This is a genomic window from Psychrobacter sp. 4Bb, assembly GCF_002836735.1.
GTDB lineage: Bacteria > Pseudomonadota > Gammaproteobacteria > Pseudomonadales > Moraxellaceae > Psychrobacter.
Genome location: NZ_PJAS01000069.1, coordinates 1 through 42,186 on the forward strand (window position 1 = coordinate 1; position 42,186 = coordinate 42,186).

The 42,186-nt window shown below is 43.2% G+C and carries 38 protein-coding genes; 16 read left to right on the forward strand and 22 right to left on the reverse strand.

Annotation, left to right across the window (positions count from 1 at the left end):
- Together CXF60_RS14560 and CXF60_RS09470 are read left to right on the forward strand one after the other, a co-directional pair.
- On the forward strand, positions 1-207 hold a 207-nt coding region (locus tag CXF60_RS14560), incomplete at its 5' end, for a hypothetical protein (protein WP_219621830.1).
- Between the two features lie 358 nt (positions 208-565).
- Positions 566-1,306, forward strand: coding sequence for an SDR family oxidoreductase (locus CXF60_RS09470; RefSeq protein ID WP_102091740.1), 741 nt, complete (start codon positions 566-568; stop codon positions 1,304-1,306).
- A gap of 126 nt (positions 1,307-1,432) precedes the next feature.
- Here CXF60_RS09470 and CXF60_RS09475 read toward each other — a convergent pair whose 3' ends face one another.
- Positions 1,433-2,062: a superoxide dismutase gene (locus CXF60_RS09475; protein ID WP_101205324.1), complete on the reverse strand. Its 630-nt coding sequence runs from the start codon at positions 2,060-2,062 to the stop codon at positions 1,433-1,435.
- A 552-nt stretch (positions 2,063-2,614) separates the two neighbouring features.
- Here CXF60_RS09475 and rdgB point away from each other — a divergent pair.
- Together rdgB and tig are read left to right on the forward strand one after the other, a co-directional pair.
- Positions 2,615-3,268, forward strand: coding sequence for an RdgB/HAM1 family non-canonical purine NTP pyrophosphatase (gene rdgB, locus CXF60_RS09480; protein ID WP_102091741.1), 654 nt, complete (start codon positions 2,615-2,617; stop codon positions 3,266-3,268).
- 532 nt (positions 3,269-3,800) lie between these two features.
- Positions 3,801-5,144 carry a trigger factor gene (gene tig / locus CXF60_RS09485; protein ID WP_102091742.1) on the forward strand — a complete coding sequence of 448 codons (1,344 nt, stop codon included), beginning with the start codon at positions 3,801-3,803 and terminating at the stop codon, positions 5,142-5,144.
- Between the two features lie 153 nt (positions 5,145-5,297).
- Here tig and CXF60_RS09490 read toward each other — a convergent pair whose 3' ends face one another.
- From CXF60_RS09490 to CXF60_RS09520, 7 genes are all read right to left on the reverse strand, one after another.
- On the reverse strand, positions 5,298-6,050 hold the full coding sequence (locus CXF60_RS09490; RefSeq protein WP_102091743.1) for a HupE/UreJ family protein: 753 nt from the start codon (positions 6,048-6,050) through the stop codon (positions 5,298-5,300).
- Between the two features lie 50 nt (positions 6,051-6,100).
- A complete protein-coding gene (ureG, locus tag CXF60_RS09495) occupies positions 6,101-6,790 on the reverse strand; it encodes an urease accessory protein UreG (protein WP_102091744.1) in 690 nt (229 codons plus the stop codon).
- Positions 6,791-6,847: 57 nt separating this feature from the next.
- Entirely contained in the window at positions 6,848-7,642 is a 795-nt protein-coding gene (locus CXF60_RS09500; protein ID WP_102091745.1) for an urease accessory protein UreF, read from the reverse strand.
- A complete protein-coding gene (gene ureE, locus CXF60_RS09505) occupies positions 7,632-8,252 on the reverse strand; it encodes an urease accessory protein UreE (protein ID WP_102091746.1) in 621 nt (206 codons plus the stop codon). The genes CXF60_RS09500 and ureE overlap by 11 nt, the downstream gene beginning before the upstream one ends.
- Before the next feature lie 162 nt (positions 8,253-8,414).
- Positions 8,415-10,604 carry an urease subunit alpha gene (gene ureC, locus CXF60_RS09510; protein WP_102091747.1) on the reverse strand — a complete coding sequence of 730 codons (2,190 nt, stop codon included), beginning with the start codon at positions 10,602-10,604 and terminating at the stop codon, positions 8,415-8,417.
- A gap of 56 nt (positions 10,605-10,660) precedes the next feature.
- Positions 10,661-10,963, reverse strand: a complete 303-nt coding sequence (gene ureA, locus CXF60_RS09515; RefSeq protein ID WP_057761815.1) for an urease subunit gamma — start codon at positions 10,961-10,963, stop codon at positions 10,661-10,663.
- A gap of 119 nt (positions 10,964-11,082) precedes the next feature.
- Entirely contained in the window at positions 11,083-12,111 is a 1,029-nt protein-coding gene (locus CXF60_RS09520) for an urease accessory protein UreD (protein WP_102091748.1), read from the reverse strand.
- 910 nt (positions 12,112-13,021) lie between these two features.
- Here CXF60_RS09520 and clpP point away from each other — a divergent pair.
- From clpP to CXF60_RS09535, 3 genes are all read left to right on the forward strand, one after another.
- Positions 13,022-13,648 (forward strand): ATP-dependent Clp endopeptidase proteolytic subunit ClpP, encoded by a 627-nt coding sequence (clpP, locus tag CXF60_RS09525; RefSeq protein WP_219621832.1) that lies wholly within the window; start codon positions 13,022-13,024, stop codon positions 13,646-13,648.
- Positions 13,649-13,834: 186 nt separating this feature from the next.
- Positions 13,835-15,109: an ATP-dependent protease ATP-binding subunit ClpX gene (gene clpX / locus CXF60_RS09530; RefSeq protein WP_102091750.1), complete on the forward strand. Its 1,275-nt coding sequence runs from the start codon at positions 13,835-13,837 to the stop codon at positions 15,107-15,109.
- A gap of 327 nt (positions 15,110-15,436) precedes the next feature.
- A complete protein-coding gene (locus CXF60_RS09535; protein WP_102091751.1) occupies positions 15,437-16,423 on the forward strand; it encodes an SDR family NAD(P)-dependent oxidoreductase in 987 nt (328 codons plus the stop codon).
- Between the two features lie 160 nt (positions 16,424-16,583).
- Here the strand turns inward: CXF60_RS09535 and CXF60_RS09540 are convergent, their stop codons facing one another.
- From CXF60_RS09540 to argS, 3 genes are all read right to left on the reverse strand, one after another.
- Positions 16,584-17,678: a PTS sugar transporter subunit IIC gene (locus CXF60_RS09540; protein WP_102091752.1), complete on the reverse strand. Its 1,095-nt coding sequence runs from the start codon at positions 17,676-17,678 to the stop codon at positions 16,584-16,586.
- Positions 17,679-17,803: 125 nt separating this feature from the next.
- Positions 17,804-18,610 (reverse strand): SPOR domain-containing protein, encoded by an 807-nt coding sequence (locus CXF60_RS09545; RefSeq protein WP_102091753.1) that lies wholly within the window; start codon positions 18,608-18,610, stop codon positions 17,804-17,806.
- Between the two features lie 87 nt (positions 18,611-18,697).
- Positions 18,698-20,527, reverse strand: coding sequence for an arginine--tRNA ligase (gene argS, locus CXF60_RS09550; protein WP_102091754.1), 1,830 nt, complete (start codon positions 20,525-20,527; stop codon positions 18,698-18,700).
- 378 nt (positions 20,528-20,905) lie between these two features.
- Here argS and CXF60_RS09555 point away from each other — a divergent pair, with 378 nt between their 5' ends.
- Positions 20,906-21,124: a DUF2788 domain-containing protein gene (locus CXF60_RS09555; RefSeq protein WP_101205310.1), complete on the forward strand. Its 219-nt coding sequence runs from the start codon at positions 20,906-20,908 to the stop codon at positions 21,122-21,124.
- A gap of 151 nt (positions 21,125-21,275) precedes the next feature.
- Here the strand turns inward: CXF60_RS09555 and CXF60_RS09560 are convergent, their stop codons facing one another.
- The 4 genes from CXF60_RS09560 to cmoA all read right to left on the reverse strand — a co-directional run bounded on the left by CXF60_RS09560 (position 21,276) and on the right by cmoA (position 24,977).
- A complete protein-coding gene (locus CXF60_RS09560; protein WP_102091755.1) occupies positions 21,276-22,412 on the reverse strand; it encodes a DUF1176 domain-containing protein in 1,137 nt (378 codons plus the stop codon).
- 34 nt (positions 22,413-22,446) lie between these two features.
- Positions 22,447-23,493 carry a tRNA 5-methoxyuridine(34)/uridine 5-oxyacetic acid(34) synthase CmoB gene (gene cmoB, locus CXF60_RS09565; RefSeq protein ID WP_057761833.1) on the reverse strand — a complete coding sequence of 349 codons (1,047 nt, stop codon included), beginning with the start codon at positions 23,491-23,493 and terminating at the stop codon, positions 22,447-22,449.
- Positions 23,494-23,596: 103 nt separating this feature from the next.
- Entirely contained in the window at positions 23,597-24,160 is a 564-nt protein-coding gene (locus tag CXF60_RS09570; RefSeq protein ID WP_102091756.1) for a hypothetical protein, read from the reverse strand.
- Positions 24,161-24,191: 31 nt separating this feature from the next.
- Positions 24,192-24,977: a carboxy-S-adenosyl-L-methionine synthase CmoA gene (cmoA, locus tag CXF60_RS09575; RefSeq protein ID WP_102091757.1), complete on the reverse strand. Its 786-nt coding sequence runs from the start codon at positions 24,975-24,977 to the stop codon at positions 24,192-24,194.
- A 259-nt stretch (positions 24,978-25,236) separates the two neighbouring features.
- Between cmoA and msrA the strand changes: the two genes are divergently transcribed.
- From msrA to CXF60_RS09595, 4 genes are all read left to right on the forward strand, one after another.
- The gene (gene msrA, locus CXF60_RS09580) at positions 25,237-25,758 is read left to right on the forward strand and encodes a peptide-methionine (S)-S-oxide reductase MsrA (RefSeq protein ID WP_057761837.1); all 522 of its coding nucleotides are present in this window, start codon (positions 25,237-25,239) and stop codon (positions 25,756-25,758) included.
- Between the two features lie 178 nt (positions 25,759-25,936).
- Positions 25,937-26,629, forward strand: a complete 693-nt coding sequence (gene tmpT / locus CXF60_RS09585) for a thiopurine S-methyltransferase (RefSeq protein ID WP_102091758.1) — start codon at positions 25,937-25,939, stop codon at positions 26,627-26,629.
- Between the two features lie 52 nt (positions 26,630-26,681).
- Positions 26,682-27,395 carry a DUF1499 domain-containing protein gene (locus CXF60_RS09590; protein ID WP_102091759.1) on the forward strand — a complete coding sequence of 238 codons (714 nt, stop codon included), beginning with the start codon at positions 26,682-26,684 and terminating at the stop codon, positions 27,393-27,395.
- Between the two features lie 225 nt (positions 27,396-27,620).
- Positions 27,621-29,081, forward strand: a complete 1,461-nt coding sequence (locus tag CXF60_RS09595) for a lytic murein transglycosylase (protein WP_102091760.1) — start codon at positions 27,621-27,623, stop codon at positions 29,079-29,081.
- 117 nt (positions 29,082-29,198) lie between these two features.
- Here CXF60_RS09595 and CXF60_RS09600 read toward each other — a convergent pair whose 3' ends face one another.
- The 4 genes from CXF60_RS09600 to CXF60_RS09615 all read right to left on the reverse strand — a co-directional run bounded on the left by CXF60_RS09600 (position 29,199) and on the right by CXF60_RS09615 (position 32,783).
- Positions 29,199-29,498 (reverse strand): hypothetical protein, encoded by a 300-nt coding sequence (locus CXF60_RS09600; protein ID WP_102091761.1) that lies wholly within the window; start codon positions 29,496-29,498, stop codon positions 29,199-29,201.
- 236 nt (positions 29,499-29,734) lie between these two features.
- Positions 29,735-30,742 (reverse strand): DUF4062 domain-containing protein, encoded by a 1,008-nt coding sequence (locus CXF60_RS09605; RefSeq protein ID WP_102091762.1) that lies wholly within the window; start codon positions 30,740-30,742, stop codon positions 29,735-29,737.
- A gap of 165 nt (positions 30,743-30,907) precedes the next feature.
- Entirely contained in the window at positions 30,908-31,798 is an 891-nt protein-coding gene (gene murI, locus CXF60_RS09610; protein WP_228707097.1) for a glutamate racemase, read from the reverse strand.
- 265 nt (positions 31,799-32,063) lie between these two features.
- The gene (locus CXF60_RS09615; protein WP_102091764.1) at positions 32,064-32,783 is read right to left on the reverse strand and encodes a DUF1285 domain-containing protein; all 720 of its coding nucleotides are present in this window, start codon (positions 32,781-32,783) and stop codon (positions 32,064-32,066) included.
- A gap of 478 nt (positions 32,784-33,261) precedes the next feature.
- Between CXF60_RS09615 and CXF60_RS09620 the strand changes: the two genes are divergently transcribed.
- Positions 33,262-34,899 carry an electron transfer flavoprotein-ubiquinone oxidoreductase gene (locus tag CXF60_RS09620; RefSeq protein WP_102091769.1) on the forward strand — a complete coding sequence of 546 codons (1,638 nt, stop codon included), beginning with the start codon at positions 33,262-33,264 and terminating at the stop codon, positions 34,897-34,899.
- A gap of 136 nt (positions 34,900-35,035) precedes the next feature.
- On the opposite strand, the gene CXF60_RS09625 is transcribed toward CXF60_RS09620, so the two are convergent.
- Entirely contained in the window at positions 35,036-36,532 is a 1,497-nt protein-coding gene (locus CXF60_RS09625) for an alanine/glycine:cation symporter family protein (protein WP_102091765.1), read from the reverse strand.
- A 774-nt stretch (positions 36,533-37,306) separates the two neighbouring features.
- On the opposite strand from CXF60_RS09625, the gene CXF60_RS09630 reads away from it, so the two are divergent.
- The 3 genes from CXF60_RS09630 (at position 37,307) to CXF60_RS09640 (ending at position 40,150) form a co-directional block, all read left to right on the forward strand.
- Positions 37,307-37,567, forward strand: a complete 261-nt coding sequence (locus tag CXF60_RS09630; RefSeq protein ID WP_101205298.1) for a DUF4212 domain-containing protein — start codon at positions 37,307-37,309, stop codon at positions 37,565-37,567.
- A gap of 4 nt (positions 37,568-37,571) precedes the next feature.
- Positions 37,572-39,440 carry a sodium:solute symporter family protein gene (locus CXF60_RS09635; protein ID WP_101205297.1) on the forward strand — a complete coding sequence of 623 codons (1,869 nt, stop codon included), beginning with the start codon at positions 37,572-37,574 and terminating at the stop codon, positions 39,438-39,440.
- A gap of 161 nt (positions 39,441-39,601) precedes the next feature.
- Entirely contained in the window at positions 39,602-40,150 is a 549-nt protein-coding gene (locus tag CXF60_RS09640) for a hypothetical protein (RefSeq protein ID WP_102091766.1), read from the forward strand.
- A gap of 63 nt (positions 40,151-40,213) precedes the next feature.
- On the opposite strand, the gene CXF60_RS09645 is transcribed toward CXF60_RS09640, so the two are convergent.
- Both CXF60_RS09645 and CXF60_RS09650 read right to left on the reverse strand, forming a co-directional pair.
- Positions 40,214-40,819: a rhomboid family intramembrane serine protease gene (locus tag CXF60_RS09645; RefSeq protein ID WP_102091767.1), complete on the reverse strand. Its 606-nt coding sequence runs from the start codon at positions 40,817-40,819 to the stop codon at positions 40,214-40,216.
- 40 nt (positions 40,820-40,859) lie between these two features.
- Complete coding sequence (locus tag CXF60_RS09650) at positions 40,860-41,912, reverse strand: 5'-nucleotidase (protein WP_102091768.1); 1,053 nt, start codon at positions 41,910-41,912, stop codon at positions 40,860-40,862.
- Positions 41,913-42,186: the final 274 nt, after the last annotated feature.

Genomic DNA, 42,186 nt, shown 5'->3' on the forward strand with positions numbered 1-42,186 from the left:
TTAGAAAAAAAACTCGATTCATCAAAGAATGTTCTTCTTTTATCAGCTCTAGGCAGTCTCAAGAATATACGGAATGCGCAAGCTCACACTCATCTTAAAGGAGTTACAAGGCACGTAGACTCACCATCTATTACATTAAGTTTATTTTCTCAAGTATTCGACGGTTTGAAGGATATAGAAATAAAATTAAAAGTAATTAAGTGTTAATACATATTAAATCCATATAAACTAATTTCACCTAATAGTATCTACTTACTTTTGCGAATTTAGTTTATATCAAGCTTTAAAGTGAAAAAATAACAAACCAAAAAATGACACTTCATCGTGTCCTTTTTTCTTCCAAACCCTTAGTAGCTAAAGAGTGCCTTTCAATACCAACATTGTCATCTTTATGCTTTACATCCGCATAGACACAATAGATAAACTTATCTAAAAACAAGCATACAGAATCGCTCTACTTATTCGTTTTACACACTGGTAACTTATATTCTACTAATCAAGAGACATCAGTCAAAACGCTATAGAAGCGTGCTGATATTCACTTATACTATTGGAGAAAGTATCGATGACAACACTACAAAATAAAGTCGCGATTGTAACCGGTTCATCAAAAGGTATCGGCGCACAGATAGCCTTATCACTTGCAGAATCAGGGGCTAAAACCGTCATTAATTATGCAAATGATGATTCAGCAGCCAATGATATCGTAAGCCAGATTAAATCAGCAGGCGGTGAAGCCATTGCCGTTCAAGCTGATGTCAGCAATACCAAGCAAGTCGAAGCAATGTTTGATGCCACTATCAGCGCGTTTGGTAAGCCAGATATTTTGGTCAATAGCGCAGGTATAATGATTAATAAACCCATTGCCGAGACCACTGACGAAGACTTTGATCGTATATTTGCTATCAATGTAAAAGGCACGTTCAATACATTGCGTGAAGCCGCGACTAAACTCAATGACGGTGGCCGTGTTGTAAACCTCTCAAGTACAACCACTCGTATGCTGCTACCTAGTTACGGCACCTACTGTGCGACCAAAGGCGCGGTCGATCAGCTAACCCGTATATTTGCCAAAGAAATTGGCGAGCGCAACATTACGGTCAATGCAGTATCTCCCGGCCCTACTGATACCGAGCTATTTCATCAAGGCAAATCGGATGACACAGTAGAGAGACTTGCTAGTATGTCACCGTTTAATCGTATCGGTGAGCCAGTCGATATCGCTCGTGTGGTGGCATTTTTGGTCAGTGAAGAAGCAGCTTGGGTTACTGGACAAAATATCGGCGTAAACGGCGGTATCGCCTAATAGCACTACTCTATCAAAAATATGTTTTGATCAGATATCGAAATAGAAAGTTATATAGAAAGTTATCACAAAAAAAGGACACCTCGCGGTGTCCTTTTTATCAAGCAAATACTTAGTTGTTAAAGATTACTCTTCAACGCCAGCATCTTGACCTTTATATTTTGCGTTTGCGTAGTCCCAGTTCACTAGCTTGTCTAGGAACGTATCAACATAGTCAGGACGACGGTTACGGTAATCTACATAGTACGCGTGTTCCCATACATCACAAGTCAATACCGCTACTTGGTCATGTGCAAGTGGGGTATCAGCGTTAGCCGTTTTGGCGATTGACAATTTGCCACCGACTTTATCAGCAACTAGCCATGCCCAACCTGAACCAAACTGAGTCAATGCTGCGTTTTTGAACTCTTCACGGAACTTGTCGTAGCTACCGAAATCTTCTTCGATTTTTGCTTTTAGATCGCCAGTAGGTTCGCCGCCACCGTTTGTTGGCGTCATGCAGTTCCAGTAGAACGTGTGGTTCCATACTTGAGCTGCTTGGTTGAACATACCTTGTTTGCTATCATCTTTAGCAGTCGCTACGATGATTTCTGGCAATGTTTTGTCTTCTAGACCAGAACCTGGCAACATGTCTTTTAGCTTGTTTACATAAGCAGCATGATGCTTGTCATGATGATACTCTAGCGTTTCGGCACTGATATGTGGCTCTAGTGCGTCTTTTGCATATGGTAGGTCTGGTAAAGTAATGTTTGACATAATTATTTTATCCTTGCTGTTTAGCCGTTAGTTTATAAAAACTTGCTTATAGAAACTGAATTTTACGCTATTTTTACACCGCAAAAAACACTATAAAATAGCGGACTAAATTGGCTGAGTTTATTGTTTGAAATGAACTTTATCGCTTGATACACGGTACTGCTCAATACAATATCACGTATCATTATGAATCCAAAATTAACCTAGCGGTTACTTATTGCTATTATTCTTCGCCAAAAAGCCAAGTCTCTGACTTTATAGACTTTTATTAACTTAATATTCACAAGCTATAAGATATAATTCACTGTAGCTTGGTATCTATTATAGCAATAGTGACCAATAATATCAGTTACCAAATGTTATAGCCCGTACAATCTGTATAGCGATTGGTTATTTATTAAGCAGTAACTACATTCACTCTAAACTCACGCGTTATCATGATTAGTATAACTACTTCAATCGACAAACAATTTACCGATTAGCGCTACAGAAGATAAATAAAGCCCACTCGAATAATAATTTTTCATCATTTTCATATAGCGGACTGACTCTATGAGCACCACTGATACCTCGTTAACTGCTACCCATCCGACATCTAGCAACCAATGGGTACTGGCCAGCAACAACAAAGGCAAATTGGCTGAGTTTAAAAGGCTATTTGCCGAAGCGAATTTGGACGTGACGATTGTCCCGCAAGGTCAGCTTGATATTGAAGACGCCATCGAGGATGGTCTAAGCTTTGTAGAAAACGCCATTATCAAAGCCCGTCATGCGAGCCGTATCAGTGGACTGCCTGCTATTGCTGATGATTCAGGACTGTGCGTGCCTGTATTAGGTAATGCACCAGGTATCTACTCTGCTCGCTACGCTGGTGAGCACGGCAACGATAGTAAAAATAACGCCAAGCTCATCGCCGACTTGCTGCCTATCCGCGCAGCAAATCCAGATGCTCCGATCAAAGGTATGTTCGTTTGCGTACTGGCAATGGTACGTCATGCTGATGATCCGCTACCGATTGTCGCCCAAGGATTATGGCATGGCGAAATCTTGGATACGCTACATGGTGACGGCGGTTTTGGCTATGATCCACTGTTTTGGTTACCTGATTTGCAAGCCAGTGCGGCTAGTCTGAGCGCTGCTGATAAAAACAGCATCAGTCATCGTGGTCAGGCAATCCAGCAGCTATTGGCGCAGCTGCCTTTATAAGTATTTGTAGCTGTTCTATCCATAACTATCCGTAAGTGCTCATAATGCTCATAATACGCTTACAACCTTATCGCTGTTTTTTATCCGTTATCTGATTTATTGAATACAAATATGGCTAATTTTTATATAAAATTAAGCTATACAAGAGCAAGCAACATAAGGAAACATGCCACCAAAGAGATAATTTTTACTTTAATAAACAGATAGATTATACTGTTCTACTTTTAAAATTTTGTTGAAATCCGTTATTTGGCTGTATAATTCACCAAAAAGCGTTATTATGCGGTGCATTAACGGTTTATTATCGATATTTGATAGCATGGACAACCTCAGCAGGTTCACCTTTTGGTATCAGCGGCGATTGCTACTGACACTGAATTTGACGTTGTGCGCTATCGCTATCCCCTATTTATTTCAACGGCAGCCCGTCGTACATGCCCGTAATTTGAGGCGCGGTCTGTCTATTACAATTTAACCCTAAGTACTATTTCATTAATCAAACGTACTACTTAATCCTAAAGGTGTAATTAACATGGCTACAGATTTACAAGTCACAACCAACAAGCTATCTAATAAAGAAACCCAGCTAACGGTTAAAGTGCCCGTTGAAAAAATTCAAAACAAAGTTGAAGGCCGTATACGCCAAGTTGCGAAAACTGCCAAGATTGACGGTTTCCGTAAAGGTAACGTCCCTATGTCACACATCCGCTCTCAGTACGGTGCTGGCATTCAACAAGAAGTTATCAACGATGTCATCCGTGATACTGTATTTGAAGCGATCAAATCTGAAGACATCCGCGCTGTTGGCATGCCTAACATCGACGACGTAAAACTTGAAGATGATTTCTTGGTATATCAAGCCACTGTTGAAATCTTCCCAGAAGTAGACGTACAAGGTATCGATGAGATCGAAGTTGAGCGTCACACTGCACAAGTCAGTGAAGAAGACGTTGACACCATGATCGAAAACCTACAAAAGCAACGTGAAGAATTCGTTGAGAAAAAAGGCATGGCTGCAAAAGACAACCAAGTGACTTTTGACTTTGAAGGCTCTATCGACGGCGAAAAATTCGAAGGCGGCTCTGCTGAAGACTTCAAATTGGTTATCGGTAGCAACCAAATGATTCCAGGTTTTGAAGCTGGTATCAAAGGCATGAAAGCTGGCGAAGAAAAAACTATCGACGTCACTTTCCCAGAAGATTACCAAGCTGAGAACCTAGCTGGTAAAGAAGCTCAGTTCAAAATCAACGTAAAACTGGTTGAAAAATCTAAGCTACCTGAAATCAACGAAGAGTTCCTTGAGCTATTCGGCGTAAAAGAAGGCGGCGTTGAGAAATTGAAAGAAGACGTACGCAAAAACATGGAACGCGAAATCAAAAACGCCGCGCGTAGCCAAGTTAAGCAAGCGACTTTTGACGCATTGCTAGAAAAGAACGAGTTTGATGTACCAAACGCGATGCTAGAGCAAGAAATCGAGCGTCAACGCAACATGATGATGCAACGTTTTTCTCAGCAGTTCGGCGCGAATGCTGATAGCTTCGATAAAGACATGCTGCCAAATGAGCTATTTGAAGAGCAAGCGCTACGTGCTGCCCGTCTTGGCATCATCGTTGCCCGTGTTATCGATACCAAAGGCTTAGAAGTAGATCAAGAGCGTGTAGAAACCTTCATCAAAGAAGCCGCTGAAAACTACGAAGATCCAGCAGAAGTAATCGAGTACTACACCAATGACAAGCAGCAGCGCGCTAACATTGAGTCTGTTGTGCTAGAAGACCAAGTAGTAGATTACTTGATCGCACAAGGTAAAGTAACTGACAAAGAAGTTAGCTACCAAGACTTGCTAGCGGCTCAGCAACAACAGCAGCAAGCAATGTAATTGATACGACCAGCTGTCTTTTTAGATATGCTGTAGTCGGTTATCAAAACTAAAATGCGCCCCCGACCTTTTGATCGGGGGCGCATTTTTTATGGCGTTCGATAGCTAAGTAAGTTCAGCAGCAAACATCGTACTTGTACTATAAAGCGCGCTTTATACCAAAACAGGTGCAAATACGGCGCTCAATCCTAGCAGCACTAGTCCGCGCTGTAACCACAAGCTATCACTAAAGCGTTGCTGCAACTGCTGACTAACCAGCGTACCAACTGCATATAGCGCTAGCATCGTGACCATCATCCCTGCATAAAATCCTAGCTGACCGCTCACACCGACATTCGCTGGTACTTCCATCGCGTGTGCCATGCCATGAAACACTGCCAGACCACCAAAACCAAACAATGACAACTGCTGAATACTTGGCGTGTGCGCTGTATGGGTCTGAGCAGAGAATGCCTCTTGTCTGCTTTTTTGGCTCATCAAGACCATAGCCAATACGACTACCGACAGTGATATTGCCACTTCAATTAGCCCAGATGATGCAGCAAATGCAATACCGCCAATCAGCACACCAGCCGTGCCCAATATCGCGCCTAATGACAACCCTGCCGTCAACGACATCATGCCTAAGCGCTGCTTTTGCAGGCCATAAAACAACATGCCCATGCCGACTGCTAAAAACAAATGATCAAGGCCAGTCACTGGATGCATCAGTCCTGCTTGCAACGTACCCAAAAATGACGGCGCTTGCGCGGTAGTCGAGTGAATATGACCTGAATGCGCCTGCGCCAATGACGGTAGCATTAGTGATGTCATCATCACAGCCGAACCAGATACGATATGAGGAGCTGAGAGCACTTGTGAAAAGCGAGAGTTTTCGATATGAAGACTTTGTGTACACTGTGTCATGCGGTTTTTCCTTATTCTTTATATTTTAATGGTAAAAGCTCATCTGCTTTTTAGGCAAGCATGCCATGTTCTTTAATAAAGGCGATAATCTCGTCTAGCCCATCGCCTGTTTTCATATTGCTAAAGACAAAAGGTTTGTCGCCACGCATTTTTTTGGCATCGCGTTCCATCACTTCCAGCGACGCACCAACCATTGGTGCAAGGTCCGTTTTATTAATAATTAACAAATCAGACTTGGTAATGCCAGGTCCACCCTTACGAGGTATCTTATCGCCTGCAGAGACATCAATGACGTACAAGGTCAAGTCAGACAACTCTGGGCTAAATGTTGCGGCTAGATTGTCGCCACCTGACTCAATAATAATCAACTCTAAACCTTCAAAAGTCGCTTGTAGCTCAGCAATCGCAGTCAGATTAATAGAAGCATCTTCGCGAATAGCTGTATGCGGACAGCCGCCCGTCTCTACACCGCGGATACGCTCAGCAGGCATGGCATCGTTACGGGTCAGAAACTCTGAATCTTCTTTGGTATAGATGTCATTGGTCACGACTGCCATATTGACCGTATCACGCAGGTTTTGGCATAGTCTTAATGTCAAAGCAGTCTTACCACTACCAACTGGCCCACCAATACCAAGGCGTAAGCACGATAAGGCAGAAGACGGTTTCTGGCTATCACTATCAGTTTGTACGTCTGATGCAGCGTGAGAATTTTTTGATTTAAGCGGAGTTAGAGACATATTAATTTCCTAAAACAGTTTGTATATTAATAAGTATAAATAGAAATAAAGGTACAGTTATGAGCGGAACAACCGACTGTATTGCTCCTCATGCATACTCGAGAGAATAGCCAAATTGGGTAAATTATTCGAGATATTAAGCGATTCATAGAGGTCTTGGCATAGCTGCTGACAGTCCGACTCTTCACTATTACCTAAAGTATTGGACGTGTTTGTCGATGTAATTAAAGTATCAAAGGCATGCTGCACATCATCGCTTAGAGCATCAACCTGAGCACCCAATTCGCTTTGCAATTGCCAAAGAATACGCTGACCCGCCATTTGTCCTAGCGGCACTGTCTTAACAGCGGCGAGCACCATGTTCTCTAATTGCGCAAATCCATAAGTAGTCATCGACTGCGCTAGTGGCAGTTGCCAATGCTGAGCAACATGAGCAAATAGCGGTAAAAACCCATCTTCAGGTATTTCGGCCGGTATGCCAAGACTCAGGACTTCGTTGAGCCAAGACACCATTGCCTGTGCCAATTGCTGCGACTCCAGTACAAACTCTTTACTCTCGAGACCAGCATGATAATCATGTGCCAGATTTGCCGCTAGCGCTTCATGACCTTGGCTGAGCGCACACATTATTAGCCCTAATACGGGCAACTCGTAGCCAATCACTGCAAGCGCTAGATAGTCCTGCATAAATGTAAGCGTACTGGCTTCATCAGAGACAACCCCTGACTCAATCGCTGACTCCACACCTTGCGAATAGGTATAACTACCAATCGGCAAATTGCTCGAAGCAAGCATCAGTAGCTGTCCAAGTTGGGCAGATTGAGTAGGCTGGACACTGGTATCAACCATCATTTGAACGACCTACAGGCGCATCATGATGACTATGGCTATGTCCGTGGCTTTCATCATAGCTATGACTTTCCTTATGACTATGAGAGTCACTATGTGCATGGGAGTGAGAGTGGCCATGCGAATGCCCTTGACCCGTTTGATAAGCGCCCGTTTCAGGCTCAAATGGCACTGACGTAGACTCGATATGTAGACCAAGATTTTCTAACATTTGTGCAAGTACATGATCGTTTTCAAAATACAGCGCATAGCCTGCATTACCCTGATCAAAACTGTGGTCAAACATCAACGGCACATGACGATTGCCCAAATGATAAGCGCCTTTCATTAGTAGAAAGTCATTGTCAGCAGTCACCTTAGTCACCGCTTGCGGCTTGGCGATGACTTGCATTAACTCCCCTGATTCATTGATAAGGACATCATCGCCTTTTAAGACGCCTGTACGAGGTAGGTCAATACCAACCGCTTCGCCTGAGACAGTAATAGCTCTAAAGCGAGAATGCTGACGAGTATCAAAATCTAATAGCAGGTAATCATCGGCTTGATACTGTTCTGCCAATTGCGCTTTTTGGGTATCGCTAAGCGTACTTAAACGGGTATTAAATATTTTCATTATTCTTCTCTGGCTGTTGTTGCTCAAACTATTGGTCAATAGTATTGATGGTAAAAATGTTAGGAATAAAGACACGATCTCACTCAAGAAACCAACTGGCTGTTGGCATACATGGTTTATGGCTCACTGTCCTAGATATCCTATAAACGTGTATCATAAGCTCTAAAATAAAAAGTAACGCTGCGCCATGGGTAGTACATCAGCTGGCTCACAGGTGAGTGTCTTACCATCAGCACGTACTTCATAGGTCTCAGGATTGATATCCATATCTGGGCAGTAGCTGTTAAAGCGCATATCGCTTTTACGAATTTTACGAATACCGTGTACTGGCTGAATGAATTTGGTCAATCCAAGCTGCTTATCCACTTGTTTGTCGATCGCCGCTTGCGACATAAAGGTGATGCTAGTTTGGGCGACTGATTTTGGATATGTCGCAAACATAGGACGATAATGTACAGGCTGAGGAGTAGGAATAGAGGCGTTGATATCGCCCATCGGCACCGCAGCGATGAGCCCGCCTTTTATAATGCATTCAGGCTTTACCCCAAAAAACTTGGGCGACCAGAGCACCATATCTGCCCATTTACCTACTTCGATTGAGCCGACCATATCGCTGATACCGTGAGTAATCGCAGGGTTTATTGTATATTTTGCGATATAGCGTTTGATACGGAAGTTATCGTTGTCCGTGCTTTGATCATAGTCTGTCAAAGTGATGTACTGTTGCTCATCCTCAATGGTCGCTGTTGCATCTGGTGCTAGATGACCACGTTGAACTTTCATTTTGTGCGCGGTTTGCCATGTACGGATGACCACTTCACCCACCCGCCCCATCGCTTGTGAATCACTACTCATCATCGAGATTGCGCCCAAATCATGCAAGATATCTTCTGCGGCGATGGTTTCTTGACGAATACGGCTCTCAGCAAAGGCCACATCTTCAGCAATAGCAGGGCTCAAGTGATGACAAACCATCAGCATGTCGAGATGCTCATCAATAGTATTGACGGTGTATGGTCGCGTTGGGTTGGTTGAGGATGGCAAAACGTGTGACTCGCCAATAGCCTTTAGAATATCAGGCGCATGGCCACCACCTGCCCCTTCAGTATGAAAAGTATGGATACAGCGGTTTTTGAACGCTGCTAGCGTACTTTCAAGATAGCCACTTTCATTCAAAGTATCGGTATGAATGGCCACTTGCACATCATACTCTTCCGCGACACTCAAACAGTTATCGATGGCTTGCGGGGTTGTACCCCAATCTTCATGTAGCTTTAGCCCTACGGCACCCGCTTCGATTTGTTCAGCGATGGGTTCTGGTACACTCACATTTCCTTTGCCCAGTAATCCGATATTCATGGGAATACTGTCCGTAGACTTTAGCATTGAGGCAATATGATAAGCCCCTGGCGTACAAGTAGTCGCGAGAGTTCCTTGAGCTGGCCCTGTGCCGCCGCCCAGCATCGTCGTAACTCCTGACATAAGCGCTGTCTCGCATTGCTGAGGTGCGATAAAGTGGATATGACTATCGACGCCACCTGCTGTCAGAATTTTACCTTCACCAGCTATAATCTCAGTAGCACCGCCAATCGCAATATCGATGGCAGGCTGGATATCAGGATTGCCCGCTTTGCCAATGGCACTGATACGACCGTCTTTGATACCGATATCTGCTTTATAGATGCCTGTATAGTCAACAACCAATGCATTGGTAATAACCGTATCAGCAACTTCCGCGCCTAGCAATTGTCCTTGGCCCATGCCATCACGGATGACTTTACCACCGCCAAATTTGACTTCTTCACCTTTGATTTCAATAGGCTTGCTACTACTTTCACCACTTTGCGACGTATCTGCTTTATCAACAGCAGTATCTTTATGACTGGTTAAATCCGCCTCAACCTGTAGCCAAAGCTCAGTATCGGCAAGACGGACTTTATCGCCTGTGGTAGGACCAAAATGCTCAGCATAAATACGACGACTGACTCGCTTCTTCGAAGTAGCGGTTACCTTCTTATCAGTAGTGCTCTCTGATGCTTTGTCTGGATGAGCTGCGCCCATGACGCGCCCAGCAAAACCATAGACGTCTTGCTTGCCAGCGTATGCTACCAATTCGACTTCCCGTGATTGGCCAGGCTCAAAACGTACGGCGGTGCCAGAGATAATATTTAGGCGAAACCCCCGAGTTTGCTCTCTGTCAAAACTCAAGGCATCATTGACTTCATAAAAGTGATAATGCGAGCCGATTTGGATAGGTCTATCACCAGTATTACTCACACTGATGGTCTGTACCTGTCGCCCTTGGTTTAAGATAATATCGCCATCTTGGATATGGTATTCGCCTGCTTGCATGGTAGCCGCCTTATTTTATAGTGAGCATGTCAGTGCTATAACAATGGTATACAGCGTTACACGATGGGATTATGTACCGTGACCAGTTTGGTGCCATCAGGAAAAGTCGCCTCGATTTGTACTTCATCTACCATCTCTGCGACACCTTCCATGACATCATCAGCAGACAAATACGTAGCACCTTCACTCATCAGCTCGGCAACTCTTTTACCATCTCGTGCGCCTTCCATCAGCAGCATACTGATATAAGCGATGGCTTCAGGATAATTGAGCTTAACACCGCGATTTTTGCGGCGCTCAGCGACCATACCAGCAGTAAATAGCATGAGTTTATCTTTTTCTGTTGGGGTCAGATGCATGGTGGTTCCTTATTATATTTATCATTATAGGTATAGAAGATAAGAAGTTGTGCGGCGGTAAATATGAGCTAAAAAACAGTCGCTATACTTCTCCAGCTTCAATAGTCAAAAAGACCAATTTAGGTATCCCAAATACGTGGTCGGCAAGGCTCAAGCTGCCACCAATGATGTCGCAACACTTCTCTAAGCTGATAAAATGCTTCAAAACAGCTGCGTACATCTGAACCAATATAGCGGATATTAACCGCCTGACCGTTATGAGTACAATAGACAGGCAGTTGTGCTTGAGCAATGACTTGGCGTAATACTGCTACGGTGTTATCTAGATAGCGGGTTAGTGACTGCTTGATAGTTGCTTGGGCAGTTTCGGTCGATTGCGTAGTCTGTGACGCGGAGAGTGCAAGATTGTCATGGACATCGCTTAAGCTTGGTACTGCCCAAAACGATCCATAAATATGCTGGTTCGCTAATCCCAAATTTGAGGTAAACCAGCGATTTTGTGCTGCCTGCGCTACTCGCTCAGCAACGATAACCTTGCCATCTCGGTAGATGTTCAATCCAGTATGATAATACCCTTGCAAAAACTGCTCGTCGTAAGCTTGCCGCCCAAATACGCTAATCTCCCATGTCAGTAGACTAGATGAATCCGTCAAATCGAAACGGCTCACTGCATGCATATTGGCTTCGTTATAAATGATACTCTCTTGCGGCAGCCATTCTAAACGGGTATCTGCTGCGAGGTTGGCTTGTACATGTTGACTAGCATAATCAGCTATCTCGTCTTGACTCATACTTTGGTGAGTGTCGTTGTCGCTCAACGGAGCTTTATGTTTTTGACTAACACTGTCTTTGCCGTACCATTTACCTGCCCCTGGTGTGGTGATAACAGCATGGCTACCACTATCTAAGTTTAGGTCTATGGTCAGCGTATCACCGCCTGCGATACCAGCTGGCGGGTACAACATCAGTATGTGACAAATACCCTGCTGCACGCTTGGCTCAGGATATAGAGCACGCTGCACCATCAAGGCACCCGTGTGCTTACGATGATAAAGCCGCGTTTTTGAGTTATCAGCCGTACCCTCTTTGGCCTTACTTGTACTGCTAACAGTGTCAAAGCTTAATGCTAAAGAAGAGGCCCAACTCATTTTATATACTCATTTACCAGTTAAATATGTTTCAGTATTTTATATGACAGCTATCATTTGCTATGCGTTAAAAACCCTATTGCCAATCGTTAACTACAGTTCATTAGCGACAGCAATGTCAGAATAGTAACGGAGGAATACAGCCTACACCATTTATCGCGCCCAGCGCACCATGATAAATCAAAGCGCCAATGTTTTTATTGATACAAGCATTGTGCCAACCCTTGATAGCAGGTAATCAAACACAAAACTTTAGCAACTCAAAACTTTGATTTGTCTGCGCTTTTTTTATTTAACTTAAATGATAAAAATAACCGTATATTTCCAGCTATTTTCTAAACGTTTTTTGAGCCTTATTTATTTATAAAATCAGCAGATATTTGCACCAAAACAGTACATTTTGTCCAGAATAGTGCATTTTTTAGCGTTATTGTTAGCGCAATACCCTCTGAGGACATTAGATAAGCAAAAATACTAAACGCATAACTATTTGCAGACTCAGTCAGTAAGATAGGTGGATTGTAGGGCTATTAATCAGGTATTCTATGTTAAAAAGTCAGGTTAGACGTGATTTACGCTGTTTGTATCGATATAGATACCTCTCAATATCCGTGCGACTTGATAATAGATAAGATAGTATTTATCTACTTCTAGACGTATTTTTAGTATAGGTTTTGATATAAGCAATGAGTCCTAGACATATCGGAGGGTCAATTTTTCACCTATTTTATGCACAAACCCGTTTTATAGGCTTGAATAGTGAGCGCAGCCCCCTTATAAACAACCCATTAGTCAAAAACTACCAGACAATAAAATCATTCAATCCATTTTTATTTTATACATTTATCGATAGGACTTTTCTATGACAGATTATGATCGCATCACTGCCAACCCGCATTTTGATATGCTGATGAGTGCGCACAAAGAAATACAGACCACACAAGCGGCTTTAGTACCTATGGTGGTTGAACAGTCCTCACGCGGTGAACGCTCGTTTGATATTTTTTCACGCCTATTACGTGAGCGCGTTATCTTTTTGACCGGTCAGGTCGAAGACAACATGGCTAACCTTATCGTCGCCCAGTTACTATTCTTAGAAGCTGAAAACCCTGACAAAGATATCCATTTGTATATCAACTCACCAGGTGGTTCAGTAAGCGCTGGCTTGGCTATTTTTGATACCATGAACTTCATCAAACCTGAAGTATCTACTATCTGTATGGGCGGTGCTTACAGCATGGGTTCATTCCTATTGGCCGCTGGTCAAAAAGGCAAGCGCTACTCACTTGCTAATGCTCGTGTCATGATTCACCAGCCTTCAGGCGGCGCGCAGGGTCAAGCAACAGATATCGAAATTAACGCTCGTGAAATCCTTAAAACTCGTGCACGTCTAAATAGTATCTTAGCTGAGCGCACTGGTCAGCCAGTAGAAAAAATCGAAAAAGACGTTGAGCGTGATTATTGGTTAGATGCACAAGAAGCCAAAGAGTATGGTTTGGTTGACGAAGTATTAGAGCGTCGTCCTGAATCTTTGTAATCTAAGCATTAACGTGATGCCTCTTGATTGAGAGTGCAATCATAAGACCTTTTATAGTTTATTTGCCGTACAGTAAACCGTTATCAATGTCATACCTGACCTATTGAAAGGTATGACATTGAATGGATACGATAATCGACATACTACAAATAAACTAACCAGTTTTAAATTTTAGGAGCGCCTTTTATGGCAGAAGATAATACCCCGCAGTGTTCGTTTTGCGGTAAAGCCAAAAGCGATGTACAGCAACTGATTGCTGCTGACGATGCCAATATCTGTAATGAATGTATCGAGCTATGTACTGACTTAATCGCAGACAGCGCAGAGCACGGTGATGACGATAGTGAAGTAGATACTTCTTGGGTCAATAAAAAACTACCAACGCCAAAAGAGCTGCGTGCCAAGCTTGATGAATATGTCATTGGTCAGGACGCTGCCAAGAAAGCATTGGCTGTGGCCGTCTATAACCATTACAAACGTCTAAAAGTTAGCCAGACGCTAGCCAACGACAGCAAGAAAGCCAAGATCGGCGCTGACGATGCAATGGTAGAATTGGCTAAGAGTAATATCTTGCTAATTGGTCCGACTGGTTCTGGTAAGACGCTACTTGCGCAAACTTTAGCTCGTTTGCTAGATGTACCTTTTGCGATGGCTGATGCCACGACCTTAACCGAAGCTGGTTATGTTGGTGAAGACGTTGAAAACATCGTACAAAAGCTACTTCAAGCTTCTGACTATGATGTGGCCAAAGCTGAGCAAGGTATCATCTATATTGATGAAATCGACAAAATCAGTAAAAAAGGCGACAACCCATCTATCACGCGTGATGTGTCAGGTGAAGGCGTGCAGCAAGCGTTGCTAAAGCTAATCGAAGGTACTGTAGCTGCTATCCCGCCGCACGGTGGTCGTAAGCACCCGCAGCAAGAGTTGATCCAAGTTGATACCAGCAACATCCTAATCATCGTTGGTGGTGCATTTGCTGGACTTGATAAAGTCATTCAGCAACGTACCGAAAAAGGCGGTATTGGTTTTAACGCCGATGTTAGCTCAAAAGACGACAGCCGTCGCAGCTCAGATTTGCTACAAGAAGTCGAGCCAGAAGATCTGATCAAGTTTGGTCTGATTCCTGAGCTGATCGGTCGTCTACCTGTACTTGCAGCGCTAAAAGAGCTTGATGAAGCGGCGTTAGTACAAATCCTGACCGAACCTAAGAATGCACTGGTAAAACAGTACAAGTACTTGTTCGATATGGAAGGTGCTGAGATTAGCTTTACCCAAGAAGCCCTAGATGCCATCGCCAAAAAAGCAATGGAACGTAAGACAGGTGCTCGTGGTTTACGTTCTATCGTAGAGAATGCCCTACTTGAGACCATGTATGAGCTACCTTCTATGGAAAATGCCAAGACCGTAATGGTTGATGCAGATGTTATCAATGAAGGTAAAGTACCTAAAATTGCTTAATTTATAATTGATATAAAGAGTCCGTTATCATTAACGGACTACTAAAAAAGCGTCTGGCTAAATTAGCTCAGGCGCTTTTTTTATGCCTATTATTTAACCAATTTATCTGTTGGATAGCTTGTCTACCAGATAATTCGTCTACTGAAAATTAGGGACATTCATTAATTCTGTCCTGAAATGACAGCAGCGTTTATCAATCGCGAGTAAGCATCAGTGCAAACCATGCTAATGTAGATAGACTGTCTTGACCTTTATACTTTATTTCTATATACCGCAAGATATAGTCCGTACAACCCATATGATTAATAAGACAAAGGATTGTTTATTATGTTCAACCATGTGACCGCTATGGCGACTTCATTGCGCCAACATCTACCGTTTTCTTCTAACCGTACCTCATTGGATGACTCAGACGGTGCATCCTACTATTGCAACCATGTCGCTGCCATTACGGGCGCAGGCTCTGGTATGGGGCGTGAGCTGGCCGTTCATTTAGCAAAAATGGGCTGCCATGTTGCACTATCAGATATTAATACTGAACAGCTAGCAGCGACCAAACAGTTACTTGCCAATTATGATGTCAACGTCACGATGACCGTACTCGATGTGTCAGACAATACAGCGGTGGAAGCATGGGCTGATAGTGTCATGAGCGATCATGGCAAAGTAAATTTTATCTTTAACAATGCAGGTGTTGCGCTCTACTCTACCGTCGAAGGCAGTAGTATTAGTGAGCTTGAATGGGTAATGAATATTAATTTTTGGGGCGTGGTTTACGGCACTAAGGCGTTTTTACCGTTAATCAAAAACAGCGTTAAACAGAGCCAATTTGGCGAGCATGGACATATTATCAATATCTCAAGTCTGTTTGGTTTGACCGCTCAGCCATCACAGTCGGCCTACAACTCTAGCAAATTTGCCGTACGCGGCTTCACAGAGAGCTTACGCCAAGAGCTAAATATACAGAACTGCGGGGTATCAGCGACTTGTATCCATCCGGGCGGCATCAAAACCAATATTGCCAACAGCGCGCGCGGCAATGAGAGCATCCATGATATTGGCATGAGTACTGGGCCCAAAGCCATCAGAAGTTTTAATAAGTTTTTAAAATTCGATGCCAATGAAGCGGCTTGGATTATCCTACAGGCAGCAGCGACCAATCAGCAGCGCTGCCTGATTGGTAACGATGCCAAGATAGTCGATGCTATCCAACGTGTATTTCCATCGCACTATAGCCAAGTGCTTAACGACTTCCATCAACTGTCCCGCAAGCTAAAACCACGTCGTCATAAGAAGCTAAAGACCGTTAAATAGTATGTTATCAACATTCCCTATATCATGAGGAATTGATTAATTTATATATAAAAAGCCCAGCTATAGTCGTAGCTGGGCTTTTTAAGCGTTGTTATTGCTGATTAAGGATAAGACTGAGTTTTGAGACTGTTAATGATATTTTAACTCAATGCTCCAAGCATTAAGGCAGCTTCATATCGCCAGCGACCAACCAGCCCATGCGGCGCATAATATAAGCAACTAACCCTGCAATTACCGCAGGCAATACAAACATCAATAGAATAATCGCTGTCCATAATTGTCCAGTGCTCATAATCTCTTGTGACGCCTCAATCACTCCAAACACACCGACCAGACCAGCGGTACCCATACCCGCACCTGTCGCCGTACAAGCTAATCCAAAACCGACAGTAGCTATAGGCCCAACGATAGCGCTAGCAATGACAGCAGGTAGCAGAACGATAGGCTTTTTGAGCACGTTAGGGATTTGCAGCATACTGGTGCCCAAGCCTTGAGAGATGACACCACTAACGCCATTGTCTTTGAAACTTGCGACAGCAAAACCAATCATATGCGCTGCACATCCTACCACTGCTGCCCCGCCAGCCAATCCACCAAGCCCAATAGCAATGCAAATGGCTGCACTCGACGTTGGTAGTGTCAATAAAATACCAACCACTACGGCGATGACGATACCCATTAGCAGTGGCTGTAATTCAGTAGCAGCATGAATACCCTGACCGATAGCTGCGACCCCTGCTACGATAGGCGGATTGAGCAGTGCGCAAACTAAGAGAGCAATACCGCATACAGCCAATGGCACCAATAAAATATCAAGCTTCGTCTTACCAGCAACCCAACTGCCAGCACGATAAGCAAATACAGAAGTCAGATAAGCACCGATTGGATTACCCGGCAGTGCTACAAAAGTTGCAGGTCCACCCACTTGCGGCGTAAAGAGCGTACCTGCCATTAGTGCTTCAGAATGGGCACCAAGCATACCTGCCCCAAGACAGCTAAGCATAACTAACGTTGGTGCTTTGAGATAGTAAGCGATACCTACGCCAATACCAGCACCCATTAATATCGAGGCAAGTTTCCCGACCGCGACCAATGCTGGCAAATCTAACCAGCCACCGATTTGCGAGATAATCAGACCTGCGATCAACGTGACAAACAGCCCGAGAGCCATACCAGTAAAAGCATCGATAAAGTACTTTTGAAAGAACGCTTTAATGATGCTTGCTTGCGGTGTTACTGAGTTAGATACGGTCATAACCATACTCTTAATGGACGTTTAATAGGATAAAACAGCTAGAAAGCTTTTGATAAAATAAAGAGATAAAAAAAGCGTCATTACGACGCTTTTTTGATAAATACAATAACTTTAAACGACTGAACCTAGCGACGCTGCTCAACGATAATAGAGTCTATACCATTGTTTTGTAGGCGCTGCTGTGCCGTCGTCACTGCTTGACGGTTATTCAGTGGACGTGAGATGACTTGATAAATTGGCAAGCCATTGCCCGTCGTGTTTTTGACCACGCGAGCATCGACACCCGCCATCAATACTTGCGCACGGCGACGAGCTGCTTCGTCTGCATCACTAAAGCTATTGATTTGCAAGATGTAGGTCGCCGCAGGTTTGGCAGCTTGGATGCTTGCCGTACCTGCTGCAGCATTGTTATTGCGGGTTGTAGCGTTGCTAGTAGCAGGCGGCGTACCATCATAAGTTGCATCTTCTTCAACGACAACGATATCCTCGCTAGACCCAGCATTATTACTACCAGCAGGTTCGACAGTCGCATTTTCCGAACCACCAAAGCTGCCCGTACTTTCTGTACTGCCTGTATCGCTCTCTGGTTGAGTCACAACGACGTCTGGTTCAAACGCACCGATATCACCTATTTGATCATTATCAATGTCAGCGATATCTTCATCAGGGATGGTTGCCATCTCTTGATTTGGCAAAATATCGTAGAACTCATAATCGCCATTGTCGGTATCAGTATCCACACGTGGCTGTACTTGGCGATCAGAATCGTTCTCAGCACTACCATCAGCGGGGCTGAAATTGAATAATGGTGAGAGGTAGATAAACACCCCGATCATAAGGGTCAATACGGCCCCAACAAACATCCACAATAAGCCTGATACGCTACTTGATTTGCGCTTTTCTGTTGCGCCTTTAGGTTTTTTGGCTAGCATGGATCTCGTTCTCCCTACTGGATTTAACTATCATCATCGAATTAATGCTATCAGCTGTCTATACTCATGTCACATATTAGAAAAGCACTACATGCTAGACGGTGCAGACAAGCCTAGCAGACTAAGCCCATTTGCCAGTACCTGTCTAACGGCTTTTGACAAACGTAAACGTGCTTGCATTAAGTCTAGCTCATCCTGACTTGGCGTTTCACCTGACGTCAAGCTTATAGGCAAGATACGATTGGTGTCATACCAACCATGGAACAATGCTGCGAGCTCTTTTAGGTAGTTGGTCAAGACATGTGGCTCATAACCAGTCGCTGCACGAAGTAACGTCGCTGGATATCCTGCTAACAGTTTAATCAGCTCGTCTTCGTTTGGCGCACTTAGCAAGTCTTGATGTGCCAAACCAACGGCATCATCTACGGTCAAATCGTAAGTTGCCAGTTTTTCTAACACGCGGCAAACGCGCGCATGAGCATACTGGATATAATACACTTGATTGTCTTTGCTTTGTGATTTGGCAAGTTCTAAGTCAAAATCAACATGCACTTCAGGCTTACGCGCTACATAGTAGAAACGTGCAGCATCATTACCGACTTCTGCACGTAGCTCACGCAAGGTCACAAACTGACCAGAACGCGATGACATTTGTACTTTTTCACTACCGCGCCATAACGCGACAAACTGTACAAGCACCACGTCAAGGCGTTCGGCATTGATACCAAGGGCTAGTAGAGCAGCTTTTACGCGTGGGACATAACCATGGTGGTCTGCGCCCCAAACGTTAATGACTTTATCAAAGCCGCGATCAAACTTGTTTTTATGATAAGCGATGTCAGAGGCAAAATACGTCGATTGACCATTGGCACGGCGTACCACACGGTCTTTCTCATCGCCAAAATCGGTCGATTTAAACCAAATATTGCCGTCTTTTTCGTATAGGTAGCCTTTGTCATCTAGTATCTGTAGAACAGGCTCAATCTCGCTATCGATAGATCTTTCGCTAAACCAGCACTCGTAGCTCACGCCAAAGTCATTTAAGTCGTCTTTAATATCCGCCAAAATACTGCTCAATGCCGCGTTTAAAAATAACGCATAGCTGTCACCTAGCAAAGACTTACTATTGGCAATCAAGCCATCAATATGCGCTTCTTTATCACCTGAAATGACGGTTTTTTCGCCATCAGCATTAATCTCAAATTGAGCATCTTCTAGCACATCTTTGGCAACGTCTGCAAAGCTATGTACGTAGCTATCGCCATGCTGTGTTTTTAGCGTCTGGGCGATATCACTAACATAATCACCTTGATAGGCGTTGACTGGGAAAGTTATCTCTTCACCATTTAGCTGTAGATAACGCAAATATGTACTGGTGGCCAAGATGTCCATTTGACGACCAGCGTCATTGACATAATATTCACGCGTGACGTCATAGCCAATAGCTTCTAACAAGTTAGCGACGCTCATGCCAAATGCAGCACCGCGACCGTGACCGACATGCAGACTTGACGTTGGATTGGCAGAGACGAATTCAACCTGGACTTTTTGATCGTCAAACTGATTACTCAAGCCAAAGCGGTCCTGCAACGTGAAAATATCGTCCAATACAGAAAATTTAGCTTCCGAGTTTAAGAATACGTTGATAAACCCTGGTCCTGCGATTTCTACTTGGCGAATATCTTGATTGTCAGGCAATGCACTGACGATTTTTTCAGCAAGTTGACGCGGATTGGCTTTAGCTGCTTTCGCTGCCGTTAGCGCGATATTACTGGCAAAATCACCGTGACTTAAATCTTTTGTACGGGTGATTTGACTGTTGTTTTGCCAATCGCTTGGTAGCGTACCATCTGCTTGTAGGGTTTGAATTGCATCGTTAAACAGGGATGCAAGCGTATCAATTTGGGCTTGTGACATAGGAATTTGAACTCAATTAAATAAACAACAAAAACGGTGCGAATGCGAGCAATCGATAACTGCTTATTATAATAGCGACCGACATTGCAGGGATAGAATAATGTAAAAAGATAAGTAACCTGTAAATATAACAATCTTTGCGCTTTATTGCACCATTTGCGCCAAAATTAGCACTAAAATCTTACCGTTATCAGGATTTGGGCTAACTAATATCAATGATGCAAAACTGATAAATAACTCATAACGTGAATTGTAGCGTTACTGTTGCTCAATACTGGGCAGTCGTTTATACCTGACTACTTCCACGTTATAATATTGGTTTGTACGGCTCTTCTAAAATATAGAAGACGCGTTACTACTCTATTATAGGATTACGCCATGTTTGCCATTGCCGCCAGTACTGTCACCAGTTGGGGACTGTACGTCTTGTTGCCGATATTCATCGCTTTCTTGTTTTTTATTATGTGGGATATCTCTAAAACGTCTGAAGCGGGGCGCGCTGGTACTTTTTGGATATTCTTAGCCCTAGGCGCAGGTTCTGTTGGTTTTATCCTTAAGATAGTCATGGAAGTCGCTTTCAAAAAATGGTTAATCTAATTGGCCATTTTTATCACTATCCTTTGATATTGCTTAGGACATAAGTAGCAAAACTAAAAACGTAATATACAGCCTATGACTGCTGCGCTTGATAAGGTGTCAGTCATTTAAATCAAGGCCTTTTAAATCAAGGCCTTTTAAATAAAAGAAGCTATTGAGCCTTAGCATTATTCTCTATAACCTGACTCACATACGTTGGTAGGTCCCACGCTCCACCAGCAAAACCTCGGCACATTCCCGTACTAGACTCTTCGCTCTTAGCAAATGTCTCACCATTCCATATCCATGCAGTACGGCTCCAGCAATCACCAATGCCTCGATCTTTATGAGTGGCCGAAATCTCACCATCAAAATAATCATTCCCTGCTGTCGTGATAAGCGTAGGTTTGCTAGGCTTTGCATTATCAATGAGCCAATAGCCGTTACTAAAATTGTAAGCACCTAGCCAGCAACTATGAGCGGCTAATGTATAGCTATCATTAACTGGTATAAAGTCCCAATCAAGCATCGTAGAGCCATACTCTGACATCCGCTGATATGTTTCAGTTTTTGGGTTAATCAGCTCACAGTCGCCCATCGCGTCCTTGGACCCTATAAGCTGCTCGGCATTAATATCGACCCAGTTATCAATATTTTTCTGAAAATACGCCAGCTTTGATGGAGTGAGTGTTTTGTTGTCTTTTGCTGAATACGCAAATGCTTTTTGAATAATTGGTTTTGGTAGAGCTACTTTAGGACGTTGACGATTTGGGTGGTTCTTACTGACCAATGCTATCGGCGTCCCTACTCGACCTTGTACATCGTCCAGTTTGAGCAATACTGCTGACATGCCTTTATCGCTGATCTGCCAGTGGTTGTCGCCTGCTCTAATTTCTATCTTAGTCGCGATACGAGCATGATCAAGCAGTGCTTGGGTCTGCTTGGCTGATAAGTCGTATAATAGACTGTCTTCTTTATTGGGTTGCAGCAGTCCATATTTTTTATTATTTAACCGAAGCTCAGCAGGCTTAAGGTCATCTAGCGGCGCTTCTGATATAAACTGAATTTGCGCTTTTGGCAGAGCTACTTTTGGCAACGCTGTGAGCAATATTGAAGCAGGCTCATCTATGAGTGCTTCACTGGCGTATCCAGCAGCTCGACAAGTCCGCGTATTATCACAAACCACCTGCCAGTCGTCTTGTACAAAGCCCCAGCCTTCGGATACATTCCCATAACCTGCTATAGCAGGTAGCGATAGCAAGCTGGTAGTAGCTACAATCAAAGTCTTTGATGTCTTCAATGTCTTCATAGTGCTTTCCTTATGTTAGCTACCACCATCAATGCTACTTTTTCGCAATCAAAGTCGCGCGCATGGGAGCAGGATATCCTTCGACGGTCTTAGTAGAGTCATTAGGATCTAAGAAATCTGCTAACGAATGATAGGTCATCCACTCGGTTTGTCGTTGTTCCTCAGTCGAGGTGACTGCTACATCGACGCAGCGCACATCTGAAAACCCTGCTTTCTCTAACCAGCCAATTAATGCCGCCACCGATGGCAAGAAATAGACATTATTCATCTGCGCGTAGCGGTCATGCGGCACCAGTACAGTATTGGCATCACCTTCAATCACCAACGTCTCAAGTACCAACTCACCACCTTTGACTAACTGTCCTTTAAGTTGTTGTAAATGCTCAAACGGTGACTGACGATGGTAAAGTACGCCCATGCTAAATACGGTATCAAACAGCTGACTGTGCTCAGGTAAGGCTTCAAGCGGTACAGGAATATAATGCGTCCGATAGCTACCTGTATCACTAGCATCTGCGGCACCAACAAAGTGACGAATCGCCATAAACTGATGATAAAACAAGCATGACGGATCAATAATAATAACCGTATCCGCGCCAGCCCCTGCCATGCGCCAGCCATGATAACCAGAGCCACCGCCCACATCCAATACGCGGCGACCGTCTAATCTACTTAAATGCGGCGCAACACGTTTCCATTTCCAATCACTATGCCACTCGGTATCAATCTTAATACCTGACTCATCATCGCCGATTTGACCGCCAATCTGAAATGGGCCTTTACGCCACGGCATCAACTGCTTTAATAGTGCTGTTGTTTGTTTGCGCTGAGACTCATTTAGATCTGCCTCAATCGTCAATGTATCGCTGTTTAGATCGACGTTATTGACAGCTAAGTTTGGCAAACGAGCGACTGACGCTTGGTAGGCAGGCGCGTGCGCATAGTTGGCTTTGTCTTTTATGTCACCTAGCCATGTTGGTAATTGCTTGAGCCATTCATAAGCGCTCGGCTGCTGCTGTGCCAGCTCTAGCAGGGTTAAATATAATTCGCGTTCTGCGTTGATGATAGTGTCGTTAAGCATAAAAGCAGGTTACCGTATTGATTAATATTCAAATGAATAAAATTAAAAGGGTTAAAATAAAGAAAGATAAGTTTTAATATGTAAACTCTTTGAAATTCGTGAACTACGCATTTCCTTGCAGAATTTCCGTTTCACTACGAAGATCGTCGTATTCAAAAACACCATAACCATTGTCCTGACTTTTGAAAACAACTTTGCCTTCTTCTAACCAGTTCCGTACATTTTTAGCATCATCAATAATCTCGGGATACAACTTATCTAAGATAGTATCTATATTATGGTTAGATTCCGAAGTTTCGTAGTCTACTAGGCAGAACCCGTATATAATTCCTAGCTTGCCGAGAAAACCATAACCCTTACAATATAACTCATACATCACCCAAATCGCATTACTACAATTTCCATCTCTATCAATAATTGAGTTTAAGTACCCTTTTATGCGATCAGCTTCAAATTTATAAAAATGGACGTATTGCGCAAAACTATCATAAAAACGGTAATAAAAATTATCTTCAGAACTATAATTAAATGAAATCAGTTCAAGATACAAATCAGGGTTACTAGACTCTAATACATCATCTTCATATAACCATTGCTCAAATGATTGTACGCTCATTTTTTTTATTAACACTTGATGAATATTTTGTTCAACTATAGACGGAATCATATGAACACCTTGTTCGCTCCCAAAGTAAATCCTATTTAAACGCCACAATAGAGACAAAATTCAAAAACTGAAACCACGTCAGATGACGCGCAAAACCAACCTGATCTAACCGTGCATGATGCTCATCTAACGTGTCAGTAATGAGGACATTTTCTAACGCATTACGCTTGCCACTGATTTCCATCTCGGTGTAGCCATTGGCACGTTTAAAGTCGTAATAACGCTCTACCAACCACGCATCATACTGCTCATCAAACGCATGGGTTTTTTCAGTCAGTATCAATATGCCGCCTTCACTTAATGCCGCATAAATCTTCTCTAATACCGCGACCCTATCGGCAGCTGGCAAAAATTGTAACGTCAAGTTCAAAATCACCATATCGCACGGCTCAAGCTCAATATCGCGGATATCTGCTGTGATCACTTCGATATCGTGCTCAGGATAATTCTCACTCAGTAGCGTGGTCGCCTCGGTCGTCATCGCGGGCGAAATATCAATTGCTTTAATCTGTAAGTCTTGTGGGTCGAACTCACCCGCTAGCGTCATACTGGCGGCACCCAATGAACAGCCCAAGTCATAAACACGACTAACGCGTTGACCACTATCGCTCTGCTGGCGATACTTACAATGACGACGGGCAAATATGGGTAGCATCGCTAGTACCTGTCCATAACCGGGTACACTGCGGCGAATCATGTCAGGAAAACAAGCCACCACTTGCTCATCAAATGAAAAGCGTGCGGCCTTATCCAGTGGCGTGGTAAACGGTTTATCAAATAAGGTGTCATGTTTGATAGTAGGCTGGGATTGGCTCATGGGGCGACTCGTTTTTTAGAATAGAACTGAAATTAAGAATTACTTGGTGAATTTTGCTTGTCATTATCAGTTGATAAAGAAGTAAGATAGCAAAAGCCCATTATAACATTACTGTTTGTTACTTATCGCCTTTGGCTTGCCTGCTAAGCTGAATAAATAGTGCCAAGGGTAATGAGACGTTTGAAAGAAGCATTGAAAAACGAGAGCATCACTACCAAATATAGCGCTTAACCCATATTTATAATAATAGGAAAAAATTATGCAAACGATCGTATTAGGTGGCGGCTGCTTCTGGTGCACCGAGTCTGTATTTTTATCGGTAAAAGGTGTGCAATCTGTCGTCTCAGGCTACATGGGCGGCGATGCTGTCTCTGCCAATTATGAAGCTGTCTGTAGCGGTACAACTGGCCATGTCGAAGTCATCAAAGTCGAATTTGATGAGTCTATCGTTCCGTTAGAGGTAATACTCGATGTCTTCTTTGCCACGCATGATCCCACCACGATGGATCGTCAAGGCAATGACGTCGGTAGTCAGTATCGCAGCGTGGTCTTTTACACCGAAGACAGTCAAAAACCGACCGTTGACCGTACTATTAACAAATTACGTGATATGGGTGTCAACGTGGTGACGGAAGTACATCCTGCCGTTGAATTCTATCAAGCAGAAGACTCACATCAAGATTTCTTCAACAGAAACCCAGGACAGGCTTACTGCAACTTTGCAATTCCACCAAAGCTAGCTAAGCTGCGCAAAGAATTTAGCAAATATATGGTTAGTTAAATGATGGTTAGCTAAATTGAATAAGACATTGTTTATTCAAAATTGTTCTTAGCCTGATGTTAGATACCAGCCAAACACTTATACTATAGGTGTTTGGCTTTTTATTAGTTATTCCTTTGATATATCAGATAAAGATTAGAACCGTATATATAGAAACTTGCAGATAGAGGATTGCAGCATGAACCCTGAGTTTTGGCAAAAACGTTGGCAAGAAGGTCGCATTGGATTCAATCAATCTATGGTCAATCCATTATTGATTGAGTACTTTAACCGCCTCAATTTAACTGCGGGTAGCCGAATTTTCGTTCCGCTTTGTGGTAAATCTATCGATATAGTTTGGCTAGCGACGCAAGGCTATGACGTGGTGGGCGTTGAATTGGTCGAAACAGCCGTACAAGCATTTTTTGCTGAGCAAAACATTGAACCTGCTGTCTATCAACAGGCAGACAACCCAATGATTAAATACTATCAGGGCCAATTATCGGAACAAACCATCACTTTATGGGTCGCTGATATCTTTGCACTGACCGCTAAAGATATTGGTTCCATTAATGCAGTATATGATAAAGCGGCATTAATCGCCCTGCCAGCCGATATGCGTGTGAGATATAGTGAGGAAGTGCGGAAACTTAGTAGCGATACCAGTAAAGTTGATGGTGCTAACAATAAAATAACACCGCAGCTTTTACTCACGCTAAATTACGATCAGCGTAAAAAGAATGGACCACCTTTCTCTATTAATGCCGACCAACTAGAGCAGTATTATAGCGCTCACTACCAAATCTATGAGCTAGCAAGCGTGCCTTCTTCTATAGGTTCTGCACCTGATATCACCGTCACAGAACACGTTTGGCTATTGAGCAGTAAATGAACCAAACTCATGTAACTTTTAAAAAGCTGCTAAATCGCAACGGAGAAAATGAATGAAAATGATAGTCGGTCTAATGAGTGTAACTGCTATTCTGCTGGTTGCTCTGGCAGGCCCATTGTATAAGTTTGGCGTTGTAGAGTTAGGCACTGCATTTACGGGGTTTAAATTTGGGTTATTTGCTGGTATCGCAGCATTGGTATTGTTAGCTATTCAGCTATTATTTAAACGCAATACAGCCAGTATTGGGAGCGCACTAGCCTCAGCCGTACTTGCTCTCGCTGCAATCGCTGTCCCGCTCGGCATGATGAATACGGCTAAAAATGTACCGCCTATTCACGATATTTCTACCGATCTGGTGAATCCGCCTGAGTTTGTCGCGATTGCGCCACTACGTGCAGATGCACCGAATCCATTAGCGTATGCAGGTGCAGAAGTAGCTGAACAACAACGTACCGCCTATCCTGATTTGCAGACATTGACCTATGCTCAATCAAAGTCTGAACTGATCAAAGCAGCCCAACAAGCCATGGAAAATTTAGGGTGGGAGCTTGTAAATACTGATGTCGACGAGGGTATCGTTGAAGCAACAGAGACGACTGCTTGGTTTGGCTTTAAAGATGATGTGATCATTCGTGTGACTGACAACGATAGCGAGCGCTTATTTGATGTTCGTAGTAAGTCACGAATTGGACAGAGTGATTTGGGCAAAAATGCGGCGCGTATTCATACATTGGTTGATGAGTTGGATAACGTATTGAACAAATAGGTAAGTTATCAATTACGGCACAAAATACTTTCTCAAAATGATACTGGCATTTCTGCTTAGTAGAATAATGAAACCCTCTTCTAATCTCACGGCAGCGTCAATTTATCGTAACCATTTATAACCTTGGTACTGCGACAGCTTTTCTTTACTGTTTAGATTGGTTACTCTACGTTAATATCATTTTTTGCCTTTCGATAACTATTTTAACGTTTATAGGATATTTTCATGCGTTTGACTCCTTTTTCTACTTTGTCGCTGCTTAGTGTTGCTGTCGGCATCAGCCTTGCTACCACTGCTCAAGCTGCTCAGCCGCCAGCACCTGACTTATCCAATAGCGAGTTTCAGCAGTGCTTGGACAATCTAAAAAACTCTAGCAAGTTTAGCGGTGTTGATGGCTATACCTTTAATAACTATCGCCCAAGCCAGCCTGATCCTAGTGTCATTCAGTCACTGAATTATCAACCAGAGTTTCAAAAAGACGTCTGGGACTATTTATCAGCATTGGTAGACAAAGAACGTGTCGAGGACGGTATCCGAGCCAAGCGTCAATGGGGCTCTACACTACGTCAAATCGAATCGCTTTATGGCGTAAAAGCTGAGCACGTGCTCGGTGTTTGGGGCGTAGAATCTAACTTTGGTCAAACACTAGGTAAAAAACCATTATTTGAGTCTTTAGCGACCTTATCTTGTTTTGACCGTCGTCAGAGCTACTTTCAAGGTGAGTACGCCAATGCGCTAAAAATCGTGCAAAACGGTGATATCGCACCAAATGATATGACAGGATCATGGGCAGGCGCTTTTGGACAGACACAGTTTATGCCGAGTACTTTCTTAGAATTGGCAGTAGATTTCGATGGTGATGGACGTCGTGATTTGGTCAATAGCGTACCTGATGCACTCGCTTCTACCGCAAACTTCTTGGACAATCGCGGCTATCGTACTGGTGAGCCTTGGGGCTATGAAGTCAAACTACCTGATGGATTTTGGGCCGCTTCGAATCGTAAAGACAAAAAGTCAATAAGCCACTGGCGCGACCAAGGTCTGACATTGGCTAATGGCAGTCCGTTACCGTATGACTTGAGCAGTGCAGGCTTATTGTTACCCGCTGGTATGGAAGGCCCTGCTTTCTTGGTGGGTAAAAACTTCGATACTTTCTACTCTTATAACGCCTCAGAAAACTACGCACTGGCTATCGCACACTTATCAGATCTAATCACTCGCGAAGACAGCAGCAAAACAGACTTTATCACTGCGTGGCCGACAGACGATCCTGGTATCAGCCGCCAGCAGGTCAAAGACATTCAGCAAGCGTTGTTAAACGCAGGTTATGATATCGGCGGTGTAGATGGCATCATCGGAGACAATACTCGTACTGCTATCCAGCAATACCAGACTAGTCGCGGTATTTTCCCAGCTGACGGACGCGCAGGTCAAAAATTCTATCGCGCCATCGTTGGTAATGCAGCACCGAGTCAAACTCAATACGGCCAGCCTGCAAACAGCCAACCCCTGAATCCTGCACCCGCCGATCGCATGGGACAATTAATTCAGCAGCAAACGACTGCTCCTAGTAGCTACTCATCTCAGCCATCAGTGAGCTCCTCAACTTCTGGCAATACACGTTATCGCCGCGTTACTGACGCCGATGGCACTATCAAGCTTGTTCGTATAGACCAAGGTTCATAGTAGTAAGATAAGTGATGCTATTTAAATGCATCAAAAAAGCCACGCTAACGATAGCGTGGCTTTTTTATTTATAGATAATTATTAATAGAACTTATCTAATTTTCTCGAAATACGTATCTAGACGATAGGTGGTGGCTTAGGCTGACCATTGTCACCATTCCAATTTTCGCGAGCTTTGTCGTCTAAATCGGCAGCCGTTTTTGGCTCCCACTTACCGTTTTCTTTCCAAGTCGCATCGCCCCAATCTTCATCTTCGGCTTTACTGTCTAAATCTTTGTAGGCCTTGCTAGGATCTATACCGCGACGTTTCATATCTGCTACTTGCTCTTCTAACGTATGAAACTGATCAGCATCATGCATAGACTTTTCTAGACCATCGATCTCTCTTAATAACTCATCATTTTTAGCGTTACTCATTGTGTGCTCTCCTTAATCGGTCAATATTGTAGTACGTTCTATGCATTTTTAATTTTAATACAATTTTTTGTCTAAATAAGATCAGTATCTGATGGTTCTTATTATCACGAGTCTTGAGCGGATTCACAACTATTGCCGCGTATGCTTTGTATTACAAAACGTAGTCATGGTCACCGTAAGCATTTCTGCAGAGAATTTTTGATGATATTAAAGGGTGGCAGTCATGAGGGTTGATCTTATTCAGACGTTTGAGAATTCTCATTTTCTAATAGGTTTTTTGCATAAAACGTGAGCTTCCAAAGCTCTTGTGACAAACGCGTACCGTAGGTCGTCAATTGTATCCAGTTTGCGCTTACCAGCTGACGCTGTAAGTGATTGAGATCATCTTGAGAGATTTGGCAGCGTGAGACAGCATGAACGTTTGGCATGTCACTTTTGATATCTATCTCAGCTTTTGGTGCGATCAGGCGATTAATAGCATTTTGTAGCCCATAGCTCGAAAATGTAGACGGTATTTTCACTAAAGCCGCTAATATTTCTTGCCAAGATAGCGTTATGCTTCTAGTGACATCTTTTAAGTTCCCACCTTCATAAGCTTGAGCACTGTACTGAATATCGAAAGTCTCTGTCAACATGATCGGCTTGCTAACATTGTCAGCCCCAAAATCCTCATCAACAGAACTTTCTTTCTTGGTATTCATACTTTTATTCTTAGATAAGAGATCCGCAAACCTTTCAGCGACCGTTTGATTACTAAACTTAATCATCTCCTCGGTCGCTCTCATCCAGCCACCTGTCACTTTATGACTGGCTATTGCGTTGTAATAGGCTTGTACGAGTAACGCTTCGATATCATCCTCTGTGTCGTAATAATATATTTGATTGTCTTGCTTAGACACTAGTTTGACAAGCTCTTGTAATTGGCGACTGATGCCAGCCTCTTGATAGTGATTTTTAACTAAGATCAGTAGCGGCTTGAGTTTGGCTTTAGCATTCAGATAACTTAAATGCATTTGACTAACGCCTGTCTTTTGTACTGTCCCATAGCTGTCTCCAATAATCATCAACGCATAATCACAAGAATCGATGCATTGTCGACCATATAGCGAGGCTTTTGGCAGCTTGCTAGACACGTCATAAGTCAAAAACGCCCGTGCTTGAAAAAATATCGCTACGCTGTCCAACACCAATAATTGATCGTTGTCAGCACATATAACATGAATATGATAGCGGCGATGTGGCACGATTACCTCTGAGCTTAGGTTGCGGCATAAAAGGGCATAAGATGAAATAGAGCACAAATATCTTGTTTGGCGTAGCTTTGATTAGTCTTACAAAAATACATTTGATCTATTTTAATAAAATCCATGCTGTAGACAAGGTATTGGTGTAAATAACTTTACTAATAATTACTCAGGATAGTATTGCAATACCGTCTCTTTACCAAGTAAACGCTCAATCAAAGCGCTTAGTCTATCACTATATTTGGTAGCATGGAAAGTTAATGGCAGTCTAATACCAACATTTGTCTTATTAATCGCACTCAAATCCTGAGTACTTGTCTCGTTATCAAGAGTGGCTGACATCTGATTTGCGACCAATAGCTGCTTGACTCGCTCAGCGATTGCTTGCCCAGAGTCAACCACCTGTATCGATAACTGCTGCTGTGCAATTTCGTCTAATAAAAACGATTTAAAAAATGGATAATGTGTACAGCCGAGCACTAGCTGGTCAATACCTTCATTAGCAAATGCCCGTAGCTGTTGGCGTAGACGCTGAGCTGTCTCATCTTCAACTGGCATGCCAGCCTCTACCCAAGGCACCAGTTGTGGATCAAAATACTTGGTAACCACTGTGCTATTAGGATTGGCAAAACTGGCAATGACATCATTGAGTAATGACCCATTTAAAGTGGCTTTGGTAGCCAATACCGCCACATGTCCACTTTTACTTGCCAGTACGGCGGGCTTTAAAGCAGGTACCAAGCCCACGATAGGTAATTGCGGATAACATTTTCTTGCTGTGTCCAAAGCATAAGCTGATGCGCTATTGCACGCGATAACAATGAGCTTGCAGCCCTGTTGGTATAACCATTCCACTGCTTTTAAAGTCAGCGCTTCGATATCTTCACTATCACGATTGCCATAAGGAACATTTAAGGTATCAGCGTAATATATATAGCTCTCATTAGGTAGTTGCTGGGCTAAATGCAAATAGATCGACAAGCCGCCAACGCCGGAGTCAAACAACCCAATGGGAGCACTGCGAGCGGTATTACTCGCGGCCGTATCGATAGCCATCGAATGGATACTTGCTTTATGAATGGCAGGGTTTTTGAAAGCGTTACCATCCAAAAAATTTGCTCGCATTGTCGTCACTTTCATCATGTGATTTGCAGTAATAGCCATCTCTACGCTACCGCCATTTTTGTATACATATTATCTTCATGCCGCTTATGTCTCTTATTATCCCAATAAATATCTTATAGCTTAGCCGTATCGTGGCATCATTTAATAACCCAGCAGCTCATATTATAACAATCAATAGCATACTATTTATTGTTACTTAATTGACCGGCATCGATAATGAATAGGACTCACTGCCGCTTTGTAACGTCAGTATTGTCTCACCATTATGCTCTGTTAGCTCACCAATCTCTGTCAGATGATAAAAGGTATTGCGCCCAATCAGCGCCATCAAGCCATTTCTGATAAGCATATAAGGGCGTACTTGTGCTTCAGTTGCTGTGTCTAGGGCCTGCTCAGTACTGACAGCGTCATTTACCGTATCATCGCTTTGAGGATTATACGCTTTTAATATAATAGGATGCTCATTATCCAAGCGTACCACATCACCGGTCGTCGTCGTGAACTCTAACCAGCTCATGTCATCTTCCTGCACGATACCAACATCGTTAATCAACAGTGGTGCATCTTCTACTTGAATACGGATTTTTTGTACTGGGGTTTTCAAAAAGTATTCGATAACACCATTATTTTCTTCTTTCCACAAAATAGTCGCAAATAAACTGACAAGTGACTCTCTGGTCATTTGCCCACCCTCATGCCACCACTCCCCATTTGCTTTGATAATTAAGTCCATATCAGCGATATCTTCAGGATGCCACTTTTCAAGTGGCGGTATTGCGCGTCCTTCACGTACCCCAGCTGTAGACTTAAGATAGTGACTTAGTGCATCCATATTATTCAAACCAGAACCCTTACCCACTGGAGCTTCTACGTTATTTTCACGACTGCTATCAGCATGATTATTGTCATTATTCATCGTTCAATCCTTTATTTAGTATTCAAAGTTTGGCAAATCTATTATTACTATAAATTTTTGTTTCAGGTATGATGAAACTTTATCGCCCAAATACCTTCATTGCCTTGATATAACCTTAACACCGTTGCTCATAAATGCGTATCGTGTTTGTAGGACTTTTCTTTTATAATGAGTAACGATTTTTTATTGAAATGGTCAAGTGGGTTTTGTATTGATGACACATTTTTATCGGGCAGCCATATGTCTGAGTGACGTTAGCACCGCAAGTCTATTATTCAGTTGTTAAGCTAATGATGCCCTGAGATAAGCCACTAAAAGTTTAGGAGTAGGTATGCAAGAGCAAGACAATCAAACGCCAGTTATTGATAGTAATACTGTGAACGCTGACGCACCAGTAGCAACAGAGACCGCAACGCTAGATAAAGCAGAACCAGTGGTAGAGCCTGTGGCAGCAGAACCTGAGATCGAACGTGAATCAATGGAATTTGATGTCATTATTGTGGGCGGCGGACCTGCAGGTCTCTCTGCTGCTATTCGCCTGCGCCAGCTCGCTATTGAAGCCGGTAACGATGAGTTTATGGTGTGTGTGGTCGAAAAAGGCTCTGAGTTTGGTGCCCATACGTTGTCTGGCGCTGTCATCGAGCCACGTGCACTCAATGAGCTGATTCCAGATTGGAAAGAAAAAGGCGCGCCACTCAACGTACCAGCGACGGAAGATCGTTTTTACTATCTAAATTCTGCTACTCGCTCAACCAAAGTACCTCATTCGTTGATTCCGGGGCCTATGCATAATGATGGCAACTATATTGTCTCATTGGGTAATGTCGTTCGTTGGTTGGCTGTGCAGGCAGAAGAGCTTGAAGTCATGATGTTCCCAGGTTTCCCTGCCGATGACATCTTATATAACGATGACGGTTCGGTAAGAGGTGTGTTAACGGGTGATATGGGTGTGGCTGCTAATGGCGAAGCCAAGCCTAGCTTTGAGCCTGGTTACGAGCTGCTTGCCAAATACACTATTTTTGCCGAAGGTAGCCGTGGTCATTTGGGTAAGCGCTTAATCAGCCGTTTTGATCTAGATAAAGACTCTGATCCTCAGCATTATGGTATCGGTCTAAAAGAGCTGTGGGAAGTTGAGCCTGACAAGCATGAGCAAGGCGTTGTCATGCATGGTCTTGGCTGGCCGTTGACCGAAACTGGCTCAACTGGTGGTTGGTGGTTATATTTTGATGAAAACAACCAAGTAAGCTTTGGTCTTGTGGCCGATTTGTCTTACCATAACCCTTATGTCTCTCCATTTGATGAGATGCAACGTTTGAAGACGCATCCTGTCATCAAGAGCGTCCTAGAAGGCGGTAAGCGTATTTCTTACGGCGCACGTGCTTTGACCAAAGGTGGTCTAAACTCACTACCGAAGTTTACCTTCCCAGGTGGCGTATTGGTCGGTGATGATGCTGGATTTTTGAACCCAGCAAAAATCAAAGGCACACATACCTCGATGAAGTCAGGTATGCTCGCCGCCGAAGCGATCTTTGAGGCACTACAAGCTGAGCGTCAGCATGACGAAGTCGTTGCTTATACCACCATGTACAAAGAATCATGGTTATATCAAGACAATTACGAGTCGCGCAACTTCTCACCTGCGATCCACCGTATGGGTCTGTTTATGGGCGGTGCTTTCACCTTTATCGAGCACAACTTGCTAAAAGGTAAAATGCCATTCACCTTGCATGACAATATCCCAGATTACGATCAGTTAGAGCGTGCTAACCATGCTTATCAACCAACCTATCTCAAGCCTGATGGTAAGTTGGTATTTGATAAATTGTCGTCAGTATTTATCTCTAATACCAACCATGCAGAAGATCAGCCAACGCATCTAAAACTCACTGACCCAACGGTACCTATCTCTATCAACTTACCGTTGTATGCTGAGCCTGCGCGTCTATACTGCCCAGCGGGTGTATACGAAGTGGTCCAAGACGCTGAAGGCGCTAAGTTTGTCATCAATGCGCAGAACTGCGTGCATTGTAAGACCTGTGATATTAAAGACCCTTCACAGAACATCACTTGGGTAACGCCAGAAGGTGGCGGTGGTCCTAACTACCCAAACATGTAAATCAGGATAATTCTGATTTAATTTGGTACAGTTAATATCATTAAAACTGTGCTCCAATAAAAACCGCCTTTCTCTTAAGAAGAGAAAGGCGGTTTTTTAATGCTTAGAACAAGCTATTTTTACCAATTAATGCTGCTTAATCTGTCCAAGCATCACGGTTGGCTTCATCTCTGAGTTTCACAAAGTTATCAGGATCAAACTTAATCTGATCACCTGTTTTACCCTCTTTTACCTGACGCTCATAGTCACGTAGTATTCTTAGCGCTACAGGAGACAAGAGCAAGATGGCCACTAAGTTGACCAAAGCCATCAGACCCATAGACAAGTCAGCGAAGTTCCATATGGCAGGTAAACTTGCAACAGAGCCGATAAATACCATACCTAATACTAGGAAGCGGAAAATCATGATCATCACTTTGGCATTTTTGGCACCAGAGATAAATTCAAGATTTGACTCACCGTAGCTATAGTTAGCAATGATAGATGTAAATGAGAAGAAGAAAATCGCAATCGCCACGAACACCACACCTAGGTCACCCACATACTGTGATAAGGCTAGCTGGGTTAACTGAATACCTTCTTGCTCGACATTAGGGTCGACCACGCCAGACAAGATAATGATCGACGCCGTCGCGGTACAAATGATAAGGGTATCCATAAATACGCCTAGCATCTGCATAAAACCTTGCACTGCTGGATGATCAGGATGACTCTTTGCCGTTGCTGCAGCATTCGGCGCTGAACCCATACCTGCTTCGTTAGAAAACAAGCCACGTTTGATACCGTTAATCATTGCCTGCGCAATACCATAACCGATGACACCGCCTGCTGCCTGCTCAAAGCCAAATGCTGATTTTACAATCAACGCGATCGCTGCTGGGAATTGACTGAAATTAGTCACGATAATGAATAGCGCTAGCAAGATGTACAAGATAGCCATCACTGGTACGATTTTACCTGCGATACGAGCTACTGAGCGTAAACCACCGAATACCACTGGCGCTACCAGTACTACCAATACCAAACCTGTCATCCACGTTGGCACACCAAAGGCTTCGTTGGTCGCTTGAGCGATGGTATTGGATTGTACGCCATTAAATGCCAAACCAAAGGCCACTAACAAACATAATGAGAAAAACACGGCAAGCCAGCGCTTGCCTAGACCTTTTTCGATGTAATAAGCAGGGCCACCGCGGTACACATTATCGTTGTGCGGTACTTTATATGCCTGTGCTAAGGTTGACTCGATAAAGCTGGTCGACATACCGACCAGTGCCGTCATCCACATCCAGAATACAGCACCTGGTCCACCCAAATAGATGGCAATTGCCACACCTGCCAAGTTACCAGTACCAACACGCGCGGCCAGCGACGTCATCAATGCTTCAAATGAGCTAATACCACCATCTTTGCGTCCTTGGTTGGACACGCGTAGCAACTTCCACATATGACCAAAATGACGAAACTGAATAAAACGTGTCACGACGGTGAAGTAAAGACCCGCACCAATTAGTAAGAACATCAGTAGTCCATACCAAGGGTTACTAGCAATTAGCCAGTCATTGTTACCCCAGATAATACCGACACCATAATTTACGATGTTATTAAACCAACCTATTATCCCTTCGTTCATATGGGCTCCTTATTCATTCTTTATATGTGTTACTTAAGTTTTATATCGATATCATATTTTGGTTACCATGGACTATATAAGCCTCTGTGCAAAATACCTGATACCAAAAAGACACGTGCATGATATAGATATTGAGCGACATGCGACCATCACGTTTACTTATCGACTTTATATAATTATTTTTAAAATAAATAATGCTTATGTTTCATCTTATATAGAATAGATTAAGTGATAATTTAATCGCACAAATTACACGGTAGCAGTACCGTTTCCGTAACGTTAGGTTTTTCATTGAAGGCTAAGCAAACTAATTTTTAGTAATTTAATTATTATTCATGCGCAGTAGTTTGCAATTATATTTATTAAACCGTGCTAATATGAATTCCATATCTGTTTAGACTGTTTTATGGTTATCAAAGCTATCAAGCAGTACAAGCAACTATCAAGCAGCACAATAGGTTAGCGTGTTAAAAAGATTAAAACTCTTGTCAGGAAGACGAGATTGTTAAAAAGACACTGGATAGTCCACCCTTCTGTCTTCCTCAAGAAACGTTATTTTTGCCATTCGATGGTTTAAGTCAATACGATGCTTAAATAGTTAACTACTTTTATTTGAAGTAGAGAATTACCGAGCATTAAACGTACTATCACGCATCATCGTTTTCACTATATAAAGCAGTACCTGACTATTTTTTATACTTTTCGTGGTAAGAAATAATCGCAGTTCTTTTTATATGGTTGATATTTTTTAGGTAAGACAAAAGGAGTTGTCCTATGGAAAACCACAACGATCCATCTGGATATTGGCGCGCCAATATTCGTCTCATTCTCGGCAGCTTGGTTGTTTGGGCGCTATGCTCATATGGCTTTGGTATCTTGTTTCGTCCATTGTTAGCTGGTATCAAAATCGGTGGTACTGATCTGGGCTTTTGGTTTGCTCAGCAAGGATCCATTGGTATATTTATCATCCTAATTTTCTTTTACGCTTGGCGTATGAATAAGTTAGACAAACAATATGGCGTAGACGAGGAATAGCCCCATGAGTCAATTTGTAATTAATCTTATTTTTGTGGGTCTATCCTTCGCTCTCTATTTCGGTATCGCGATTTGGGCTCGTGCTGGTTCAACCAGTGAATTTTATGTTGCTGGTGGTGGTGTCCATCCGGTCGTTAACGGTATGGCAACAGCTGCTGACTGGATGAGTGCGGCGTCATTTATCTCAATGGCAGGTCTTATTGCTGCTAGTGGTTATGGCGCTTCTACCTATTTGATGGGTTGGACTGGCGGTTACGTTCTGCTAGCGATGCTTTTAGCGCCTTATTTACGTAAGTTCGGTAAGTTCACGGTTCCTGATTTTATCGGCGATCGTTTTTACTCAAAAACGGCTGCTATGATTGCTGTGGTCTGTTTGATTACCGCATCGACCACTTACGTTATCGGTCAGATGACCGGTGCTGGTGTTGCATTCTCGCGCTTCTTAGAAGTTGAGAGTAGTACTGGTCTTATCATTGCGGCTATTGTTGTCTTCTTCTATGCCGTACTTGGTGGTATGAAAGGGATTACCTATACGCAGGTTGCACAGTATGTGGTTCTGATGATTGCCTATACTATTCCTGCTGTCTTTATTTCACTTGAGTTGACCGGTAACCCGATTCCAGGCCTTGGTTTGTTTTCAAACCATGTCGAGTCAGGTGTCCCTATTTTGACTAAGCTTAACCAAGTTGTGACTGACTTAGGATTTGCCTCTTATACGGCTGATGTTCCTAACAAGCTAAACATGGTGCTATTTACCTTGACGCTAATGATCGGTACAGCAGGTCTACCACACGTTATCATTCGTTTTTTCACTGTACCTAAAGTGGCTGATGCACGTTGGACAGCAGGTTGGACACTGGTATTTATCTCGCTACTATACTTTACTGCTCCAGCAGTAGGTGCTATGGCTCGTCTAAACCTAATTGACACCGTTTACCCACAAGGGGTTGCAGAAGCGCCTCTAGAATATGATCAACGTCCAGACTGGATGATGACATGGGAAGAAACAGGTCTTATCAAGTATAACGATCTAAACAATGATGGTCGTATTCAGTTGTACAGTGATAGTGGGTTAGGTGCTGCTCAGATCGCCCTCAATACTGCTCAAACTGACGGTGGCGATGTTGCTGCAGCAACTGCAGCGGTAGAAACCGCTCGTATTGCACATGATGCAGAGCTTGATGGTCGTTTTGCTAACGCTGGATGGGCAGGTAACGAGCTTGATGTTAACGCTGATATCTTAGTTCTAGCGAATCCAGAAATTGCACAGCTTCCACCATGGGTTATTGGTCTGATTGCTGCAGGTGGTTTGGCAGCAGCACTATCAACCGCTGCAGGCCTACTGCTCGCAATTTCATCAGCCATCAGTCATGACTTGATCAAACGTAACTTAAACCCAAATATCACTGATAAACAAGAGCTAAAATATGCTCGTATCACTATGGGTGTGGCGATTGTAGTAGCAACTTACTTAGGTATGAATCCGCCAGGGTTTGCCGCACAGGTCGTAGCACTGGCCTTCGGTATTGCTGCCTCTTCATTGTTCCCTGTGTTAATGATGGGTATTTTCTCTAAACGCATCAACAATCTTGGCGCTATTGCAGGTATGTTGACTGGTTTAATAGTCGTTCTTGTCTATATCTTTATGTTCAAAGGTTGGTTCTTCATCAGTGGTACAGCGAACTTCCCTGATACTGAAGAGTACTGGTTATTTGGTATCTCACCACTATCATTTGGTGCAGTTGGTGCATTGCTTAACTTCATCGTAGCATTCGCTGTATCTTATGCTACTGCGCCACCACCAGCACATATTCAAGAGCTGGTTGAGAGCGTACGTTCTCCACGTGGCGCTGGCGGTGCGGTCGACCACTAAGCTCACAACTGAGGATATATCTTCTGTTACTATATATCACTCACAGGCAGTAGCTGCTTGTGGGTGATTTTTTTATCCTATAGCTATAATAACTAAATTTTAGATTTTTACTTTATCTAAGAGGTTCAATTAGACACATCTAACGCATTAAGGAATATTTTATGCTTTTTGAGTTTATCGCTACCATCGCTGCCGCATTTGGTATGGCTGGACTAGCACTTATCATAACTCACCTCAGCAAACTGGCAGGCAAACGTGCACCTAAATGGCTGATTCCCTTATTTGCTGCTATTGGGATGTTTGCATTCCAGATAAACCAGGAATACAGCTGGTATGGTCAACAAGTGCGAGATCTGCCAGAAGGCGTAGAAGTTGTCAAAACAGCAGAAAGCAAGGAATGGTTCCGCCCATGGTCTTATGCTAAACCACAAATATTACGTTTTATCGCTGCTGATACTGGAAATGCTAGTGTGCAAGTAGACAACCCAAATATATATTTATTCAATTTATATTTATTTGAAAGACGAAGAAGTGTAGAGAAAGTTCCACAAGTTATCGATTGCAGTGTTCCTGCGCGTGCAGACTACGTAATACCAGAAAAAGGTAGCACGCTGACGGTTGATGAACATGTTAAACAGACCACTGCATGGCGAGAGCTGACTACAGATGATCCTTTATTTATCAAAATCTGTACTGATGAAATCGTCTGATCCTATAACGCTTAGTACGGTTATGATTATGCTGGTTCATTAAATACTGACATCCAGTTGCTTTTAATAGCGTTGAGAAGCGGCTGAATAAGTATGCTTTGAATTAGCTCCTAGGAGTAGCCCAGCGCACAAGCCACCAAAATGTGCCGCAAATGAGATACCTTGTTGCGGCATCAATCCTTGCTTAATGGTCAGCCAATAGCCAGTTCCCATAACAATACAAGCAATCAGATAACCCCAGCGCCGCGCAAATATAGCCCCGCCTATCATATAACCTAACATTGCAAAACAAAGTCCTGATGCGCCAATATGAATAGAAGATGGCGACCCTATAACCCAAGTGACCAGTCCCGAGGCAACCACCAGTTTAATCACCGTGCTATAAGCATTCTTCTCAAACAGTCCAAACAAAAACAAAATCTGTAATAGCGTCACCGTATTGCCAGTCAAATGTGACAAATTGCCATGCATGGTCCATGAAGCAAACACCCCTATCATACTACCCACATCTAAAGCACGCGGTACGATGCCAAAGATATTCCATATACCAAATAAGACCACTTCATTTAGAAAAAACATGCCCCACATCGGTATAAGTACAAAAGCATACAGTCCAATGACTTGCTTTATTCGTACGACAATCAAGTTGAGCAACTGCTGCCAATTCATATACCATCCTATCCTTATTACCTAGATTTTTTATGCCTACTTAATGATTTACAGCAAATAGTGGGTGCACAGCAGGTTTGAACGACAACAGTGATGCATCTTCATCCGCAGTGAGATAGTTATCACCATGCAATAATGACGTCGAACGATAAGGAACCAAGGCCGTAGGAATAAAGCGACGTGCTGCATCGATATGCTTGATGGAATCATCAAAGAAGATATGTGGCGCAAATGTTCTGAGTACTGCTGTTTTCTCTAGTCCTCCCAGAAAAAACGCCATATCAACATTCACGCCCCACTCTCGTAGTGTCTTGATAGCACGCAAGTCAGCTGGTGCATTACGCGCGGTCACAAGCGCAATTTTTATTGGCGAGTATTTTAGACCAGCAGGTAGACGCTCTTGCAGATTTGACAATTTAATCAACAATTCAGCATAAGGGCCTTTTTCAATCGGCAAATCACGCATTTGTACTTCACGATCATGAAAAGCTCGCAGCCCTTTTTGTTTGTATAGCAATTCACCTGAATCATCAAAAAGCACCGCATCCCCATCAAAGGCAATACGCAGCTGCTCAGTATCCAGCTCATAAGTATTCACAGGCGTAGCGTCTAGTATGGCACAGGCACAGATATTGGCATCCGCCACTTGCTGGGCATCGTCGCGATTGGTGGTCAAGAATAGGTCAACGTTAAAGTCTTTGATATAAGGCGCAACAGGGCTACCTGAAACAAAAGCAGAACGGGAGATATTGATATCATGTTCTAGAATTGCATTAAGTACCTGAATACCAGTGTCTGGACTACTTTTTGAGACGATAACGACTTCGACCAAGGGTGTTTCAATGTCTGAATCCTGCCCATCGCTATTATCAGAATACTTATTTAGGTTTAGTAACGCTTTAATTAGCGGATAACCTGCACCAATACTTAAAGGATCATTTTCACGCTCGGTCATGTACTCCCTAAACTCTTTTATAGCACTTGTAGGTCGTTGCTCTAGCAGCTCTAGCAAATAGTTTTCTGACTCCGTCAAATCGAAAAGTGCCGTTGCAGAAATTGCGACGATAAGCGTATTACTAAAATCGACAGCCATGACTATCTCTACTTATAAAGTTATATAGGAAAATGAATGAAAACCAGTTTACTACATTCATAAGCCTTTATAACACTAAGAAAAGTTATCATCATGCAGCGTCACAGACTGTAAGTTTGTAAGATGTCCTTCTCTTAACTCTTAGTCAAAGAATCAGCCAATAAAAAAGCCACACTGCTGTATTAGCAATATGGCTTCATACAATAACGTTACACATGAAGGTTTAGGTTAAACCTACCCCAACAGCACAAGAGAGATGGCAGGGAACATCACC

Excerpts from the sequence above, each read along its gene's own strand:
- CXF60_RS09470 (WP_102091740.1), top strand. The coding sequence starts at position 566 with ATGACAACACTACAAAATAAAGTCGCGATTGTAACCGGTTCATCAAAA.
- CXF60_RS09475 (WP_101205324.1), bottom strand. The coding sequence starts at position 2,062 with ATGTCAAACATTACTTTACCAGACCTACCATATGCAAAAGACGCACTA.
- rdgB (WP_102091741.1), top strand. The coding sequence starts at position 2,615 with ATGAGCACCACTGATACCTCGTTAACTGCTACCCATCCGACATCTAGC.
- tig (WP_102091742.1), top strand. The coding sequence starts at position 3,801 with ATGGCTACAGATTTACAAGTCACAACCAACAAGCTATCTAATAAAGAA.
- CXF60_RS09490 (WP_102091743.1), bottom strand. The coding sequence starts at position 6,050 with ATGACACAGTGTACACAAAGTCTTCATATCGAAAACTCTCGCTTTTCA.
- ureG (WP_102091744.1), bottom strand. The coding sequence starts at position 6,790 with ATGTCTCTAACTCCGCTTAAATCAAAAAATTCTCACGCTGCATCAGAC.
- CXF60_RS09500 (WP_102091745.1), bottom strand. The coding sequence starts at position 7,642 with ATGATGGTTGATACCAGTGTCCAGCCTACTCAATCTGCCCAACTTGGA.
- ureE (WP_102091746.1), bottom strand. The coding sequence starts at position 8,252 with ATGAAAATATTTAATACCCGTTTAAGTACGCTTAGCGATACCCAAAAA.
- ureC (WP_102091747.1), bottom strand. The coding sequence starts at position 10,604 with ATGCAAGCAGGCGAATACCATATCCAAGATGGCGATATTATCTTAAAC.
- ureA (WP_057761815.1), bottom strand. The coding sequence starts at position 10,963 with ATGCATCTGACCCCAACAGAAAAAGATAAACTCATGCTATTTACTGCT.
- CXF60_RS09520 (WP_102091748.1), bottom strand. The coding sequence starts at position 12,111 with ATGAGTTGGGCCTCTTCTTTAGCATTAAGCTTTGACACTGTTAGCAGT.
- clpP (WP_219621832.1), top strand. The coding sequence starts at position 13,022 with ATGAGTGCGCACAAAGAAATACAGACCACACAAGCGGCTTTAGTACCT.
- clpX (WP_102091750.1), top strand. The coding sequence starts at position 13,835 with ATGGCAGAAGATAATACCCCGCAGTGTTCGTTTTGCGGTAAAGCCAAA.
- CXF60_RS09535 (WP_102091751.1), top strand. The coding sequence starts at position 15,437 with ATGTTCAACCATGTGACCGCTATGGCGACTTCATTGCGCCAACATCTA.
- CXF60_RS09540 (WP_102091752.1), bottom strand. The coding sequence starts at position 17,678 with ATGACCGTATCTAACTCAGTAACACCGCAAGCAAGCATCATTAAAGCG.
- CXF60_RS09545 (WP_102091753.1), bottom strand. The coding sequence starts at position 18,610 with ATGCTAGCCAAAAAACCTAAAGGCGCAACAGAAAAGCGCAAATCAAGT.
- argS (WP_102091754.1), bottom strand. The coding sequence starts at position 20,527 with ATGTCACAAGCCCAAATTGATACGCTTGCATCCCTGTTTAACGATGCA.
- CXF60_RS09555 (WP_101205310.1), top strand. The coding sequence starts at position 20,906 with ATGTTTGCCATTGCCGCCAGTACTGTCACCAGTTGGGGACTGTACGTC.
- CXF60_RS09560 (WP_102091755.1), bottom strand. The coding sequence starts at position 22,412 with ATGAAGACATTGAAGACATCAAAGACTTTGATTGTAGCTACTACCAGC.
- cmoB (WP_057761833.1), bottom strand. The coding sequence starts at position 23,493 with ATGCTTAACGACACTATCATCAACGCAGAACGCGAATTATATTTAACC.
- CXF60_RS09570 (WP_102091756.1), bottom strand. The coding sequence starts at position 24,160 with ATGATTCCGTCTATAGTTGAACAAAATATTCATCAAGTGTTAATAAAA.
- cmoA (WP_102091757.1), bottom strand. The coding sequence starts at position 24,977 with ATGAGCCAATCCCAGCCTACTATCAAACATGACACCTTATTTGATAAA.
- msrA (WP_057761837.1), top strand. The coding sequence starts at position 25,237 with ATGCAAACGATCGTATTAGGTGGCGGCTGCTTCTGGTGCACCGAGTCT.
- tmpT (WP_102091758.1), top strand. The coding sequence starts at position 25,937 with ATGAACCCTGAGTTTTGGCAAAAACGTTGGCAAGAAGGTCGCATTGGA.
- CXF60_RS09590 (WP_102091759.1), top strand. The coding sequence starts at position 26,682 with ATGAAAATGATAGTCGGTCTAATGAGTGTAACTGCTATTCTGCTGGTT.
- CXF60_RS09595 (WP_102091760.1), top strand. The coding sequence starts at position 27,621 with ATGCGTTTGACTCCTTTTTCTACTTTGTCGCTGCTTAGTGTTGCTGTC.
- CXF60_RS09600 (WP_102091761.1), bottom strand. The coding sequence starts at position 29,498 with ATGAGTAACGCTAAAAATGATGAGTTATTAAGAGAGATCGATGGTCTA.
- murI (WP_228707097.1), bottom strand. The coding sequence starts at position 31,798 with ATGGCTATCGATACGGCCGCGAGTAATACCGCTCGCAGTGCTCCCATT.
- CXF60_RS09615 (WP_102091764.1), bottom strand. The coding sequence starts at position 32,783 with ATGAATAATGACAATAATCATGCTGATAGCAGTCGTGAAAATAACGTA.
- CXF60_RS09620 (WP_102091769.1), top strand. The coding sequence starts at position 33,262 with ATGGAATTTGATGTCATTATTGTGGGCGGCGGACCTGCAGGTCTCTCT.
- CXF60_RS09625 (WP_102091765.1), bottom strand. The coding sequence starts at position 36,532 with ATGAACGAAGGGATAATAGGTTGGTTTAATAACATCGTAAATTATGGT.
- CXF60_RS09630 (WP_101205298.1), top strand. The coding sequence starts at position 37,307 with ATGGAAAACCACAACGATCCATCTGGATATTGGCGCGCCAATATTCGT.
- CXF60_RS09635 (WP_101205297.1), top strand. The coding sequence starts at position 37,572 with ATGAGTCAATTTGTAATTAATCTTATTTTTGTGGGTCTATCCTTCGCT.
- CXF60_RS09640 (WP_102091766.1), top strand. The coding sequence starts at position 39,602 with ATGCTTTTTGAGTTTATCGCTACCATCGCTGCCGCATTTGGTATGGCT.
- CXF60_RS09645 (WP_102091767.1), bottom strand. The coding sequence starts at position 40,819 with ATGAATTGGCAGCAGTTGCTCAACTTGATTGTCGTACGAATAAAGCAA.
- CXF60_RS09650 (WP_102091768.1), bottom strand. The coding sequence starts at position 41,912 with ATGGCTGTCGATTTTAGTAATACGCTTATCGTCGCAATTTCTGCAACG.